General features: G+C 52.7%; 62 protein-coding genes and 2 tRNA genes. 27 read left to right on the top strand and 37 right to left on the bottom strand.

Annotated features, from left to right (window positions below; translation table 11 throughout):
- Positions 1–88 precede the first annotated feature (88 nt).
- The 3 genes from H6F67_RS08680 to H6F67_RS08670 form a co-directional block, all read right to left on the bottom strand.
- Positions 89–481, bottom strand: coding sequence for an ACP S-malonyltransferase (locus tag H6F67_RS08680; protein WP_190765349.1), 393 nt, complete (start codon positions 479–481; stop codon positions 89–91).
- Positions 478–864 carry a DUF433 domain-containing protein gene (locus tag H6F67_RS08675; protein WP_190765347.1) on the bottom strand — a complete coding sequence of 129 codons (387 nt, stop codon included), beginning with the start codon at positions 862–864 and terminating at the stop codon, positions 478–480. Before H6F67_RS08675 ends, H6F67_RS08680 begins: the two co-directional genes overlap by 4 nt.
- 77 nt (positions 865–941) lie before the next feature.
- Positions 942–1,277: a hypothetical protein gene (locus H6F67_RS08670; RefSeq protein WP_190765345.1), complete on the bottom strand. Its 336-nt coding sequence runs from the start codon at positions 1,275–1,277 to the stop codon at positions 942–944.
- Between the two features lie 100 nt (positions 1,278–1,377).
- Here H6F67_RS08670 and H6F67_RS08665 point away from each other — a divergent pair, with 100 nt between their 5' ends.
- Positions 1,378–1,662: a hypothetical protein gene (locus tag H6F67_RS08665; protein WP_190765343.1), complete on the top strand. Its 285-nt coding sequence runs from the start codon at positions 1,378–1,380 to the stop codon at positions 1,660–1,662.
- Complete coding sequence (gene leuB, locus H6F67_RS08660; RefSeq protein WP_190765398.1) at positions 1,663–2,748, top strand: 3-isopropylmalate dehydrogenase; 1,086 nt, start codon at positions 1,663–1,665, stop codon at positions 2,746–2,748.
- A 230-nt stretch (positions 2,749–2,978) separates the two neighbouring features.
- Here leuB and H6F67_RS08655 read toward each other — a convergent pair whose 3' ends face one another.
- From H6F67_RS08655 to H6F67_RS08645, 3 genes are read right to left on the bottom strand one after another with little or no spacing between them, the layout of a single operon-like run.
- Positions 2,979–3,392, bottom strand: coding sequence for a TIGR02588 family protein (locus tag H6F67_RS08655; RefSeq protein ID WP_190765341.1), 414 nt, complete (start codon positions 3,390–3,392; stop codon positions 2,979–2,981).
- Positions 3,389–4,225: a TIGR02587 family membrane protein gene (locus H6F67_RS08650; RefSeq protein WP_396797768.1), complete on the bottom strand. Its 837-nt coding sequence runs from the start codon at positions 4,223–4,225 to the stop codon at positions 3,389–3,391. Before H6F67_RS08650 ends, H6F67_RS08655 begins: the two co-directional genes overlap by 4 nt.
- A complete protein-coding gene (locus H6F67_RS08645; protein ID WP_190765339.1) occupies positions 4,197–4,388 on the bottom strand; it encodes a hypothetical protein in 192 nt (63 codons plus the stop codon). Before H6F67_RS08645 ends, H6F67_RS08650 begins: the two co-directional genes overlap by 29 nt.
- A 19-nt stretch (positions 4,389–4,407) precedes the next feature.
- Between H6F67_RS08645 and H6F67_RS08640 the strand changes: the two genes are divergently transcribed.
- A tRNA-Tyr gene (locus H6F67_RS08640) sits at positions 4,408–4,489 on the top strand.
- Between the two features lie 89 nt (positions 4,490–4,578).
- Positions 4,579–4,650: transfer RNA gene (locus H6F67_RS08635), tRNA-Thr, on the top strand.
- A 92-nt stretch (positions 4,651–4,742) separates the two neighbouring features.
- On the opposite strand, the gene H6F67_RS08630 is transcribed toward H6F67_RS08635, so the two are convergent.
- Positions 4,743–4,898, bottom strand: a complete 156-nt coding sequence (locus H6F67_RS08630) for a hypothetical protein (RefSeq protein WP_190765337.1) — start codon at positions 4,896–4,898, stop codon at positions 4,743–4,745.
- 62 nt (positions 4,899–4,960) lie between these two features.
- On the opposite strand from H6F67_RS08630, the gene H6F67_RS08625 reads away from it, so the two are divergent.
- Together H6F67_RS08625 and H6F67_RS08620 are read left to right on the top strand one after the other, a co-directional pair.
- Positions 4,961–5,329 (top strand): DUF4864 domain-containing protein, encoded by a 369-nt coding sequence (locus tag H6F67_RS08625; protein ID WP_190765335.1) that lies wholly within the window; start codon positions 4,961–4,963, stop codon positions 5,327–5,329.
- On the top strand, positions 5,319–5,705 hold the full coding sequence (locus H6F67_RS08620) for a VOC family protein (protein WP_190765333.1): 387 nt from the start codon (positions 5,319–5,321) through the stop codon (positions 5,703–5,705). The genes H6F67_RS08625 and H6F67_RS08620 overlap by 11 nt, the downstream gene beginning before the upstream one ends.
- Here H6F67_RS08620 and H6F67_RS08615 read toward each other — a convergent pair.
- Positions 5,702–5,965, bottom strand: coding sequence for a hypothetical protein (locus H6F67_RS08615; RefSeq protein WP_190765402.1), 264 nt, complete (start codon positions 5,963–5,965; stop codon positions 5,702–5,704). The genes H6F67_RS08620 and H6F67_RS08615 overlap by 4 nt on opposite strands.
- A 184-nt stretch (positions 5,966–6,149) precedes the next feature.
- A complete protein-coding gene (mscL, locus tag H6F67_RS08610; protein ID WP_190765392.1) occupies positions 6,150–6,572 on the bottom strand; it encodes a large conductance mechanosensitive channel protein MscL in 423 nt (140 codons plus the stop codon).
- Between the two features lie 446 nt (positions 6,573–7,018).
- Between mscL and H6F67_RS08605 the strand changes: the two genes are divergently transcribed.
- Positions 7,019–7,669, top strand: a complete 651-nt coding sequence (locus tag H6F67_RS08605) for a hypothetical protein (RefSeq protein WP_190765331.1) — start codon at positions 7,019–7,021, stop codon at positions 7,667–7,669.
- 327 nt (positions 7,670–7,996) lie between these two features.
- On the opposite strand, the gene H6F67_RS08600 is transcribed toward H6F67_RS08605, so the two are convergent.
- From H6F67_RS08600 to purB, 3 genes are all read right to left on the bottom strand, one after another.
- Complete coding sequence (locus H6F67_RS08600; protein WP_190765329.1) at positions 7,997–8,140, bottom strand: hypothetical protein; 144 nt, start codon at positions 8,138–8,140, stop codon at positions 7,997–7,999.
- A gap of 134 nt (positions 8,141–8,274) precedes the next feature.
- Positions 8,275–8,547, bottom strand: coding sequence for a GlsB/YeaQ/YmgE family stress response membrane protein (locus tag H6F67_RS08595; RefSeq protein WP_190765327.1), 273 nt, complete (start codon positions 8,545–8,547; stop codon positions 8,275–8,277).
- Between the two features lie 253 nt (positions 8,548–8,800).
- Positions 8,801–10,096, bottom strand: coding sequence for an adenylosuccinate lyase (gene purB / locus H6F67_RS08590; protein ID WP_190765325.1), 1,296 nt, complete (start codon positions 10,094–10,096; stop codon positions 8,801–8,803).
- 233 nt (positions 10,097–10,329) lie between these two features.
- Between purB and H6F67_RS08585 the strand changes: the two genes are divergently transcribed.
- From H6F67_RS08585 to H6F67_RS08575, 3 genes are all read left to right on the top strand, one after another.
- Positions 10,330–10,950: a DUF6391 domain-containing protein gene (locus H6F67_RS08585; protein WP_190765323.1), complete on the top strand. Its 621-nt coding sequence runs from the start codon at positions 10,330–10,332 to the stop codon at positions 10,948–10,950.
- A 139-nt stretch (positions 10,951–11,089) separates the two neighbouring features.
- Entirely contained in the window at positions 11,090–11,476 is a 387-nt protein-coding gene (locus tag H6F67_RS08580; RefSeq protein WP_190765321.1) for a photosystem I reaction center subunit IV, read from the top strand.
- A gap of 3 nt (positions 11,477–11,479) precedes the next feature.
- Positions 11,480–12,346, top strand: coding sequence for a DNA-formamidopyrimidine glycosylase (locus H6F67_RS08575; RefSeq protein WP_190765319.1), 867 nt, complete (start codon positions 11,480–11,482; stop codon positions 12,344–12,346).
- On the opposite strand, the gene H6F67_RS08570 is transcribed toward H6F67_RS08575, so the two are convergent.
- The 3 genes from H6F67_RS08570 to uvrA all read right to left on the bottom strand — a co-directional run bounded on the left by H6F67_RS08570 (position 12,339) and on the right by uvrA (position 18,435).
- Positions 12,339–14,099, bottom strand: coding sequence for an ATP-binding protein (locus H6F67_RS08570; protein WP_190765317.1), 1,761 nt, complete (start codon positions 14,097–14,099; stop codon positions 12,339–12,341). The two genes, H6F67_RS08575 and H6F67_RS08570, sit on opposite strands and share 8 nt — an antisense overlap.
- A 161-nt stretch (positions 14,100–14,260) precedes the next feature.
- A complete protein-coding gene (locus tag H6F67_RS08565) occupies positions 14,261–14,503 on the bottom strand; it encodes a hypothetical protein (protein ID WP_190765315.1) in 243 nt (80 codons plus the stop codon).
- An 890-nt stretch (positions 14,504–15,393) separates the two neighbouring features.
- Positions 15,394–18,435 carry an excinuclease ABC subunit UvrA gene (gene uvrA, locus H6F67_RS08560; protein WP_190765312.1) on the bottom strand — a complete coding sequence of 1,014 codons (3,042 nt, stop codon included), beginning with the start codon at positions 18,433–18,435 and terminating at the stop codon, positions 15,394–15,396.
- A gap of 574 nt (positions 18,436–19,009) precedes the next feature.
- On the opposite strand from uvrA, the gene H6F67_RS08555 reads away from it, so the two are divergent.
- Positions 19,010–21,775, top strand: coding sequence for a putative Ig domain-containing protein (locus H6F67_RS08555; protein ID WP_190765310.1), 2,766 nt, complete (start codon positions 19,010–19,012; stop codon positions 21,773–21,775).
- A 49-nt stretch (positions 21,776–21,824) separates the two neighbouring features.
- On the opposite strand, the gene H6F67_RS08550 is transcribed toward H6F67_RS08555, so the two are convergent.
- The 7 genes from H6F67_RS08550 to H6F67_RS08520 form a co-directional block, all read right to left on the bottom strand.
- Complete coding sequence (locus H6F67_RS08550) at positions 21,825–22,637, bottom strand: sensor histidine kinase KdpD (RefSeq protein WP_190765308.1); 813 nt, start codon at positions 22,635–22,637, stop codon at positions 21,825–21,827.
- A gap of 171 nt (positions 22,638–22,808) precedes the next feature.
- Entirely contained in the window at positions 22,809–23,591 is a 783-nt protein-coding gene (locus tag H6F67_RS08545; protein WP_313926789.1) for a transporter substrate-binding domain-containing protein, read from the bottom strand.
- Positions 23,592–23,632: 41 nt separating this feature from the next.
- The gene (gene rplT, locus H6F67_RS08540) at positions 23,633–23,986 is read right to left on the bottom strand and encodes a 50S ribosomal protein L20 (RefSeq protein ID WP_190765306.1); all 354 of its coding nucleotides are present in this window, start codon (positions 23,984–23,986) and stop codon (positions 23,633–23,635) included.
- A 40-nt stretch (positions 23,987–24,026) separates the two neighbouring features.
- On the bottom strand, positions 24,027–24,224 hold the full coding sequence (gene rpmI / locus H6F67_RS08535) for a 50S ribosomal protein L35 (RefSeq protein WP_190765304.1): 198 nt from the start codon (positions 24,222–24,224) through the stop codon (positions 24,027–24,029).
- Positions 24,225–24,339: 115 nt separating this feature from the next.
- Positions 24,340–24,777 (bottom strand): hypothetical protein, encoded by a 438-nt coding sequence (locus H6F67_RS08530; RefSeq protein ID WP_190765302.1) that lies wholly within the window; start codon positions 24,775–24,777, stop codon positions 24,340–24,342.
- 201 nt (positions 24,778–24,978) lie between these two features.
- On the bottom strand, positions 24,979–25,521 hold the full coding sequence (gene cobU / locus H6F67_RS08525; protein WP_190765300.1) for a bifunctional adenosylcobinamide kinase/adenosylcobinamide-phosphate guanylyltransferase: 543 nt from the start codon (positions 25,519–25,521) through the stop codon (positions 24,979–24,981).
- 156 nt (positions 25,522–25,677) lie between these two features.
- Positions 25,678–28,794, bottom strand: a complete 3,117-nt coding sequence (locus H6F67_RS08520; RefSeq protein WP_190765298.1) for a DUF4347 domain-containing protein — start codon at positions 28,792–28,794, stop codon at positions 25,678–25,680.
- A gap of 392 nt (positions 28,795–29,186) precedes the next feature.
- On the opposite strand from H6F67_RS08520, the gene H6F67_RS08515 reads away from it, so the two are divergent.
- Positions 29,187–29,858, top strand: coding sequence for a hypothetical protein (locus H6F67_RS08515; RefSeq protein WP_190765296.1), 672 nt, complete (start codon positions 29,187–29,189; stop codon positions 29,856–29,858).
- Between the two features lie 246 nt (positions 29,859–30,104).
- On the opposite strand, the gene H6F67_RS08510 is transcribed toward H6F67_RS08515, so the two are convergent.
- From H6F67_RS08510 to H6F67_RS08485, 6 genes are all read right to left on the bottom strand, one after another.
- Positions 30,105–31,178, bottom strand: a complete 1,074-nt coding sequence (locus tag H6F67_RS08510) for an AI-2E family transporter (protein WP_190765294.1) — start codon at positions 31,176–31,178, stop codon at positions 30,105–30,107.
- 295 nt (positions 31,179–31,473) lie between these two features.
- A complete protein-coding gene (locus H6F67_RS08505) occupies positions 31,474–31,677 on the bottom strand; it encodes a phycobilisome linker polypeptide (protein WP_190765292.1) in 204 nt (67 codons plus the stop codon).
- 285 nt (positions 31,678–31,962) lie between these two features.
- On the bottom strand, positions 31,963–32,448 hold the full coding sequence (gene apcB, locus H6F67_RS08500) for an allophycocyanin subunit beta (protein WP_190765290.1): 486 nt from the start codon (positions 32,446–32,448) through the stop codon (positions 31,963–31,965).
- 96 nt (positions 32,449–32,544) lie between these two features.
- Complete coding sequence (apcA, locus tag H6F67_RS08495; RefSeq protein WP_190765288.1) at positions 32,545–33,030, bottom strand: allophycocyanin subunit alpha; 486 nt, start codon at positions 33,028–33,030, stop codon at positions 32,545–32,547.
- 368 nt (positions 33,031–33,398) lie between these two features.
- Positions 33,399–34,244 (bottom strand): carbohydrate ABC transporter permease, encoded by an 846-nt coding sequence (locus H6F67_RS08490; RefSeq protein ID WP_199304310.1) that lies wholly within the window; start codon positions 34,242–34,244, stop codon positions 33,399–33,401.
- A complete protein-coding gene (locus H6F67_RS08485; RefSeq protein WP_313926788.1) occupies positions 34,237–35,133 on the bottom strand; it encodes a sugar ABC transporter permease in 897 nt (298 codons plus the stop codon). The genes H6F67_RS08490 and H6F67_RS08485 overlap by 8 nt, the downstream gene beginning before the upstream one ends.
- 164 nt (positions 35,134–35,297) lie before the next feature.
- Between H6F67_RS08485 and H6F67_RS08480 the strand changes: the two genes are divergently transcribed.
- A complete protein-coding gene (locus tag H6F67_RS08480) occupies positions 35,298–36,716 on the top strand; it encodes an NADP-dependent isocitrate dehydrogenase (protein ID WP_190765286.1) in 1,419 nt (472 codons plus the stop codon).
- A 24-nt stretch (positions 36,717–36,740) separates the two neighbouring features.
- On the opposite strand, the gene H6F67_RS08475 is transcribed toward H6F67_RS08480, so the two are convergent.
- On the bottom strand, positions 36,741–38,150 hold the full coding sequence (locus H6F67_RS08475) for a BCD family MFS transporter (RefSeq protein WP_190765284.1): 1,410 nt from the start codon (positions 38,148–38,150) through the stop codon (positions 36,741–36,743).
- 388 nt (positions 38,151–38,538) lie between these two features.
- Here H6F67_RS08475 and acnB point away from each other — a divergent pair, with 388 nt between their 5' ends.
- Positions 38,539–41,148, top strand: coding sequence for a bifunctional aconitate hydratase 2/2-methylisocitrate dehydratase (gene acnB, locus H6F67_RS08470; protein WP_190765282.1), 2,610 nt, complete (start codon positions 38,539–38,541; stop codon positions 41,146–41,148).
- Between the two features lie 37 nt (positions 41,149–41,185).
- On the opposite strand, the gene H6F67_RS08465 is transcribed toward acnB, so the two are convergent.
- A complete protein-coding gene (locus H6F67_RS08465) occupies positions 41,186–41,629 on the bottom strand; it encodes a ketosteroid isomerase family protein (protein WP_190765280.1) in 444 nt (147 codons plus the stop codon).
- 149 nt (positions 41,630–41,778) lie between these two features.
- Between H6F67_RS08465 and queG the strand changes: the two genes are divergently transcribed.
- From queG to H6F67_RS08445, 4 genes are all read left to right on the top strand, one after another.
- Entirely contained in the window at positions 41,779–42,759 is a 981-nt protein-coding gene (gene queG, locus H6F67_RS08460; RefSeq protein WP_190765278.1) for a tRNA epoxyqueuosine(34) reductase QueG, read from the top strand.
- A 65-nt stretch (positions 42,760–42,824) separates the two neighbouring features.
- Positions 42,825–43,406, top strand: coding sequence for a hypothetical protein (locus H6F67_RS08455; RefSeq protein ID WP_190765276.1), 582 nt, complete (start codon positions 42,825–42,827; stop codon positions 43,404–43,406).
- 48 nt (positions 43,407–43,454) lie between these two features.
- On the top strand, positions 43,455–44,234 hold the full coding sequence (locus H6F67_RS08450; RefSeq protein WP_190765274.1) for an ABC transporter permease subunit: 780 nt from the start codon (positions 43,455–43,457) through the stop codon (positions 44,232–44,234).
- Positions 44,235–44,241: 7 nt separating this feature from the next.
- Complete coding sequence (locus H6F67_RS08445) at positions 44,242–44,886, top strand: class I SAM-dependent methyltransferase (RefSeq protein ID WP_190765272.1); 645 nt, start codon at positions 44,242–44,244, stop codon at positions 44,884–44,886.
- Here H6F67_RS08445 and lexA read toward each other — a convergent pair.
- Positions 44,883–45,503, bottom strand: a complete 621-nt coding sequence (gene lexA / locus H6F67_RS08440; protein ID WP_190765270.1) for a transcriptional repressor LexA — start codon at positions 45,501–45,503, stop codon at positions 44,883–44,885. The genes H6F67_RS08445 and lexA overlap by 4 nt on opposite strands.
- A gap of 50 nt (positions 45,504–45,553) precedes the next feature.
- On the opposite strand from lexA, the gene H6F67_RS08435 reads away from it, so the two are divergent.
- The 9 genes from H6F67_RS08435 to H6F67_RS08395 all read left to right on the top strand — a co-directional run bounded on the left by H6F67_RS08435 (position 45,554) and on the right by H6F67_RS08395 (position 50,323).
- The gene (locus H6F67_RS08435; RefSeq protein ID WP_190765268.1) at positions 45,554–45,742 is read left to right on the top strand and encodes a CPXCG motif-containing cysteine-rich protein; all 189 of its coding nucleotides are present in this window, start codon (positions 45,554–45,556) and stop codon (positions 45,740–45,742) included.
- A gap of 6 nt (positions 45,743–45,748) precedes the next feature.
- On the top strand, positions 45,749–45,904 hold the full coding sequence (locus H6F67_RS08430) for a hypothetical protein (protein ID WP_190765266.1): 156 nt from the start codon (positions 45,749–45,751) through the stop codon (positions 45,902–45,904).
- Positions 45,905–46,420: 516 nt separating this feature from the next.
- The gene (locus H6F67_RS08425; RefSeq protein ID WP_190765264.1) at positions 46,421–46,771 is read left to right on the top strand and encodes a cation:proton antiporter subunit C; all 351 of its coding nucleotides are present in this window, start codon (positions 46,421–46,423) and stop codon (positions 46,769–46,771) included.
- Complete coding sequence (locus H6F67_RS08420) at positions 46,768–48,195, top strand: cation:proton antiporter (protein ID WP_190765262.1); 1,428 nt, start codon at positions 46,768–46,770, stop codon at positions 48,193–48,195. Before H6F67_RS08425 ends, H6F67_RS08420 begins: the two co-directional genes overlap by 4 nt.
- Positions 48,192–48,581: a Na+/H+ antiporter subunit E gene (locus H6F67_RS08415; protein WP_190765260.1), complete on the top strand. Its 390-nt coding sequence runs from the start codon at positions 48,192–48,194 to the stop codon at positions 48,579–48,581. Before H6F67_RS08420 ends, H6F67_RS08415 begins: the two co-directional genes overlap by 4 nt.
- Positions 48,578–48,844: a hypothetical protein gene (locus H6F67_RS08410; protein WP_190765259.1), complete on the top strand. Its 267-nt coding sequence runs from the start codon at positions 48,578–48,580 to the stop codon at positions 48,842–48,844. Before H6F67_RS08415 ends, H6F67_RS08410 begins: the two co-directional genes overlap by 4 nt.
- Positions 48,845–48,856: 12 nt before the next feature.
- Positions 48,857–49,135, top strand: a complete 279-nt coding sequence (locus H6F67_RS08405; RefSeq protein WP_190765384.1) for a monovalent cation/H(+) antiporter subunit G — start codon at positions 48,857–48,859, stop codon at positions 49,133–49,135.
- On the top strand, positions 49,125–49,667 hold the full coding sequence (locus tag H6F67_RS08400) for a DUF4040 domain-containing protein (RefSeq protein ID WP_190765257.1): 543 nt from the start codon (positions 49,125–49,127) through the stop codon (positions 49,665–49,667). The genes H6F67_RS08405 and H6F67_RS08400 overlap by 11 nt, the downstream gene beginning before the upstream one ends.
- Positions 49,664–50,323 carry a Na(+)/H(+) antiporter subunit B gene (locus H6F67_RS08395; protein ID WP_190765256.1) on the top strand — a complete coding sequence of 220 codons (660 nt, stop codon included), beginning with the start codon at positions 49,664–49,666 and terminating at the stop codon, positions 50,321–50,323. Before H6F67_RS08400 ends, H6F67_RS08395 begins: the two co-directional genes overlap by 4 nt.
- Positions 50,324–50,499: 176 nt before the next feature.
- Here H6F67_RS08395 and H6F67_RS08390 read toward each other — a convergent pair whose 3' ends face one another.
- From H6F67_RS08390 to H6F67_RS08365, 6 genes are all read right to left on the bottom strand, one after another.
- Complete coding sequence (locus H6F67_RS08390) at positions 50,500–50,910, bottom strand: biopolymer transporter ExbD (RefSeq protein ID WP_190765254.1); 411 nt, start codon at positions 50,908–50,910, stop codon at positions 50,500–50,502.
- A gap of 4 nt (positions 50,911–50,914) precedes the next feature.
- Positions 50,915–51,610: a MotA/TolQ/ExbB proton channel family protein gene (locus tag H6F67_RS08385; protein ID WP_190765252.1), complete on the bottom strand. Its 696-nt coding sequence runs from the start codon at positions 51,608–51,610 to the stop codon at positions 50,915–50,917.
- Between the two features lie 378 nt (positions 51,611–51,988).
- Positions 51,989–52,453 (bottom strand): surface-adhesin E family protein, encoded by a 465-nt coding sequence (locus H6F67_RS08380; RefSeq protein ID WP_206753899.1) that lies wholly within the window; start codon positions 52,451–52,453, stop codon positions 51,989–51,991.
- Positions 52,425–53,081, bottom strand: a complete 657-nt coding sequence (locus H6F67_RS08375; protein WP_190765250.1) for a hypothetical protein — start codon at positions 53,079–53,081, stop codon at positions 52,425–52,427. Before H6F67_RS08375 ends, H6F67_RS08380 begins: the two co-directional genes overlap by 29 nt.
- Before the next feature lie 237 nt (positions 53,082–53,318).
- Positions 53,319–54,101: a uroporphyrinogen-III C-methyltransferase gene (gene cobA / locus H6F67_RS08370; RefSeq protein ID WP_190765248.1), complete on the bottom strand. Its 783-nt coding sequence runs from the start codon at positions 54,099–54,101 to the stop codon at positions 53,319–53,321.
- A gap of 33 nt (positions 54,102–54,134) precedes the next feature.
- A complete protein-coding gene (locus H6F67_RS08365) occupies positions 54,135–54,980 on the bottom strand; it encodes a sirohydrochlorin chelatase (protein WP_190765246.1) in 846 nt (281 codons plus the stop codon).
- Positions 54,981–55,131: the final 151 nt, after the last annotated feature.

Raw genomic sequence — 55,131 nt, 5'->3', positions numbered from 1 at the left:
GACTTATTATTTGATTCGATCGAAAGCAGACGGTCAGGTGTGTTTCAATTACGATCGCCTGTTTGAACACCCAATCCAAAGAATCAAGTTAGGGAATGTAGATTCGACCAACTCCCCTATAGTTGTCAATATCCAGTAAAATCTCAACTAAACGACTTGCACATCGTTCACGATAGTTCTGCTCATCTAGTCGCTCTTTGTTGCCGATCGTCACAACTGGAAGCGATGTAGTTGTGTTGTTTTCTCGAATGACTTGTTCTAGCGAGCCGTCACCCTTCATGTTTCGATTGGCTGTCAGAATAATCATCTGATTTGATTGAGCAGCCTGCCATACTTGTTGATCGTTGCTGTTCTCAACTAAACCAACTTTCTCAAATCCAATAAAGCGAATCGGCATCAATTCAAGCCATCCCCTAGCGGCGATCGTGCCCCAGAGCAATGCTGCTTGTCCTCTCAAGTTGTAGTCGATCAAAAAATTCATACCTCGGATTCAAGCCTATCTTTCCAAGCTTGAAGCTTAGACTGAATCGCGGCTTGATCGAGTTTAGGAGACAGGGCAGCAAGCCGCGCAAAATGTTCTCGATTGCGTTCTTCCCAATACTGGCGATCGACTTCTGCCATTTGCAAAACTTGCTGATACTCGGCTTCGACTTCAGCTCGATGCGCTTTGATATAGGTCAGCGCTGCATCCACTTGAGCATCAGTGAGGCAAAGCTTTTCACGAATCAGTTTTGCAGGATAATCAACCGTCAGATAGTCCATCACGTCGTAAAGCGTGATTCGGGTTCCGGCGATCGTCAGTCCCCATTCTGTTCGGATGATCGATCGATCGTTTAATGCTTGTTCACCAGACGCAGGAGCCATATTCATCTCCTAAAAGCTGTCTTCATCGTATCTCATTCAAGGTGTTGGGTTGAGGGGTGAAACCCAACCTACAGCTTTCAGGTAGAACAAGCAATAAAAATATGCTCTCTTGCTTTTCGAGCCTGAAGCAAAGAAATGAGAGTGTCCATCCCATCACCCTCAACAATCAATTTTGCCGTGTGACCTTGTGGAATCACTTCTATATTTCTGCCATAGAACTCGACATTTTTTAATGTGAGTCGAATGCTTGCAGCAACACCTAAATCAATGCACGTGAGATGTGGAATATGACCACTGACCTGCGTTTTTGTAATCGCTGTAAATGTAGAGCCAACAGGAATATCTTCATCCCCAATGTTGCTTCCTGTTACCTCTTCAAGCGGATTAGCTGCATCAACTTCAAAATGCATCATTGTAGTTAAGAGTTGTAAATTCACGTCTAAAGTAATTGCCCTCCCAAAACATTATTCCCTACGACATCCGATCGCCGCCAAGATCTGAGAAAATCAAACCATGTCTCAGACCTATTATTTGATTCGATCGAAAGCAGACGGTCAATATCTTGTAGCGCGTCCCAACCAGGATGCCGCAGATGCGGGCTATGTGCTGATGTTTCGGGAGCAGTATGACGCCCTCAGCTATCTCAACGCACACGGCAAAGGCGTTTCCGATCGCTTTGGGGTCGAGTCAATTCCGGCCACGCAGATGAAAGCGCTGCTCGATCGCTGGGGCTTTACTGGAATTGGCATGGTGTCTGACCCGCTTGTGCCGCAAATTGAATTTCTCACTCACCGCTAAATCATGACGAACTATCGAATTACCCTGCTTCCCGGTGACGGCATCGGGCCAGAAATTATGGCGGTGACGGTAGCCGTCCTCAAAGAAGTCGGCTCGCAGCTTGATCTCACGTTTGAGTTTCAAGAAGCCCTGATGGGTGGCGCAGCGATCGATGCCACCGGAAACCCTTTACCCGAAGAAACGCTGACCGCCTGCCGCAACAGCGATGCCGTTTTGCTGGCGGCGATCGGCGGCTACAAGTGGGACAATCTGCCGCGCCATCAGCGACCGGAAACCGGACTGCTCGGCCTCCGCGCCGGACTGGGACTGTTCGCCAATTTGCGTCCTGCAAAAATTTTGCCGCAGCTTGTCGATGCATCGAGCCTCAAGCGCGAAGTCGTGGAAGGCGTCGATATCATGGTGGTGCGCGAACTGACGGGCGGCATCTACTTCGGTCAGCCAAAAGGGATTTTTGAAACGGAAACCGGAGAAAAGCGCGGCGTCAATACGATGGCTTACACCGAGTCGGAAATCGATCGCATCGGGCGCGTCGCTTTTGAAACCGCTCGCAAGCGCAGCAAACGTTTATGTTCGGTCGATAAAGCGAACGTGCTGGATGTCTCGCAGCTTTGGCGCGATCGCATCACTGCCCTGTCGAGCGAATACCCGGACGTGGAACTGTCGCACCTGTATGTCGATGCCGCCGCGATGCAGATTATTCGCAACCCGAAACAGTTTGACACGATCGTTACGGGCAACCTGTTTGGCGATATTCTCTCGGATGCCGCCGCCATGCTGACGGGCAGCATTGGCATGTTACCGTCTGCCAGCATGGGCGCAGCCAATCCCGGTGTATTTGAACCTGTTCACGGTTCCGCCCCAGACATTGCCGGACAAGACAAGGCAAATCCGATCGCGCAAGTCCTGAGTGCGGCAATGATGCTGCGCTATGGTTTGAGTGAACCGGAAGCCGCCGATCGACTGGAACAGGCAGTCTTGAAGGTGTTGGAGCAGGGCGATCGAACCGGAGACATAATGTCTCCCGGAATGAATCTGCTCGGCTGTCAGGCAATGGGCGATGCCTTGCTGCAAGCGATTCAGTCGTAGCCAAGGCAGAAGGCACAGGGCAAAAGGGGGCGGCTCGAAAACCCGGGTCGCGGCGGGTAAGCTAATGTGGCGTACATTGACACTCACCGATATGACCTTTGGGAGTCCAGAGGGCAGCCCCTAGATGGGGTGGGAGGTTTGGAGAGGGGGCGAAGCCCTTTCTCCAATAGCTCGGAAAAAGAGAGCAATCCTAGCAATCAAAAATTTGTTTCCATCAGCAAAATCAACGCTCAAGGCAGCTTGTAGCTGGCAATTCGCAGGACGACTTCGCCGTTTTGAGGATTTTCGGAGAAGACAAATGCGCCTTCTTCGGTTTCCCCGCCGGATAAGAAGTCGATTTGCTGTTCGCCAGATTCTTGCACTTCGCCATTGACGACTAGATCGCCCATCACCTGAACAGATTCTGCCGTGCCGCCGCCGCTGTTGATGACGCTGAACGGCACATAAAACTGGCCGGACACCGATCGAATCTCGCCGGATCGCTCGACGGCAATTTCTGGAGGCTGCTGCCGAGCTTCATCTCGCCACAGCCAGCCGACCATGCCGACGATCGCCGCAAGAATCGCACTGGCAATGCCAAAGCTTGTCCATTCAGCGAGCGATCGCGGTTCTGAACGGGGATTAGCGATCGGTTGCTCAGTCATACAGCAAGCCTCCCTGCGGCTCCGCCTACGGTTGCAGGCAGTCCCAAAATTAACGTGTAGCGCAGCCACATCGACAGCGGATCGTCAAACTGAAGCTGCTGAAAAAACCACAGCAAAAAAGCACTGATCAGCAGCGAAACCAAATAAGACATGACCGTTTCACTGAGCGGTCTTTGAAACAATCCGCGCTGCTGACGGCGATGGTCTTGGTTGGCAAAGCCTGACTGAAACACAATGCCGTAGGAAATCAGCAGCGACGCTGCCATCAGTGCCAGCAGCCAAGGAGCCGATATTCCCGCTGCCAGCATTGCCACCTCATCGGTTGGAGCGATGCTGGCAGAAATGATGCTCGCGCCGATCGCTGTTGCCCCGATATCTGCGATCGTGGCGTTGATCACGCCGTCCTGCTGGCCGTTTTGATTGGCCGCATCCTTGCTGCTCAAAAACAAATTTGCCAGCGCGACACCCAGCGAAAAGGGAATGCCCTCAAACAGCACTTTGCCGAGTGCTTCATCTAGCGACACTTCCGGCGTAACTTCCCGCAGCAGCACCAAAATAATCGTCGTGCAAACAAAGCCGATCGCCAACGCCTCGATCGTGTCTTTCAAGGCGTCCACCATCCGGATATTTTGCGTGTGACGAAAGCCTGCCGTGCGACTGAGCAAAAAAACTGCGACAAACGCCGTGACAATCGCCGCTAGCATCATGGGCGGTTCAATGAACGAACCAATCCACCAAACTTCCATCGTGTAGAGCAGCGGAATTCCAAACAAAAAGCCGCCACAGCTGCCGCGAACGAGGTCGTTAAGTTCGCTCTGCCAAGCGGAATTCAATTTTGCTGGTTTGCCCGACATCATCGCCTGCGATCGCGCTGGGGAATCTGATTATACAGTTCTTGCGGCAGGCGATCGCGTCCTGCTTGAAGTAGGCTTTGCCTGAAAAGATTTGAAAAATTTGGGGCGATCGCCTCGGATGCTCTTCCACTTGTGCTAACATTCTTAATTGTGGAATGAATGGGTCGATGCCCGAGTGGTTAATGGGGGCGGACTGTAAATCCGCTGGCTATGCCTACGCTGGTTCAAATCCAGCTCGGCCCATCCATAAACGAATTGTCAATTCGTCGTTCGGAATTAAAGCTGCGATCGCTCTGCATCAATTGCGAATTGCAAGCTCCGGATTATTATCTGCCCGTGTGGCTCAGTGGTAGAGCACACCCTTGGTAAGGGTGAGGTCATGAGTTCAATCCTCATCACGGGCTTTTAGATTTTTCCAGCTTCTTGGCGATCGCAAGGTCAAGCCAAGTGATTGAGCTGCAAAGCATTCACTCAAAGATAATTTGTGGAAGACACACTAACGACTCACCGTTCGACTAATTGCCCGCAGCGGTAGTTTGACCAGATCGATCGCGTGGTAGCGGTGAGAAATGTTGACGCCTGCTGCCGACTTCACCCAGTAGAGCAGATACAGACCTAGCACAACGACGATCGCCCATTGCAGCTTCTTCATCTTTCTTCGCAATATTATAGAAGCTGTATAGTTATAGCATTGCAACCGGACAGGAGGCCAAGATGCTGTCGGAAATCGATCGCCGAGCCATTCGTCACGTGATTGGACGGCAGCTTGAAGCGTTTCGGCGCGATGATGCAGACGAAGCGTTTGCCTTTGCCAGTCCTGCAATTCAGGCGCAGTTTGAATCGCCGACTCGGTTCATGGCAATGGTGCGATCGAGCTACGCGCCTGTTTACCGTCCGCGCTCAATTCTGTTTCAAGAAATTGTGGCGATCGAGGGTTATCCGGCTCAAAAGCTGGCGCTGATGGATGCCAACGGTCAACTGTTCACCGCGTTCTATCTGATGGAGCCGCAGCCCAACGGACGCTGGCGCATTCAGGGCTGCTTTTTGATGCCGCTAGAGGTGATGCAAGCCGATGAAGACTGAAGGCATTCACCACATCGCTATCATCTGCTCAAACTATGATCGCTCTAAACGCTTCTACACTGAAGTTTTGGGTTTTGCAGTGCTGGCCGAAACCTACCGCGCCGAACGTCAATCCTACAAGCTGGATTTGCGCGTCAGCGATGCGGTAGCGATCGAACTGTTTTCGTTTCCCCAGCCGCCGGATCGTCCTAGCCGTCCCGAAGCCTGCGGCCTGCGACATCTTGCCTTTGCCGTTGCCGATCTGGATGCAGCCTGCGACGAATTGCGATCGCAGGGTATCGCGATCGAGCCAGTTCGCGTTGATGAATTGACGAATAAGCGCTTTACGTTCTTCCAAGATCCAGACGGTCTGCCGCTGGAGCTGTACGAACGCTAGGGCGGCAGTTCGCAGCCGACGCCATCTGGCCTACGATTCGGTCCGCCATCGAAGTTGTGCGGATCAGGTGGGAGAACCGGAAAATTTCGATATGCAATATCTGCACAGTCTAAATCGGGCGGGGGTGGAGCGATGCAGATTGTAGGATAGCTGGGGTCACAGGTCGATCGCGCCTGCCGCATCGGTATCGCGAACATCAGCGCGAGAGCGATCGCCGCCAGTAGAAATTTGCTTATCCTTCTCCAGCGAACCTGTCTCATCAAATCACCTTGCAGTCAAAACGCTTTTCGCTTCAGCAAATTCTATCTGAAGCCGTTTGGAACAAGGTGAATCGATACAACTATCTTTATTGAGTCTTTATTAAGCTGAATTTGAGAGGAGAACCGGGTTCAAATTTGGCAGGTAACACTGGAAGACGGTTTTCCTCTCATGAATTTCAAGAACCTAAATCGTGCGGCGATCGATCGTTTGCGTGAGGCGATCGATCGAACTGGTCAATCGTTCTTGTGCCGCCAACACCGGATCAGCAGGTTCTTCAGCGGCAGCTTCTTCGCGAATAAAGCGGCGTTTGGCCGCTTCAAGAGCACGAATCATCAAAAAGATTACCAACGAAATCACCAAGAAATTCAGCACCGCCGAGAGAAACAAGCCGTACTTGATGCCATTAGCCTGCAACCTTGCCAGATCGTCTACATTGGCGGCTTGCAGTGCCGGATTCAAAATCAAAGGCGTCACGATGTCCTCAACGAACGAGTTCACAATTTGTCCGAACGCGCCGCCAATGATGACCGCGACTGCGAGATCCACCACGTTGCCTCGCATGATGAATTCTCGAAAATCGCTCAAAAAGCTTCTGCTTCTTCTCATTGCCATCTGCTTTTCTCCTTATGCTGGAGCGATCAGTCCGCTCACAAAAACATTTAAGTTTGATGAACAAAAAAACTATACCAGCCTTTTCCGCGATTGCAAGTAGCCAAGCTGCATAAAATCTGGCTCAGAAAAAATCGGAATTGAAGCATCCCCGTGCTGCGATCGCGGTGGTCAATCCCCCGCCCCACTCAAGATTCACTGAATCGATCAGCAAGACTTAAATTCATTCGCAGAAGACTCGCTAGAAACAGCTAAAACGGCTCGCAGCATTCCCGAAAGCAGAACAGAACGCTGTATATAGAAAAAAATTTGGAATTTTCTCGGAATTTACCCTAATTTTGGCTTGAGTTGATTGCGGTAGCAAATTATGATATTAAACCAGCGAGTGATAGGCGATCGATTGGTGAATTTTTTCTTCGCCGTAGTCTAAGGACACAAAACCCATGAGTAACACTACGGCCTTTCTATCAGGGTGTGCTATTACCGGAGTCGCGGCGGTTTTGCTGCTGGGCGGCGGTTTCGCAGTCGGGCAATATCGCAACAATGTGCCGCCTGGAGCCTTGCCCACTCCGACCCAAACGCTTCCGGGCGTGCCCGAAACGGCAACGCCCATTCCCGTGCCTCCCTATCCGACGAATCTGACAGAAACCAACAGCGACCCACAACTGACCAGAGACCTTGAGCAGCAACGCACCGAAACGGCAGCGCTCAAGTCGCAGGTTGAAGATCTCAAGCGCCAAGTTGAACAGCAGCGTAACGACATGCAGCGCTTGACAGCACAAATTCAAGTTCAGCAGGAGACCCTCAACACGATCGCGGCTCGCTCCGATCGTGGCGATGCCCTGAGCGGGTCGGGTCAGTCGCAAACCTTGCTGATGGGAGCGGTTGGGTTTGGCTTTTTAGTCGTCTTGGGAGGCGGCGGTGCAGTGCTGATCGGCGTGATTGTGCTGCTGGTGCAGTCGCAGCGGCGATCGAATCGCACGATGCACGTGATTCATCCGGTGCAGCCAACCTACAGCTTCAGCGATCAAGACCTGCTGCCATCGCAGATGCGTCCCCGTCGCGCTCGGCAAATCAACTACTACGAAGATTGATCGGTTGAAGATGGATTGGCGCTTCCATTCAGCTCCAGCAAATGCTGATCAAACGCTTGACGAGTGGAAAAATTTCAAGTTGCGCTTCCATGTTTGAGAGTTTTAGCAGCATTCGGGCTTGTCCACTCCGTGAGCAAAGCGCGAATTTAACGCTTTTTGTTCAGGCGATGACTTGTGCGCCTTCAGTTAACTGAGAATCTGTCCTGGCTGATCGACAATTGCAGGATTCATGCGAATTGCGACTGAAAATCAGCTATGAAACAGTTCGATCGCTCTGGTGCAAGTCACCGGAAGACCTTAAAAACGCGATTGAGACTGTGCTGTATTCTATTTATTTTTCTTGTCGGGCGATGGCTCGGTGTTTTGTCCATCGGGTGCAGGTTTGTGTACCGCGCCCTGACCGTGCTTTTGCACCTCAGACGACTGGCCTTGGTCATCATCCGAAGGTTTGCCTGGTTTTTTGTCGCTCATAATCTGCTGAGTGATGAACTTTCTGGTTCTATCACGGTTTGGGCAAGACCAAAACACTGTTTTTACTGAAGACGGAAAAAGCTCGATCGCCTGACCGAGCTTTTTTCCAAATTAAGCAACTTTGAAAAGAGAAACTACGCAGCGCTACGGCGATTCAAAGCACCCCAAATAAACAAGGCGATCACTGCACCCAAAACGGCGATCGCAATACCCGGAATTGAAAAGGAAGTTGCGGCAATTTGCAGTGAATTGTAAACCAGTAGCGAATAGATCAAACCACCCACAAATGCACCAATCACACCTAGCAGCATCGTGCCAAGAATGCCGCCACCCTGACGACCGGGGTAAATGGCTTTGGCGATCGCACCTGCAATTAAACCTAAAACAATCCAAGCGAGAATACCCATCTTTAAAAGCTCCTTTAACTGACTTACTGAATGTATTCATCATGCCAAGAAGCTGATTTGAACCTATCTGCCAGGTGGGGTAATCTAAGGCGATCGAAAGGAATAATTCAACGCGCAGCAAAGCCAAATATTTCTGCTTCTACTGGTTGAGAACTTCAATCAAAATGCAGAGATGCTCTTTATAAAACTCAATATTCGGACTTTGGAAAAATCACTTTGCTGCGTTCGCAGTTCATCAATTTCTTGCACCAGCTTAAATATTCAGTCGTTGATAAATCACGTCGAGATGCTTGAGATGCTGCTGCGGATCGAAGCAGGCATCGATCGCTGCTTTGTCTAAATGCTTCTGCACTCGTTCATCTTGTCGAATCAGCGCTTCAAAGTTTCCGTTTGGCTGATTCCAAGCAGTGTGAGCGCAAGACTGCACGATCGAATATGCCTCTTCGCGGCTCAAGCCTTTGTCCACCAAGGCGAGCAAAACGCGCTGGCTGAACACGACGCCGCCGAAGCAGTTCATATTCCGCTGCATATTTTCGGGATAAACCAGCAGATTTTTCACCAAATCCGTGATTTCCGCCAGCATGAAGTGCGTCACGGTGAGACAGTCGGGAAACATCATCCGCTCCACCGAACTGTGCGAGATGTCGCGCTCGTGCCACAGGGCAATATTTTCCAAGGCAGCAACCGCATAGCCCCGAACAATTCGCGCCATTCCGGTCAGCCGCTCCGATCGAATTGGGTTGCGCTTGTGCGGCATCGCGGACGAGCCTTTTTGCCCTTTCGAGAAAAATTCTTCCACTTCCAAGACATCAGTGCGCTGGAGGTTGCGAATCTCGACGGCAAATCGCTCGATCGAAGCGGCCAACAGTGCCAAAACCTGCACGTACTGCGCGTGGCGATCGCGAGAAATGACCTGAGTGGAAGCGGTATCCGGTTCCAGTCCGAGTTTTTGACAGGCGATCGCTTCAATCTGCGGATCAACATTCGCGTAGGTTCCGACTGCACCGGAAATTTTGCCAACCGCAATTTCGGAATGCAGGCGACAAAGGCGATCGCGATGACGCAGCATTTCCGCTAGCCATCCGGCCAGCTTGAAGCCAAAGGTGATCGGTTCGGCGTGAATGCCGTGCGATCGCCCGATCATGACCGTATCGCGATGCTGCTGCGCCTGATAGCGAATTGCCTGAATGCACGCTTCAAGCTGACTGCCTAGCACATCCAGACTGGCGACGAGTTGCAGCGCCAAGGCCGTATCGAGAATGTCGGAACTGGTCAAGCCTAAGTGAATGTAGCGTCCCGCCTCTCCGACATACTCATTTACATTTGTCAAAAAGGCGATCATGTCGTGCTTAACTTCTGCTTCGATCTCCAAGACGCGCTTGGGATCAAAGTTCGCTTTTGCCTTGATCGTTTCGACTGCTTCAGCCGGAATGTAGCCGAGTTCGGCTTGCGCTTCGCAAACGGCAATCTCGACTTGCAGCCAGGTTTTGAGCTTGTAGGTATCCGTCCACAAGTCGCCCATTTCAGGCAAAGTATAACGCTCGATCAAGGCTTTCTTGCCCCAGAACACAACGTGACTTATTGTATCGCAGGGGAGTTGACGATCGAGCAGGATTGATTAATGTGGGAGCGATCGAGCTTGTGTCCAACTGAAATTTGCAAAGAGGATCTGTCTGAGATGCTCGATTGTTTCAACCGCAAAGAACGCTTTGCTATTTGTGACCAAAACGGCGATCGCGATCGACAGCCGCTACAGTTGAAGCAGAACATTTCGCACGTGCTATGACCGCTACTGCTTCCGCGACACCATTTGATTTTGCGCCCCAGCCTGGGCAAGACGACGAACTGCTGCAACAGCTAGGGTTTGTTCCAGGACTCAGAGAACTGCTTGCCGTTCGTCAAGTTCATGCGCTTGAACATGCAACAGTTTGGGTGTTGAGCGAACCGCAGTTGGAAATGAGCAGCGATCGCCTGCTGGGTGGAATGTCTACCGAGACAGGCTTTTATCTGTATGGTGATGTGCCGACCGCAGTGGTCAATCGCGCCGTGCGGATTGCGCTCGATCGCCTCACCAGGGGCGAATGGAATTTGGCCGTGCACCCGCGCTGCGGCACGAATTTGTCGGTGGGAATGCTGATGACAGCAGGACTGGCGATCGGCGTGAATTTATTTTTGCCCAAAGACCCGATCGGACAGTTGATCGGCTTGGGCATGGCGGCGGCGACGGCGACTTCGATCGCGCCAGATGTGGGTGCAGTCGTGCAAAAGTATGTGACAACGGCAATTCCGTTCAATTTGGAAATTGTCGCGGTGCATCCAAGTCGCGACTGGAGCGGCAGGCCGCAGCATTTTGTCGAACTTCGCTGGGTGGAAGCGCAATCGAACGTTGCGATTGAACATTGATAGCAATAAAACTTAAAGACGCGGCTACTCAAAACGCTCCAGCGCAATAGTACGCTGAGAAACAACCACCGCAAGCAGCTTCTTGTCCGCAGCGGTGCTGAGTATTATTGCCAGATTGATGATCTGAAGGAAAGCACTTATGGTTCAACGCGGTTCGATCGTTCGGATTCTCCGTAAAGAATCGTATTGGTACAACGATACCGGAACAGTTGCTTCGGTAGACCAAAGCGGCATCAAATATCCCGTGATTGTTCGCTTCAACAAAATCAACTATGCAGGCGTCAACACCAACAACTACGCCATGAATGAAGTGGTGGAAGTGTCGGCTCCCGTCGCCAAAAAGGTCAGCGCCGTTGCATCTCCCGACGGTGCATCCGGCGGCAAGCAAACCACGCTGGACGAGCGGACGCGCCGCACAGGTCAAGGCGGAGGCCAAGACACCCGCAGCCGCGCTCGCACAGAAGCACCGGGAACCGACAACCCGCGTGTCGAAGGTGACGCCAACCAAGGGACAGATTCGCGCTAAGCCGTGCCAGAACTGCCCGAAGTCGAAACCGTTCGTCGCGGCCTGAATCGGGTCACGCTCAATCAACTGATTTGGGGTGGGGATGTGCTGCTGCCGCGCACGATCGCCCACCCCATTTCTGTGGGCGATTTTCTTCCGGGCATCGTCGGCTGCGAAATCTGCACCTGGCAGCGACGCGGCAAATATCTTTTAGCCGAGCTTGTCAAGCCGCACCGCAACTCACCCAAAGCGGCAGGCTGGCTCGGCGTCCATCTCCGCATGACCGGACAATTGCTCTGGGTGAAGCAGGACGAACCGCTAGCCAAACACTGCCGCATCCGACTGTTTTTTCCCCACCAGCGCGAACTGCGATTTGTCGATCAGCGCACGTTCGGCCAGATGTGGTGGGTCCCGCCCGATCGCCCTCCAGAAACGATTATCACCGGATTGCAGCGCCTAGGTCCCGAACCGTTTTCGGATGCGTTTTCGATCGACTATCTCGCCACTCAGCTTGCCCGCAGCCAGCGTCCGATCAAAAATGCCCTGCTCGATCAAAGCTTGGTGGCTGGCGTTGGCAACATCTACGCCGATGAAGCGCTCTTCTTAAGTCAAATTCATCCCCAAACGCCGAGTGCTGCGTTGAGTCGCGAGCAGATTGCCCGACTGCATCCAGCGATCGTGCAGGTGTTGCAAGACAGCATCGGCGCAGGCGGCACAACGTTCAGCGACTTTCGCGACGTGCAGGGCATCAACGGCAACTACGGCGGTCAAGCGTGGGTGTACGATCGCGCTAAACAGCCATGTCGCCGCTGCGAAACGCCGATCGAGCGGATTAAGCTGGCAGGTCGATCGTCTCATTTTTGTCCGCACTGTCAGCCAAAGATTAAGTAATGGCATTGACAGGTCGCCCCAGCGCGATCGCGGCTGCGTGAATCAAGGCTTCTGGCTCGATCGGTTTGGCGAGATGCTGCTGGAATCCGACTGAAATTGCTTGATCGTGTTCACTTTGGGCTGTGTAGGCCGTCAGCGCGATCGCCGGAATCTTCGCGTTGGAGTCGGGCAGCGAGTCGCTACACGAGTCTAAAGAGCGCACCTGCTCAATCAGCTTGTATCCGTCCATCTCCTGCATGGCAATGTCGCTAATTAGCAAATCGAACGGCGATCGCTTCAAATGTTCAAGGGCGTCTGAAGCAGAAGGCATGGCCGTGACAATCGCGCCTTCTTGCTCCAGCAAAAACGCAAGAAACTGTAAGGTAGACGGTTCATCTTCCACGATCAGAACGCGCACATTCTGCAAATGAAACTTGAGGTCGGCAGGCGGTTCCGGGTCAGGCTCGATCGACTGGGCAATCAGCGGCAGGCGGACGGTGAAGGTTGCACCCTTGCCAACTCCGGCACTCTCAGCGGCGATCGTGCCGCCATGCGCTTCAACCAACTGCCGCACCAGCGACAACCCCAACCCTAGCCCGCCGAATTGCCGAGTAATCGAACTATCTTCTTGGCGGAAGCGATCGAACACATACGGCAAAAAGTTCGGATCGATGCCTTTGCCTGTGTCGCAAACCGTAATTTCAGCGAGAGAATGAGGCGTCGAGGCATCCCGAACGCTCAACTTCACTTTCACCTTTCCACTGGTGGGCGTAAACTTAATCGCGTTCGAGAGCAGGTTCCAAACAATCTGCTGTAAGCGGCCAGCGTCACCCAGGACGATCGCATCAGACACGGCAAACTGAGTGGCAATCGCAATCGATTTGGCATCCGCAGCAGGGCGAACCGTTTCGAGTGCAGCAGCGATCGGTTCACTTAGATTAACTTTGGTCAGGTCGAGGCTGAGCTTGCCTTGAACAATACGCGACAAATCGAGCAGATCATCCACAAGTTGCGCTTGGCGCTTGGCGTTTTGCTCGATCGTGGCGAGGGCTTCTTGCAGCTTGGCCTGCGGCAGCTTTTTGGTTTGCAGCACTTTTGACCAGCCGAGAATCGGGGTTAGTGGTGTGCGTAGCTCATGGGAGAGCGTCGCCAGAAATTCATCTTTGGTGCGGTTGGCGGCTTCGGCTTGGTTGCGGGCACTGTGTTCTTGCTCTAGCAAATATTCGCGCTCGACTTCAAGCTGTTTGCGATCGCTAATATTTCGCTGAATCGCGACAAAATGCGTCACCTGCTGATTCACGTTGCGAATCGGCGTGATGTTCCATTCGACATAAAATTCGGTGCCGTCTTTGCGATAGTTGATTGCTTCACCGTGAAAGGGTTCGCCGTCTTCGAGATGCTGGCGCAGGTCGTCGAGCAGGTTGCGATCGGTATCTGATCCCTGCAAAATCCGGGGTGTTTTGCCCAGCACCTCGTGCGTGTCATATCCGGTCATTTCGCTAAAGGCCGGATTCACGTAGACAATCTCAGGTCCCGGTGGATTGAGATGCGCCGTTGTGATGATGATTGAATCTCGCGACTGCTGCACGGCAGAGAGCAACAGTCGAATCGCTTCTTCTGCGACCTGCAAATCGCGCAGCGCAGTGGTTAGGCGCTCTAGCGATTCGGTCAGTCGGCTTTTTTGCTGAAGTGGCAGTTGACTCGCATCTTCCTGTAGCTCGGCGACTCGTTTCTGCACATCTTGAATTTGATCAACAAAATCGTCCCCGTTCACGGTCTACCTAAAGATTGCGAGCATAGTAGATCCATTTTGAAGAATTTTGTCAGGACTGACATTGCTACTAAGAGAGATTTGGCAAGCCAGTGTTTGCGATTTGATCTGGGATGCATGAAGGAGTCGAGGTGCAACTCCCTCGTGCATCCCATTTTGCGAGTTTAGCCGCCTTCCTGTAACACCTTGGCTTTAGAATCGCCCCAGTAGGCGCTACAGGTGTAAACCTCTTTGGTGCCCTTCAGTTCAGTTGTCCAGCGGTAGATCGCAGAGCTGGGTTCCACGCCGATCTCGATCAGCTTTGCACCCATGTAGTATTCCATTTTCTTCTTGGTGAGGTCTTTGAGGCCATCGGGGGCGGTGCGATCGACCGTGCGGGTCAAATGCGCCTGCGTGTGTTTTGCCATGAGTATTTCGATTTGTGCTTCATTAATTAAGATAGATTACCGAAGCGATCGATTTCACACAGCAGGTGCATTGAGCCGCTGGCAGGGCAGCAAGCGACATCATCTCGCAAAGAGGAGCGAAGCTTGTACGCAATTGGAGCTTGGGCTTGGGCGCAAGGAAGGCGAACAGGCAGGCAAGCACGAGAAAGCCGGAGGCCGCGATCGCACCTTGACAAGATGCTTGCTGCCTCTCGGCTGGTTTCAATTAACGAGGGTCAAATTATGGGCGACCAGCGGAGCTTAGCTCGCTGTTGGCCTAATAATAATCCAGCGTCCTGTAGTAGGGTCGCGCTGTGCAATAAATGGATTCGGCTTTAGTTTACGCTTGGGCGGCTCTACTTGAGTCGTCATCGAACTAGAGGAATTATTGGACACCGCTGCACCTCACACGATCGCGTCTAGACAGGAGTTTCACTGAATATTCGCTGATCGTAGAAACACTCGCTGATGTGAGGGAATAGGGGTAAGACCCCTCATTCAGGTTCATTCTCAACGGGGGGTGTGAGGGCGAGAGAATGCAGTCAGTAACGATTCAGGAACTCAACCGAACGATTCAGGAACTCGATTATCAGTATCGATCGCCCTTCTCGTTCTGCAAGTGACGGCTGAGCACTACACTGGTGATTTTCGCAAGCGATCGAGGTGACATCAATCACAATTGCAGGACTCGATCGATCCGTGTCGCATCTGAGGATTTGCGTATCTGACCATCGTATCCGCAAGCTTGCTGCAAAAGCGTTGAACTGAATTGAAGTTTGCGCGAAGATATGGTGAAGTCTGGTGAAATACTGACACAGGGTGGATGCTTCAATTCGTCCACTGTGGACTGGCTGCGATCGACAATTTTGGATTTAACGTGCTGCACTTGCGATCGGGTGACGAATCAACACCTGCTTGAGATATTGGCCTGTGTAGGAGCGGGGATTTTCGGCAACTTGTTCGGGCGTACCGACTGCGACAATTTCGCCACCGCGATCGCCGCCTTCTGGCCCCAAATCGATCACCCAATCTGCACAGCGAATCACGTCCAGATTGTGTTCGATCACAAGAACGGAATTACCTTTATCTACAAGCCGCTGCATCACGTCGAGCAGTTTGTGAACGTCATAAAAGGACAATCCGGTGGTCGGTTCATCGATCAGGTAAAGCGTTTTTCCGGTTGCGCGGCGTGACAGTTCGGAGGCGAGTTTTAGGCGCTGAGCTTCCCCACCAGAGAGCGTTGGGGCGGTTTGGCCTAAGCGGACGTAGCCCAAGCCGACATCGACCATTGTTTCCAGTCGGCAGTGGGCTTTGGGAATGTTGACAAAGAATTCGAGGGCTTCGTCGGCGGTCATGTTCAGCACATCGGAGATCGATTTGCCTTTGTACTTCACCTGCAAAGTTTCGCGGTTGTAGCGTGCGCCTTTGCAAACTTCGCACTGCACATAGACATCCGGCAGGAAGTTCATTTCGATCACGTTGACGCCTTGTCCACCGCAGGCTTCGCAGCGTCCACCTTTGACGTTGAATGAGAATTGTCCGGCCTTGTAGCCTCTGGCTTTGGCCTCGATCGCTTCGGAAAACAGTTCGCGAATCACGTCAAATACGCCCGTATAGGTGGCGGGGTTGGATCTGGGTGTCCGACCGATCGGAGACTGGTCGATGACGATCGCCTTGTCCAGCGCATTCAGGCCGCCCACTTCGTCCATTTCCTTGGAGGGCGGAATTTTGCGGCCAAAGTGCTGCTGAATGGCGGGATAGAGCAGTTCGTTGACCAGCGTGGATTTGCCCGATCCCGATACGCCCGTGATGCAAACGAGTTTGCCCAGCGGGATGTCTACGTCAATATTTTTGAGGTTGTTGCGGTGGGCGTTGCGGATGCGGAGGCTGCGGTTGTTTCCGGGGCGGCGTTCGGCTGGCGTTTCGATCACGCGACGACCGGAGAGATATGCGCCCGTCAGGGAATGCTCGGCTTTCAGCAGATTTTCGAGTGAACCTTGGGCGACGATCGATCCGCCATGTACGCCCGCACCGGGACCAATATCCACGAGATAATCGGCAGCGCGAATCGTGTCTTCGTCATGTTCCACGACGATCAGCGTGTTGCCCAAATCGCGCAGGCGGTGCAGCGTTTGCAGGAGGCGATCGTTATCCCGCTGATGCAGTCCGATACTCGGCTCATCCAAAACGTACAGAACGCCCGTCAAGCCGGAACCAATCTGCGTGGCGAGTCGGATGCGCTGGGCTTCGCCGCCGGATAAGGTCATCGCCGTGCGATCGAGCGTCAGATAATCGAGTCCGACATCGAGCAAAAACTGAAGTCTCGCTCGGACTTCCCGGAGAGCTAGATCACCAATTTGCGCTTGGCGGGGCGTCAGGTTCATCTGCGTAACGCGATCGAGACAGTCGCGAATCGAAACGCTGGTGAGGTCTTTGAGGCGATATTGTCCCAGTCGGACGGCGAGCGAGGCGGGCTTGAGGCGATCGCCGCCGCAAACTTCGCAAGGCTGATTCACCAAATATTGTTCCAGCTTCTGCCGATACATCTCCGATGTGCTTTCTTCGTACTGCCGTTCCAGCATCGGGAGGACGCCTTCATAGCGGCGGTGATAGCCCTTGGTGTCGCGATAGCGCGAATCGGATTCGATGTAGATTTTTTCGTCGGAGCCGTGCAAAATCGCGTGCTGCTGGTCGGGTGTCAGGTTTTCCCAGGGCGATTGCAGTTCAAAGCCGAACGCTTTGCCGACGCTGTAGAGCAGCGAGAAGTAGTAGGTGTTGTCTTTTTCTGACCAGGGAGCGATCGCCGCATAAACCGGAAGTGAGGGATCGGGCACAACCAACTCAGCCGAAAAGGTGCGCTTTGTGCCCAAGCCGTGACAGTCGGGACAAGCTCCATACGGTGAGTTGAACGAGAACAGACGGGGCGAGAGTTCTTCCATCACCGCGCCGTGAATCGGACAGGCGAAGTTTTCTGAGAAGACGACATCGATCGACTGGGGCGCTTCCTCTTCTTCCGGCTGGCCGTAGCGTCCGGCAGGCTCAGCCGCCACGTTGGGCAAAACGGATAGCTGCGATCCAGACGGCAGCGGAATGACGTTATTCGAGTCGGGCAGAATTTCGACGATCGCAATGCCTTCCGATCGCTTCAGGCAGGTCGAAAGTGAATCGACGAGCCGTTCTTGAATGTTGTCGCGCTTGACCAGTCGATCGACCACGACTTCGATATCGTGATAGTGATTTTTGTCGAGTTCGATCGAATCGCTCAGTTCGCGCACTTCGCCATCGACGCGGACGCGCACAAAGCCTTCTGAGGCAAGGCTGGACAACATTTTCTTGTGTGTCCCTTTTTTGCCGCGCACGACCGGAGCGAGAATCTGAAAGCGGGTGCGATCGGGCAGTTCCATGACGCGATCGGTCATTTCGTCGATCGTCTGCGGCACGATCGATCGATCGCAAATCGGGCAGTGCGGCTCTCCGGCGCGTCCGTACAAAAGACGCAGGTAGTCGTAAATTTCCGTCACGGTTCCGACCGTCGATCGCGGATTGTGTGACGTGGATTTCTGGTCGATCGAAATCGCGGGGCTGAGTCCTTCGATCGCGTCTACGTCCGGCTTATCCACCTGTCCCAAAAACTGACGGGCGTAGGCGCTGAGCGATTCCACGTAGCGGCGTTGACCTTCGGCAAAAATCGTGTCAAAGGCGAGGGAAGATTTGCCCGACCCGGAAACGCCTGTGAAGACGATCAGGCGATCGCGGGGCAGTTCCAGGTCAATATCTTTGAGGTTGTGCTGTCGTGCGCCCCGGATGCGAATGCTGTTGAGCGACTGGATCGATCGATGGCCGTTTTGGTGTCCGTTCTGATGAGCATCAGCGGAAGCAGGAACAGAAGGGCGGTCAGATTTGCGATCAGGCATGGAGGGGCAGTCCCAAAGCAGCATTTCTACGGGCAACAGTCCTTAATGATCCTATCGCTACTCCCCAAATTTCAGGAATAGCCCGATAGACAAAGGGGTGCAAACGCCTATTTTAGCTTGCTTTCCTGAGTTCAGTACAGACGTTCTGAGTTCTGCGACAGCGATCGAGCGACACCCTGCTGGGAAATTGCGATCGCTAGCCATCACCCAGAAATAGCCATTAAGTTGACCTTGCTTGCGGCGATAGGCGATCGAAACTTTCGCATTCGTTCAAAGATTTAATGAGGCGATCGATCTTCCAGTGAAATCGGTCGCCTCTTTTTTCTGATAATTCTTATCTGAAATTGACCGCAAATTCTCTGTTTACGAGCCACTTTTTGGAGTGCTAATTTAGGTGCTGAAGTGCGCTCTTCTGTAGCAAATTGCTTTTCTAGCTGGCTTCACGAAAACGTAAAATTCAGAGAATTCTAATATTTTTCCGAAATTTTACTGATTCAGTAATTCAACTTTACGCACACTTCAAACCTGAGAGGTTTCGCCTCACAATTTATTTACAAATTCGGAGTACATTACCATGACTTCTTTTGGCGCGACTGGCAAAATTACCACTGACTTTGGCGGCAATGACGAAAGCCGCGATGTCATTGCCCTAAGCGATGGCAAGATTTTAGTGGGTGGCTTCATTGGTAGGAGGACGACTGGAAATGACTTTGCGATCGCTCGCTACAACGCTGATGGTACATTAGACGCTAGCTTTGGAATCGGTGGCAGTGTCACTACAGACATCCGCAACAACAGCAATGATGTCGGCTTTGGTATGGCCGTGCAAAGCGATGGCAAAATTCTTCTAACTGGTTTTACGAGTCCAAGCAGTCCTGCTGATGACTTCGTGGTTGTTCGTTACAATCCAGACGGAACACTTGACACCAGCTTCGGTACAGGTGGCATCGTCATAACCGAGACCAACGGCGGTTTCGCGCATCGCGTGGCTGTACAGAGTGATGGCAAAATTGTGGTTGCTGGTCATGCTGGTGGCACTGCTAGTAGCGATTTTGCCGTTTTCCGCTACAACATAGATGGCTCACTCGATACCAGTTTCGGCACAGGTGGCAAGGTCGTTACTGATCCTGGTGACGACAACACCTTTAACATTGCCTATGGTCTAGCCATACAGAACAACGGCAAAATCCTCGTCACTGGTTACGCTGGCAACCGTTGGGATGTTGCGATCGTTCGCTACAACGAGGACGGTACACTCGACACTAGCTTCGGCACAGGCGGTAAAGTCATCACTGACATTAATAACTCTACTGACCTTCCTTACAGTTTGACCGTACAGAGCAATGGGAAAATTCTCGTCGCTGGTTATTCTGTCAGCAACAATTACAACTTTGCGCTCGTCCGCTACAACGAAGACGGCACACTTGACACCAGCTTCGGTACAGGCGGAAAACTCGTCGATGACAGTTTCAACAGCAGTTACGGCTCTGGTGATCCTCCCATCAGTATAAAAGTGCAGAGTGATGGCAAAATTCTCGTTGCTGGTCACAAGGCTGGTGTCTATGGAGTTAGCACCACCGATTTTGCCGTCGTCCGCTACAACGAAGATGGTACGCTCGACACTAGCTTCGGTACGGGTGGCATTGTTACAACTGACATTAATAACACCCCAGACATCAGCTACGGGATGACTGTGCAGATTGATGGCAAGATTTTGGTGGTTGGAAACACCAGCGACAGGTTTCGCAACAATTTTGCGATAGTCCGCTACAACCCAGACGGTAGCCTTGACGCTAACTTCCTGCCAACCTCAGCCGATGCGATCGTCAGCACGATCGCAAACACGCCTTACACCTTCGCCGCCTCCGATTTTCCCTTCAGCGATGCCAACGGTGAAACGCTGCGATCGATCTACATCACTGGCCTCGAAACAGCAGGCAGTTTGTTTTTCGACAGTGACGGCAACGGTCAGGAAGACGACGGCGAAGCAGTGCGGATCGATCGCATCATTCCAGTAGACGACCTCAACAAGCTGAAATTTACGCCCGATGCCAACGTCGATCGCGCCAGCTTTCAGTTCAGAGTCCGAGATGCCTATGGCTTCAGCACAGCCGATTACACGATGTCGATCGACCTTGACGAGCCGCCCAGCATCAGCGGCACACCCGCAACGACGATCGACGAAGACGGCATATACAGCTTCACCCCAACCGCGATCGACCCCGAAAGAACCTCGCTGATTTTCACGATTCAAAATCAACCGACCTGGGCAACCTTCGACACTGCCACCGGAACCCTCAGCGGCACACCGACCAACGCAGCAGTCGGAACCACTTCCGGCATCGTGATCAGCGTCTCGGACGGCGTAAACTCGATCGCCCTGCCCGCCTTTGATCTCACCGTCACCAACACCAACGACGCGCCCACTGTGGCAAATGCGATCGCTGACCAAACCGCCCAAGCCGGACGCGCCTTCCGCTTCAGCCTGCCATCGCAAACCTTTCAGGATATTGACGCTCAAGACCGCCTCACCCTCAGCGTCACGCAAGCCGACGGCACAGCCCTACCAAGTTGGCTCAGCTTCAATCCGGCAACAGGTGAATTCACAGGGACGCCGCCGCAAGCCGGATCGCTCTCTTTGAAAGTCACCGCAACCGATCGCGCCAACGCTTCGATTCGCGATGAATTTGTCTTGTCGATCGCGCCTGCTCCCCTCACCAACCCCGACCCGACTCCTACCAATCCGCTGAGCGGACAACTGGGTGAATGGCCTATTAGCTTTGGCAGAATCACCAATCGCAAAAACGGCACCTCCAAAGCCGATCGACTCATCGGCACAAACGGCAACGACGGCCTCAACGGTCGGCGCGGCGATGACTTGATCAATGGCCGCGCTGGAGACGACATTCTTGATGGTGGCAGAGGTGACGATCGCCTCGCCGGAGGCGCAGGCAACGATCGCCTCGCCGGAGGTGCAGGAAGCGATCTGCTGATCGGAGGTGCAGGCAACGATCGCCTGATTGGTGGACTTGGATTTGGCAGAGACACGCTAATTGGCGGAGCAGGCAGCGATATGTTTGTGCTGACGGGGACAGGTAGAAGCCATACGATCGTTGACTTTGAAGCGGGCGATCGAATTCATCTGGCTAGCATCTTCGCTTCATCCAGCTTTCGCGAGGCAACATTAGATCAGGTGATTCGCGTCAATCAGGTCGGTGCAAACACCGAAATTCAATTCGATATTGATGGCCTCGGCAGCGGCAGCACCTATAAAACGATCGCCAGCCTGCAAAACTTTACTGCTGCCAATCTCAGTGCAAGCAATTTCGTCATCCGCTAGGGCGCGGTTTCGATCGCTTGAACATGCAGCGTATTTAAGCCCGATCGCCTCAGACGCTATTCGCAACCGCTCGATCGATCGGCGGTTGCGCCAGCGGCAGCGTACAGCGAATCTGGTAGGCTGGCTCGATCGTCTGCTCCAGTCCGCCCTGCATCTGTTCAAGCAGCAGTTGATCGATCATGAGATTGAGTCCGGTTTCTGGAACGGGTTCGGTGCTGGCAGGTCGATCGTCCGTTACGGTGATTTGAGCGGTTTTTGTGGCGGGTGAAGCTTGAGCGGCAACTTGGATCGTGCCTTCGCGCATCGTGGCGATCGCGTTGGTGACGAGATGCAGCAGAATTTGCCGTAGCCAGCGCGGGTCAGCCGTCACGTAAATGGCGCGATCGGGGCGATCGAATTCGAGGCGGAGGCTGCGGTTTTGTGCTTGCAAATAGGTGAGGCTGCGGACTTCTTCAAACAAACTTGATAGCTGGACGGGCTGAAGTTCCAGAGCCACCGTACCCGCTTGCACTTTGGAAACTGAAATGACTTCATCGAGTCGGGAGAGCATTTTTTGGGCGGCAGCTTGCGCTTGGGCGACAAATTCACGTTCTTCTTCGGGACTGTCGCTCAGGTCAGAGAGGATAAGCTGGTGCAGGCTGATGATGCTGTTGAGTGGCGATCGCAACTCGTGCGAAGTTTTAGCGAGAAATGTCGCCTTAAAGCGTTCCATCTCAATCGCCATGCGGTAGGCAGGCTGAGCATCAAGTTGAGCAATGGCATCGGTTGCAACGGGCGATCGCCTCGTGGGTTGAAGCCGTTTGCTCAGCAGCCAGCCCATTCCTAGCCCGACGCCCCAATAGAGAAATTTGCTCCAGTCCATGATTGCTGCAACGAATACGGCTTGACGTGAATAGCGGCGACTCGGATCTTACGGGCAACCTGGCGATCGCTTGCTGAAGTTGAACATCGTCAAAATCGCCGCTGCTCCTGCCGCTTGCAGCAGGGGGCGACGAACATCAGCTAAGCCTACCATAGGCATTTCAGTTTCAGGCTATTCCGGCAGTCCCCAAATTCTCAGCCGATCGGCCAGCCAGCCTGTTTCGCGCAGCCGATCGATTGAGGCGTTCACGCGCGATCGCAAACTGCTGTAGCGGTTGCCTTTGGGCATCGCGACGCTGAGCGCTTCGGCGGAAATGAGCTGCTCAATGCGGCGATATTGCGGCAATTCTTGCACCCAGCCCGTGAGAATGCTGGCGTCAGCGGCAAACGCGATCGCTCGATTCGTCTCCAGCAAAGTCAAGGCATCTTGATATGAGTTGGCTCCCACCAACAGGGCAGACGGCAACAGCGATCGCACAGTGGCGATTGTGCTAGAGCCATTCAGAACCGCGATCGGCTGACGCAGCAAATTAGGCAGCCGATCGATCGCCGGATCTTTCGTGACAAATGCCGTTCCGTCAAAGTAGTAGGGTGAACTGAAATCTACCAGTCGGGCACGGGCAGGAGTTGCCGTCATCCGCGCAATCACCAGATCCACTTCACCCGCAAGCAGCACAGACAGGCGGCGATCGTTGTGCACAGGTACAAAGGTCACTTCGGCTTCGTCACCGAGCAGATCGATCGCCAACTGCCGCGCCAAATCGATTTCCAAGCCAGCCAGTTCGCCATCTTGCAGAAAGCCAAGCGGCGGCGAATTGTCCTTTACAGCAACAATCAGCCGCCCCCGTTCTTGAATTTCTGATGCGGTTGCTGCCCGACTGGGCAGGGCAACTGCCTGGGTGAGCAACCACCCGACCAGCAGCAACACTATCAGCCAAATTGTCCGCCGCTTCACGGTTGCACTCAGTCTACTTGGCTCAGTCTGTTTGGATCGATTTACCGGGCTTGACCTGCCGCTTCGACCACTTTGCCGAAGCCGGACGGATCGAGAACGGCCATTTGTGCGAGCATCTTGCGGTTAATTTCAATGTTGGCTCTTTTGAGGCTGCCCATCAGTTGGCTGTAGCTCATGCCGTGCAGTCTGGCAGCGGCGTTGATGCGCGTAATCCACAGACGACGAAAATCGCGCTTGCGCTTGCGGCGATCGCGATAAGCGTTTCGCAGGGCTTTCATCACCTGCTGATTGGCGGTGCGAAACAAAGTCGAGTGCGAACCTCGAAAGCCTTTGGCGAGTTTTAGAATTTTTTTGCGGCGCTTACGTGCAACATTGCCGCGCTTAACCCGTGTCATGATTGAGAGTTCCTAGTAGTTGCGAGTGGGCGATCGTGCCTTATAAATAGGGCAGCATCAGTTCGACGTTTTCGGCATCGCGCTCGTGGACGACGACCAATCCGGTCAGCCGACGTTTGCGTGTCGAGGTTTTGTGCTGGAGCATGTGGTTTTTGAAGGCTTTGCGGCGCATCAGTTTTCCGCTACCGCTCCGCTGAAAGCGCTTGGCAGCCGCCTTCCGAGTTTTGAGCTTGGGCATCAATTTGGCTTAAATTCAACACAGTCTATGATCTTACCAGCGATCGCGGCATTTCGGCTACTGCAACAAACCGTTTGGCAAGGCAACCATTGAAAACATCAGGAAAAATTGACGCTTACGATGCTTGCGATCGATCGTCTGGCGATTTCATCAGGCGATCGCGAATTTGGGCAAGCCGTGCTTGATTGTTAATGGGCGATCGCGGCATAGGCGTCGAGGTATCCGGCCAAAACGAAAGATCGCTGCATGGGCAATCCAGCGATTGAACGCCCAAATTCGGCACAGGCACAGGCATGGCACAGCGAGCGCAGGGGTTGATTTCCCAACCGGGACTGAGCAGTTCGGCAACGGTTTGCTGAGTTCCCTCTAGGTAGCAGTCGCCCGCATCTGCTGATGTGATGCGTTGCCAAATGCCTTCAAACGCCTCGCTGTATCGATCGCCTTGAATGACAGGCTGGGGCAGAAGGGCTTCTTTGCCGCCGTCAATCAATATTTTCTTGCCAAGCTGAAACCAATAGGCGAGATATTGTCTCACTTGTGCTGAATCAGCCATTGGAACTTCCTCAAAACGCCAATCTTGTCACACTGGTTTACAGTTTGTAAGATTTAGATTCAATTCTTGGAGCCTCAAGCGGCAGATTGACCCTTAATGCTCAGGATGGAAATTCACCCTCTTACCTTTCGATCGTAACGAAATTTACGCAGACAAACTGTGAAGGGAATCTATAGTTCCTTGCTGCTCGACTGCGGCAGGCTAATCGACTGCGGCAGGCAGTCGCACTCCAACGCGCGTCAGATCGATCGCATAGCCGCCTGTTACGAGATAAACTGCGTCTGCGATCGTGCCAATCGCTCTGGTCAGGTTGCCCAAGCGATCGCGAAACTGTCGCCCACTTTGATACGCGGGAACTACGCCCCAGCCAACTTCCTCCGCGACAAAAATGAGATCGCTTGGCGTTTGCTGCAAGCAGGTAAGCAGGTGAAAAACGCTTTGCTGCCAATCGATTTCGGACTGGTCGATCAAATTTGCCAGCCAGGTTCCCAGCGAATCGACTAGCAGGCATTGTGTAGATTTGGCTTGGGCGATCGCATCTGCCAGTTCGATCGGCACATGCCAAGTTTGCCAGTCTGCCGGACGCCGCTGCTGGTGTTTGGCAATGCGAGTTTGCCATTCGCGATCGTCCAGATTGACTTGAGCAGTCGCAATGTAAACGATCGATCGTGTGGACTGGCGGGCGATCGCTTCTGCCCATTCGCTTTTGCCCGATCGAGCGGGACCTGTAACTAAAATCAGCATTTGCGGCGATGAAGTTGGATTTGCAGAAGACTAGCGTATCGCCGATTTGCCGCCGTGCGAGTTTCGGCAGTTCCAGCCAGCAAAAAACTCCTCAATTCCTGAACCGGAGTTGAGGAGCGAGTGCGATCGCCAGTCGATCGCACGAGCCAAGCAAAATTAGACGATCACAAAGTTGGTCGAGGCGAGGCTGGTGGCCGTGACATTTTGCAGCGTTGCCAGCGTCACCAATGTGCTGCCTGCGCCGCTGCCGTCTGCATCGATTTTGATGTCGGTGTTGGCTCCGGTTTGCACCAGTTGCACAAACTGCTCATAGCGGGCAAACGGCGTTGCGCCACCGAACTGCGAAGCGGACATAATGCTACGCAAATCGATTAAATCTTCAGCACTGTTGAAGTCCGTGATGGTGTCTGCGGCTTCGCCGAGATTATTAAACGTGAACTGATCGCGACCGCCGCCGCCCGTCAATCTGTCGTTGCCTGCGCCACCCACAAGAACGTCATTGCCTGCGCCGCCAATCAAGGTGTCTGTACCTGTACCACCCAGCAGCATATCGTTTGCGGCTCCACCGTTGAGCGAGTCGTTGCCTGCGTCGCCCAGCAGCCTGTCATTTGCACTTCCACCGTTGAGCGAGTCATTGCCCGCATTGCCCCGGATGCTATCACTGCCCGCTCCGCCAAACAGCTTGTCGTTGCCTGCGCCGCCAGAGAGGACGTTTCGATCGCGATCGCCCCGCAAGGTGTCGGCTCTGCGTGTGCCTGTGAAGTTTCGACCCTGCCTGCCCTGATTGAACAAGGGAAGCGCGATGGCAGTTCCAGTACTGCCGTCGATCGGGGCTGGATCACCTGTGCCACCCGTACCCGTACCGCCGCCACCTGTACTATTTGCAGAGGTGATGTTAAGTACAAAGACATCGCTGACTGTGGCCGTACCGTCATCAGCAATGACTTTGACGTTGATTGAACCAACGTCGCTGGCAGTGGGTGTGCCGCTGAAAGTGCGAGTGCTGGGATTGAAGCTTAGCCAGTTGGGAAGTGCCGTCCCATTGTCGAGCGTGGCGCTGTACGTGAGGCTGTCATCGTCGGCATCGGTGAAGCTGTTGGCCGGAAGCGTGAAGCTGAACTGACTGCCTGCTTGCCGAGCCGTATTTGCGATCGCGTTGGCAACGATCGGAGTTTGATTCGCCGCAACATTAAGCATGAACTCATCGCTGACCACTCCACCTCGACTATCCCTAGCCGTAACTTTGAGGTCGATCGAGCGGACATCAGCGGCGGTAGGTGTGCCGCTCAAGGTACTGAAGCCATCAAAGATGAGCCAACTGGGAAGCGGCGTATCATCAGCAAGCGTCACTTCATAAGTGAGGCTGTCGTTATCCGGGTCAGTAAAGCTGTCGGTCGGAATTGTGAAGCTGAAGAGACGATTTTCGCGGGCGCTGGCATTGGCAATTCCATTTACTAGCGTGGGATTTCGATTGGGTGCGTCAACGTCAAGCGACATTGTGTAAGCCCGATCGCTGAACTCAAAGCCGTCACTAACCTTGAACTGGAATTCAGCATAGTCCTGACCGCTTTCGCCCGCCGCAGGCTTGAATTTCAGCTTGCCCAGATCGTTCACTGAGATTTTTCGACCGATCGTGACGGCTTCGCCGGAATCTGCGGTGTTGCTGTCATCGCTATCGAGGAACAGTTCGCCTACACTGGGAAGCTGCGTAATTTCCACTTCAGCAAAGGCGTTGCTGTCATCATCGCGAAAGCCAAAGTCGAAGGCGCTGAAAACAGCTACTTCATTGAAGGGAACGCGCTTATCGCTATCGATCGCAGTCGGAAGTGTATTGTTGATAAAAATCTGAACGCCTCTACTTTCGTCAGCGACATAAAGCGTGTTGCCCTCTGCCAGAATGCTGCGGGCACTGCCCGGCGTGTCGATCGCATCTGGAAGCAGCGCTGGTCTTTCTGGATTAGTCAGGCTGATCAGCCGCACCCCATTCGCTTCAGTTGCCACATAGAGAACGTTGCCTGATCCTGCTCCCGTAACACTCACCGCATTTCCACCCACATCGATCAAATCTTGCAAAACTGGCTGGTTTGAATTTGCGATGTCGATGGGCCGTACACCTGAAAAGCCATCGGCCACAAACAAAGTGTTGCCCACGACGGCCAAACTCTGAGCAGTACCGGGAGTGTCGATCGCAGCGAGCGGTTGGGGACTATTGGGCTGGCTAATGTTGTAGCGCTGTACGCCCTCGCCGCCGTCAGCAACATAAAGAATGTCGCCAACGACCGCAACGCTGCGGGCAGTGCCTGGAGTGTCGATCGATGGCAGGGGCGTTGGATTGGAGGAGTCAGCAAAGCTAACCCGTTTCACGCCGTCGCCTTCGGTCGCGACATAGAGGGTGTCACCAAAGACCGCAACGCTCACCGCATTACCGCCGACATTGATTGGCGACGAAGCCGCTTGCGGACTGCTTGGATCAGCCAAGCTGATCGGTAAGACACCGGAAAATCCGTTGGCTACGAACAAGGCGTTGCCCAACACTGCTAAACCTTGAGCAAAACCGGAAGTGCCGATCGGAGCAAGCAGTTGTGGCGCTGCTGGATTGCCGATATCGATTCGCTGAACTCCCGAACCGCCATCGGCCACATACAGAATGCCGTTGATCAGCAGGACGCTGCGAGCATTATCTGGCGTATCGACGGATCGATTGATCAGACTCAAAACGTTTGCATATGCGGCTTGCGTGGCTGCGTCAAACGCGATCGCACTTTTGACATCGCCAAGCTGCACGTCGAGATGCCAATCACCGCCCAAGGCGCGATCGCCCGTCAAATTGTTTGATGCGGCGATGTTCGCACCTGTCAAGCTGCGGATCTGCTCAACGAAGGCAAGGCCGCGATCGCCTGAAGCCACATTGCAGCCGTATAGCAAAATGTCAGCTTCACTGAGGACACTGCGCCAGCTTTGCAGCAAAGTTGCATAGGTCGGCAGGGTGTCTGCACTCAGCCAAGTATTACCAAGCTGCACTGCACCTGCCACACCGTGCGAAACAATGTGAACACTAGAAACCTGAGTTTTGTGCAGCAAAGCTTGCGTAATTTGCAAGACACCATCTTCGTTTGGATGGAGAATGAAAACTTCTGTGTGAGGTGGGATGCCCGTCAGCAGTTGCTCGTAGTCTTGAACACCAGTATCAATGAACAGCAAAGCAGTGGGAGAGGGTGAATTGGACGTGGAGACCAAAGCGGAATCGGATCGAGGGTAGAGCAAGCCTGCCATAACATTAAGGTAAAGAATATAGGGTGTTGAAAGCAGTTTGATCGAGCGCGATCGCAGCGCCTGTCAAACAATCAAAAGCTTTCGTTCGCCTTGTGCCTCCCCAGTATTCCCAAAACAAATGTGAAAATTGAGACGATCTCGAATTTTTCGTTGGGTGGAAATACTGAATTTTCAGTCCATGCTAAAGATGGAAAGAAATATTGCGGTTCGCCAAGCTCTGTCGCGCTTTGCCAAAAAGCAGCTAAAATAGCCGCAATTTCAGTTATCGCTAGCCCTAGGTTGTGTCCGTATCCGATCGCCACCGTGATGCGATCGCTTTGCTGGATTCACGCTGGCTGCGCGATCGAGTTTGCTGGCGTTATAAGTGTCTTTTGGAGGCAGATCGAGCGGTTATGACCAAACCTCAATTGCAGCGCATCGAATCCACCTTGGCAAAGCTGGGTGACTCAAGCGAGGCAAACGTGCCTGCCCTGCCCAGCTTTAAAATCAGTGCTTCAACGACTGCGGCTCGTGTCCCCCGTGTCAGCCTTGAGAATGCTAGCTTGCCCAATCTGCCCAAGTTCAAGCCGCCTAGCATCAGCAGCCACCACCACGCGGCCAATCCTGCCCTAGCTGCCAATCTACTCAAGACGATCGCCACCAAAGTCAATGTGTGGCAAACCGAGCTTCAGCAGGTCATGCGGCAAATTCAAGCGCTATACGAAGAAGGACCAATCATCGATGGCTGGCTGGATGCACACGCGCCGTCTACTGCTGCCGATCCTTCAACGCTGCGCCATGCCGAGGTTGATCGCTTGATGGACTATGTGCAGGAAATTTGTCAGACGCCGTCAGCGGCGATCGATTCGTCGCCAGCGGGATATCGCCTGTGTGGACTGGATACAGACGGCAAGTTGTGGTCGCGCCCTTGCCCGCCCGATCAGCTTCCACAGGTGAGCCTGGCGATCGCCCGCTATCAAAAACTGCGCCAACTCCTCGCTCGCAAACAGCAGCTTGAAACGCAACTCCACGACTTAGCCCAAACATTAATTCCAATTCAAACGCACCTGCAATCGCTGAGCTAGGCATTCAAGCACCCGCGATCGCTCAAATTAACAAACATCAGAATTTTCTAATGTGGAGCGCTGTAATTACTTGCAGCAACTTCATTTTTTATCTTTTGAGTCAGTGAACACCACTAAATATTAACCAGGAAAGCCTCAAACTGTGCAGCTTTGGGCTTTGAATTTAATAGTATCTAAGAAGCGTAGAACTCTGGAGCCACAACATGTCCTGTTACGCTCACCCCGGTCTATGCCACTCGAACCAAGTTAATTTGCTAGAGAAACAGATGGCAGATTCGGCGCAGATTTGTTGCGCGATCGCAGTTTGTCTACCGTACTCTTCACCACGCTTGCCAGCGGCACGGCGATCAGCAAACCCAACACCCCGCCAATTTTTCCACCCAGAAACAAGGCAGCAATCAGCCAAATCGGATTCAGCCCGATCGTTTGACCCATCATTCGGGGCGAGATCAAAATGTCATTCACCTGACCAATCACGATCGCCGTAATCAGCACGCGAATTCCCTGCCCAAAGTCTTGCAGGGAAACAATCAAGCTGACAATCGCGATTGTAACAATTCCGGCATAGGGAATCAGCGTACTTAGCCCAATCACCAGACCAAACAAAATTGCGTAGGGGACGCCCCAAAGCAGTAGCCCCAGAGTTTGTGCCAGACTCAAAATTCCTGCCAGGATCACCTGCGTGCCAAAATAGCGGCGAAACGTCGTTTGAATTGAATCTTGCAGTGTCTCATTCCAGGGAGAAGGTAACCAGCTAAAAATTCCGTCCCAAGCACGTTCGCCGCCAACCAAAATAAAGATTACCAGCACCCCATAAAACAGCACATTGACCAAACTGTTAATGGTGGTTGCAACAACGGCTAGCGCCTGATTGCTGGCAACCTGAAAGACGCGACCCAGTTGATTGATGCTCTGCTCTAGCAGATTGGGCAGATTTATGGGTAGGTTTTGATCGATTGCAAATTGCCGCAAAATCTGAAGCTGCCGATCGCCCGACTCCACTAGCTGTGGCACATTGGCAACCAGGGCGCTGAACTGATCGAACACCAGCGGACCGATCGTCACCGCAGCGCCTCCCACCCCCAGCAGCGCCACCAGCAGCACAATGGCGATCGAAACTCCCCTCGCAACGCCCTGTTTCTGTAAAAATCGGGCAGGCAAATTGAGCAGAAAGGCAGAAATGGCAGCAGCGATCAGGGTATTGAGAAAAGGCTGAAGGTAGTCGAATAGCTGTAGCAGTAGCCAGCCGTTCAGGAAGGCAAAAGGAAACACAATCCAAACCTTGAGCCAGTCCGGAAGTACTTTTAGGGTTTCAAGCATAAGGTTTCAAGCGTAGGATTCCAAGCATTGTGTCACTAGACATTCTCTAAGCGAGGATAATGCTAAAACTGCCTTTTCTTCGATGCCAAACGCAAAGAAGGTGCATCAATCTCATCGTTAGTGCTGTATCGATGCAGAAGAGCCAATCCTTTCTTTTCCATCGGCATGATTCGATCGCGAGGCATAACCAGCGCTGCTGACGACAATTGCTTTCTCAGGCGAGCAACTCGATAAAATCGAAAAAAAGGCCGCTGGTGGGCGACCTTTCAAAATGCGATTGGTTTGTAGCGTTGCCTTAGGCGAGTCCGGTGTTCATGCCGGGTTTGCCAGTAGATAGTTCCACCTTGACAATTTTGCCGCCCATTTTTTGAATGCGCTGCTGCTCTTTGAACCAGTTCTCGTAGGGAACGAGCTTGGTGAAGTATGTATTTTGCAGTTCGCGCTGCGTCCGAATTCGGGTTTGGCTAGGGACGCAGGCGGTCACTTTGAACATCCGCATGGGGTTTGACTCCTAAAGTTGAGGGAACCGATCGAGACGCTTTTGTCTAACAGTTTTGAGGAAAGCTCTCGCAGACGATCGATCGCTGCAAGCTGAACGGAGCTTTGCCTGCTATGAAATTTTGAATTTCTATTGTCGCATTAATTGCGATCGAAGTTCTGAGCGTCTGAAGTCAATCTTAAATCGGCACAGCCACAAGATTAGCCCTTGCGAACTTAACACTCACTCCAGACGGCTCAGAGCTTACACTGCTAACCGCTCATACCCGATTAGCAAAACGGCTTCTTAGCTCAAGCCAGAGCAGATGTAGTCGAGGTAGACACCCATTTCCTTACCTGCGTCTGCGCCCACCAAGCTGGCGGTCACTTCCTTCATGGCTTGGATCGACTGCACAGTGGCAGCAATGGGCACACCCAGCGAGTTGTAGGTTTCCTTCAGGCCGTTGAGCACGCGCTCATCGAGGATGGAAGGATCGCCAGCCAGCATTGCATAGGTGCTGTAGCGGAGGTAGTAGTCCAGATCGCGGATGCAGGCAGCATAGCGACGGGTGGTGTACATGTTTCCACCGGGACGAGTGATGTCAGAGTAAAGCAGCGACTTGGCGACGGCTTCTTTGACGATTTGAGCGGCGTTGGCGCTGATCGTGGTGGCTGCACGGACGCGCAGTTCACCCGTTTGGAAGTAGCCTTTCAGCTTTTCCATTGCGCTGGTGTCCAGGTACTTGCCTTGAACGTCGGAGGAGTTGATAACCGAGGTAATTGCGTCTTGCATGGATTTGATTCCTTGAAACCGAGTTGCAATACTGTTAAATGAAACAGCCGTTTACTAAAACAGCCGTTAGTGAAACAGCAGAAAAAGGGCTAAGCCTTACTGCATTGCGCCGACGAGATAGTCGAAGTAGGAGCCAGCTTCAGCGGCATCTTCGCCCGACATCATCGAGGTGGCAACGTTCTTCATGGCGCGGACGCTTTCTGCAACAGCTTCGATCGGAGTTCCGAGCGACTTGTACATTTCGCGCACGCCGACGACGCCGATTTCTTCGATCGGGGTCACGTCACCTGCAACGATTCCGTAGGTGATCAAACGGAGGTAGTAGTCCATGTCGCGCAGGCAGGTGGCGGTCATTTCTTCACCGTAGGCGTTGCCACCGGGAGAAACAACATCCGGGCGTTTTTGGAACAGTTGGTCGCCAGCTTGCTTGACGATGCGCTCACGCGATTCGGTCAGCACTTGGGCGATCCGCAGGCGGCGCTCGCCCGAAGTCACAAAGCCTTTGATCCGATCCAGTTCACCGGGGCTGAGATAGCGAGCTTCAGCGTCGGCATTCACGATCGATTTCGTGACAATACTCATTGATGGGTTCCTCCGAAAAGAAAAATGTAACCAGGTGTGTTTAAACTGGCGCTCAGTGATGAGCGACTGAGCCACAATGCCAGAACTGCCAAACCGTTTGACCGAAATTCAGCAGGCATCCTCTAATTTACCTTGTGTGGGTTCGGAAAATTTGGGCGTTTCCAGAAGTACATCAAGGTTTAGACTCAGCTACCTTCCGCAAATCATTCTGCGGCATTTTCTTGATGTTCTGGTTTGCTTCTTCACACTTTGTAATATATTTTTCAGAAATGACAGACGCACCATAAAGTCAGGAATTTTGCAAGGCATCTAATCCGAAATATTTCTTAAAATTTGGCTGAGGCGATCGCTGCTGCCTCATACGGTGCTTACCCTTTGCCGCCTGTGAACGTCACGCCTTCGATGAAATAGCGGTTGAAGAAGGCATAGATCGCCAAAACGGGCAACGTAAACACCATTGAAGCGGCCATAATGTAGTTCCAATAGCTGATGTATTGCCCTTTGAAACTATTAAGGCCGAGCGGTAGGGTGAACATTTCGGGATCGAATAAAATCACAACGGGCGTTAAGAAATTATTCCAGCTTCCCATGAATACAAAGATGGCTTGTGCTGCAAGCGCGGGCTTCGCTAAGGGTAAAACAATATGTCGAAATGTGCCCCAGCGCGTTAAGCCGTCAAGTTGAGCAGCTTCTTCCAGTTCACGCGGAAAGTTGACGAAAAACTGCCGCATCATGAAGATAAACGTGGCGTTGATCATGCTGGGAACGATCATGCCCTGATAGGAATTCAGCCAGCCGATCGACTTCAAAATCAAAAATGTCGGAATTAGTGTGACTTGAGCCGGAATCGCTAAAACCGCCAGAATTAGAAAAAACCACATCTGTCGCCCGCGAAACCGCAACCGCGCCAAGGCATAGCCTGCCATTGAATTAAACAACAGATTAAATAAAGTTACACTGACAGCAATCACAACGCTGTTGAACAGCCAGCGTAAGAACAAAGGTTCTTGTATAAAAATGCGCTTGTAGTTGTCAAACGTAAAGTTTTTGGGCAAAAAGTTAGCCTCGCCGCTGACAATTTCTGAAAGCGGTTTGAAGGAGGCAGAAAGCGCCCACAAAAAGGGAATGACGGTGATGATGGCATAGAGTGTGAGGACGGCATACAGAAGAATTTTCAGCCAGGATTGATCGCCAAACTGTTTGAGTCTAATCAATTTCGCCTCCAAACCAGCGTCGCTGAATCAAGGTCAAAAGAATGATGAGGGCAGCGAGGGAAAAGGCGATCGCTGCTCCATAGCCCATCTGCAACGTCCGAAACACGGCCTGGTAAATTAGCAGCACAACCGTTAGCGTTGCGTTATTTGGTCCACCTGTACCACCTGAGAAAATGTATGACTGATCGAATAGCTGAAACGTGCCGATGATCCCCATTGCCACGACAAAAAAAGTGACAGGTTTGAGGAGCGGAACGGTGATGCGAATAAATTGCTGCCAGCCGTTTGCGCCATCAAGTTCTGCGGCTTCGTAGACCGATCGCGGAATGCCCTGTAACGCCGCGAGATAAATCACCATGAAAAATGGAGCGGTAGACCAAATATTCATGATCATGATGCTGCGGAGAGCAACAGCCGGATCGCCTAACCAGTTGTAAGTCGGTAATCCAAGGAAACCGAGGAAGTCATTTAATAAGCCGTTGGTGTTGTAAATCCACATGAAAATGAGTGTTAAAACGGCGGAAGATGTGACGGTGGGTAAAAAGTAAAGAATGCGCCAAAGATTGCGCCCGCGAATGCCGGAATTCAAGGTTACAGCCATGACTAGAGCGAGGATTGTTTGAGCCGGAACGACGATCGCCACATATTCGATCGTGTTTTTCAAAGCAATCCAAACTCGCTCATCCGATCGCAACCGCGCAAAATTTCTCAAGCCGATAAATTCATACTCAATGCCGCCCAAAAGCTGCACTTTATGAAACGAAAGAAAAACCGCATATAAAATTGGCAAGATCACAAAAATGCTTAACACAAATAAGGCAGGAGCCATAAATAAATAGCCCGTTGCGTCTTCTTGCAGGTGCGATCGATCGCTTTTCTGACTCAACACGGAAATTCACACTAAAACAGCATTTTTTCACTGTAGCGATCGCCCTCGAAGATGAACGCGCAGTTTTACCGATCGTTACTTCAGGCGCAATCGGTTGGAAATTTATCGTTTTCGATCGAGCAAATCTGCTAGTGTGCATGGGGAATTGTACGTGCTGATGAACGATGTATCAGAAACTGACTGCCCCACAAACGGGTTCACGCATTACCTTTGCCGACGGTCAGCCGATCGTGCCCAACGACCCGATTATTCCGTTTATTCGCGGCGATGGCACGGGCGTAGACATTTGGCCTGCCGCTCAGCGCGTGTTTGATGCCGCTGTTGCTAAGGCGTATGGCGGCGATCGCCGGATCGAGTGGTTCAAAGTTTATGCAGGCGACGAAGCTTGCGAACTGTACGGAACTTATCAGTATTTACCCGAAGATACGCTGACGGCGATTCGTGAATATGGCGTGGCGATCAAGGGGCCACTGACGACTCCGGTGGGCGGCGGAATTCGATCGCTCAACGTCGCCCTTCGTCAGATTTTCGACCTCTACGCCTGCGTGCGTCCCTGCAAGTATTACGCCGGAACGCCTTCGCCACACAAAACGCCGGAAAAGCTCGACGTGATTGTCTACCGGGAAAATACTGAAGACATTTATCTGGGGATCGAGTGGAAGCAGGGCAGCGAAGTGGGCGATCGCCTGATCAAACTGCTGAATGAAGATTTGATCCCCGCCACACCCGAACACGGCAAAAAGCAAATTCCGCTCGATTCGGGGATTGGGATCAAGCCGATTAGCAAAACCGGATCGCAGCGGTTGGTACGTCGCGCCATGCTTCACGCTCTGCAACTGCCGCCCGCTAAGCAGCAGGTGACGCTGGTTCACAAAGGCAACATCATGAAATATACCGAAGGCGCATTTCGTGACTGGGGGTATGAACTGGCGACGAGCGAATTTCGATCGCAGTGCGTCACCGAGCGCGAATCTTGGATTTTGGACAATCAAGCGAAAAATCCGAATCTCAGCATTGAAGACAATGCGCGGCAGATCGATCCCGGATTCGATGCGCTGACGATCGAAAAGCAGGAAAAAATCGCTCAAGAAGTCAAAGAGGTGTTGGAAGCGATCGGACAGACGCACGGCAACGGCCAGTGGAAGCAAAAAGTGATGGTGAACGATCGCATTGCCGACAGCATTTTTCAGCAAATTCAAACGCGCCCGGATGAATATTCGATTTTGGCGACGATGAATTTGAATGGCGATTATTTGTCGGATGCGGCGGCGGCGATCGTCGGCGGCTTGGGCATGGGACCCGGAGCCAACATCGGGGATCAGTGCGCCATCTTTGAAGCGACGCATGGAACCGCGCCGAAACACGCGGGACTCGATCGCATCAATCCCGGTTCCGTCATTCTTTCGGGCGTGATGATGCTGGAATTTTTGGGCTGGCAAGAAGCCGCAGATTTGATCAAATCTGGTCTTGGCGCAGCGATTTCTCATCAAGAAGTTACTTACGATCTGGCGCGTTTGATGGAACCGCCTGTTGAACCGTTGAAGTGTTCGGAGTTTGCCGAGGCGATCGTCCGGCATTTTTAGCGGAAGTGGGCGATCGCTGCTGTCCTAGTCGAGTTCGCGCTCTAGGACGGCAGCGATCGCCTTGCCCGATTGAGCGCGAAATTCCGGCACATTGACGCGGCGGAGAATGCTGACCGCAAGAACCATGCCGATCGCTTGACAGGCAAACACCAAGCTAAACGCGGCGGCAGTGTTGGTAAACAGGCTGCGACCGAGATCGAGCAGTGCACCGCCTGCAACCGTTGCGCTGGCCTGCGAAAGTGCCTGCGCTAACCCCCATGCGCCAACAAAGGTTCCTGCCGTTTCTGCTGCCGTCAAGTCGAGCATGAGGCTGACGGCGCTGTTGGTGAGAACGCCAGAGGCAAGGCCAAACAGAATGACTGCGCTTTTGAGCAGCGTTTGGTCAGCGGTGAATCCGGCCAAGATAATTAAACAGAAGCAAACGGCGTTAAACCAGCAGCCAAGCTGAGCGGTGCGCTGTTTGCCCAAGCGCGGCACAATTAGAAATCCGGTGATCCCCATGCCGACCAAAATGCCGTAGCCCCAGTATTTGTTGAGTCCGGCGCTTTCCCCGATCGACATACCAAACACTTCTCGCGCATACGGTTCCAGTACGGGCTGCTGCAAGAACAAGCTGATCGTCATCACCAGCAAAAAGCCGAAAAATAATCCGGTTTGGCGGCTGGCCGTGAGAATTTTCAACGCTGCGCCCAGCGTGATTTTGTCTTCGCGATCGACGGTCGATCGACTGGCAAAGCGCGAGTAGGTTTTTTCAACTCCGACTGTGGCGAGGATGCCAATCACGGCGACGGCGATCGGCACGATCGTAAACAGTCGGTTAATCCGAGGCTGAAGCAAATCCGGCGTGATCCCTTCGAGCAGTCGTTCGCCCACCACCGCGCCGACAACAATGCCGACCATCAGCATTGACCAAACGATGCCGACCAGTTTCGATCGATTGTCTTCATCCGAAACATCGACGAGTAAGGCGGTGAACGGCGTCGCGCAAACGCTAATGCACAAGCCGTAGAGCGCGAACATGCCACCGAGCAAGAACGCCCAGCCTGTGCTGGCGATCGTCCAGCCATCGACGGTGCTGGCTCCCAGTTGCCACACAACTTGTACAGCGGCAAACAGGCAGATGATTTGTAGCGCAAGGCCAGTCCAGATATAGCCTGTGCGGTGATATCCGGCGATCGGTTTGGCGTCGGACAGTTGGCCGAACCAGACTCGCGCTGGAGCAATAAACTGATACATGGCAAGGGCAAGCGCAGCGATCGTGCCGGGAACGCGCAGTTCTGAAATCATCACCTGATTCAAAACGCCCAAGGTCAGCAGCGACAAAATTCCCAGCCCCATCTGAAATAGACCGAGCCGGAACATGGTAAACAAGTTAATCCGGCGAGCCGTCGCAGCGGATTTTGGAGGCGAGTCGGAAAATTCACCCGTTGACATGATGCGCCTAGCCCAACGAAACAGCTTCTTTTCCTAAGATATCGTTGCAGATGCGAATGTCATAGCGGCTCACCTGAGTCAATTGGATTATCAGGGGCGATCGCCATCTCCAAATACTCAATTTTGCCAGGTTCGATCGAGCCAATCATCCGGCAATTTCACCGAGCGAAAACTGCCTCAATTACATCGCTTGAGTTGAGGCTGAGCGCCGATCGTCCCCTCTGTTTGCGTGACTCATCAATTGTCAGAATATCTTGAAGTTTGACGGGTTTCCGACCGTTGCGAGCGGCATTCATCTTGGGTTCATCGCGCTAGGGTAGAAGTTGCGAAATGTATCGATCGACTGCGAAACTGCATTCAGTGAATTTGTGCGTGGAGAGCCTTTGAGATGCTGGAGATTTATCGCGAACAGGTGGCAGAGCGGGCGGCTTTGGGAATCCCGCCCTTACCGTTAACTGCCGAGCAAACAACCGAGCTTTGTGAACTGCTGAAAAATCCGCCTGCTGGAGAAGAAGCGGCACTGCTAGAAATGATCAGCGATCGCGTTCCGCCCGGAGTTGATCAGGCCGCATATGTGAAAGCCGGATTTTTGACGGCGATCGCCAAGGGTGAAACCACCAGTCCGCTGATCGATTCGCTTCAGGCGGTTGAACTGTTGGGCACGATGATGGGCGGCTACAACGTGCAGTCCCTTGTGGATTTGCTGAAGGCTGAGGATCGCGAGATTGCACACGCGGCAGCGATCGCCCTCTCAAAAATCTTGCTCGTCTACGATGCTCTACACGACGTTCAAGAACTCGCAGATGCAGGCAACTCCTACGCTCAGCAGGTGCTTCAATCTTGGGCAGATGCCGAATGGTTCACCAGTCGTCCCACCCTGCCGGAAGCGATTACCCTCACAGCCTTCAAAGTTCCGGGCGAAACGAACACGGACGATCTATCCCCCGCACAACACGCCACAACCCGCCCGGATATTCCGCTTCACGCGCTGGCAATGCTGGAATCGCGTCAGCCCGGATCGCTGGAGACGATCGCCCAACTCAAGCAGAAAGGTCACGCGATCGCCTACGTTGGCGATGTTGTCGGAACCGGATCATCGCGCAAATCTGCAATCAACTCCGTCCTCTGGTATATCGGGCAAGACATTCCGCATGTGCCGAACAAGCGATCGGGCGGTTTCATTTTGGGCGGCAAAATTGCGCCGATTTTCTTCAACACGGCAGAAGATTCGGGCGCGTTGCCGATCGAGTGCGATGTCTCCCAAATGGAAACGGGCGACGTAATCACGATCTATCCGTACAAAGGCGAAATCACGAAAAACGGCGAAGTGATCTCGACGTTCAGCCTCAAGCCGGACACGATTTTGGATGAGGTGAGAGCAGGCGGACGGATTCCGCTGCTGATTGGGCGGACTTTGAGCGATCGCGTCCGCGCAGCAATGGGACTCGAACCGAATCCGGTCTTCGTCCGCCCCAGCGATCCGGCTGATACCGGAAAAGGCTTCACCCTCGCTCAAAAAATGGTCGGCAAAGCCTGCGGTCTGCCCGGAGTTCGCCCCGGCACATCCTGCGAACCGATCATGACCACTGTGGGATCGCAAGACACGACTGGCCCCATGACGCGGGACGAACTGAAAGAATTGGCCTGCCTCGGCTTCAGCGCGGATTTGGTGATGCAAAGCTTCTGCCACACTGCCGCCTATCCCAAACCTGTCGATATTAAGACGCATCGCGAACTGCCAGACTTCATCGAGTCTCGCGGCGGTGTGGCTCTGCGTCCCGGTGACGGCATCATCCACTCGTGGCTGAACCGGATGCTGCTGCCCGACACGGTTGGAACGGGCGGCGATTCGCATACGCGCTTTCCCTTGGGAATTTCCTTTCCTGCCGGATCGGGCTTGGTGGCTTTCGCCGCTGCCTTGGGCGTGATGCCGCTGGATATGCCGGAATCCGTGCTGGTGCGTTTCAAAGGTGAACTGCAACCAGGCGTGACGCTGCGCGACTTGGTGAATGCGATTCCTTATGTAGCGATGCAAAAAGGTCTGCTGACGATCGAGAAGCAAAATAAGAAAAACGTTTTCTCTGGTCGGATTATGGAGATCGAAGGATTGCCGGATCTGAAGCTGGAGCAGGCGTTTGAACTGACGGACGCGACGGCAGAACGATCGTGTGCCGGATGCACGATCAAGCTCAGCATCGAAACGGTTTCCGAGTATTTGCGATCGAACGTCGCTCTGCTCAAAAACATGGTCGCTCGCGGCTACGGCGATGCCCGCACGATTCTCCGCCGCGTCGCCAAGATGGAGCAGTGGCTCGCCAATCCTGTTTTGATGGAAGCCGATGCCGATGCTGAATATGCCGAAGTCATCGAGATCGACTTGAACGAGATTAAAGAACCGATCGTGGCTGCCCCGAACGATCCCGATAACGTGAAATTGCTCTCAGAAGTGGCGGGCGATCGCGTCGATGAAGTCTTCATTGGCTCTTGCATGACGAACATCGGTCACTACCGCGCCGCTGCCAAAGTCCTTGAAGGTGAAGCCCCTGTCAGCGGTCGAATGTGGGTTTGTCCGCCGACTCGGATGGACGAACAGCGACTCAAGGAAGAAGGCGTTTACGCGACGTTTGGCGCAGCAGGCGCACGCATGGAGCTTCCCGGTTGCTCTTTGTGCATGGGCAATCAGGCGCGTGTGGCCGATAATGCCACCGTTTTCTCGACCTCGACGCGCAACTTCAACAACCGCATGGGCAAAGGCGCAAGAGTGTATCTTGGTTCGGCGGAACTGTCGGCGGTTTGCGCCCTTTTGGGACGAATTCCGACTGTGGAGGAGTATGGGGCGATCGTCTCCAACAAAATCAACCCGTTCGCCGAAAATCTCTATCAGTACCTCAACTTCGATCAAATTCAAGGATTTGAAGATGAAGGTCGCGTGATTTCCCTTGAGGAAATGCCGCGCATTGAAGACATTTTGGGAATGCCAACGGCAGCAGGACGGTAGGCAAGCATGAGGGGCGATCGAACCAACCGCGATCGCCTCAACGCCGCAGACTCAGAAGCTCTTGCGGCGATGCAATCAGCTTGATTCGTGCCAAAGTAATTTCGCTTTGATCATTGAGAACGAAAATCCAGTTCACGTTCACGCCAAACACAGGCGTTTGAACTTTGCCCGTCACGGTGACTTCGAGCGTGTTTGCATCAAGCGGCTGAGCCACGCCTTGACGCGGTTGCAGCCGCATTCCTCTGGCTTCCTGGTCGAGATAGGCAGCGATCGCTTCGTGCCCCACGATCGACGACTCAAACGGCGGATTCATCGCGCCCTCAACGGCAAATAGGCTCGCAACCGTCGCGTAATCACCTGCATTCATCGCCTCAAAGTAGCGCAAGATCGTCGGCTCAGAAAGCCCTTCGATGCTGAGCGGTTCAACATCACGATCGATCGCGGTTGCGCGGATAGTTTGGCCCTCAGATACGTCGGTCATTACGGTTTCTTGCGCTACAAAACAGTTGCTTTGAGCTTATCAAGTGCGATGAGAATTTCTAATGTGTCGATCGAAAGATTTCCCCGCTTCTTCAGACACATTTGCAGCCGTAGCAATCACAATAGACAGCAGATTTTGCGGATGGAATCATGTCGATCGAGAGCGCTCAGGTTAAACAGCAAGCGATCGCGCTGGGATTTCACAAGGTAGGAATCGTCTCGATCAATACTGTCAGTGAAGCCGAACAGCAAGCGGTTTCCAGGCTGAATGCTTGGCTTGATCAAGGCTATCAGGCAGACATGGCTTGGATGGCGAATCCGCGTCGGCAAGATCTGCGGCAGGTTTTGCCGAGTGTGCGATCGATTATCTGCGTGGCACTCAATTATTATGCTGAAGTTGATACCGTTCCGGGACGCCACGATCGCCCGGACGGTGAAGAATACGCCAAAATTTCCCGCTACGGCTGGGGACGAGACTATCACCGAATTTTGACCAAAAAACTCAAGGCGTTCGGACAGTGGCTTGAAGCGCAGGCGGACGGCGTTGAAGCTCGCTATTACGCCGATACTGGCCCGATTCAAGAAAAATTTTGGGCACAGCAGGCGGGAATCGGCTGGATTGCTAAAAACAGCAATGTGATTACTCGCGAATTCGGCTCCTGGGTGTTTCTAGGTGAAGTGCTGACGAACCTGGAACTAACGCCCGATGGCCCACACACCGAGCATTGCGGAACCTGTACGCGCTGCATTGAAGCCTGTCCGACCGGAGCAATTACCGAGCCGTTTGTGGTGGATGCGAATCGCTGCATCGCTTATCACACCATCGAAAACCGCGCTGAAAGCTTGCCAGATGCGATCGCTCCGCACATGCAAGGCTGGGTCGCAGGCTGCGATATCTGCCAGGATGTTTGCCCCTGGAATCAGCGATTTGCCAAACCCACAAACGAATCGGATTTTCAGCCGTATCCTTGGAACGTCGCGCCGACTTTGGCGGAACTAGCGGAGATTAGCGATGAAGCGATCGATCGCCGCTTTCCTGCTTCTGCGCTCCGGCGCATCAAGCCCGATATGCTGCGCCGCAATGCACAAGCGAATTTGTCGGCGTCGGAGCGATTCAAGCAAGATGATTGATTTTGCCTCGAAACTGCGGATACTAAAAGGTACTCAAATTTTGGAATCGCAAATCGGGAGGCGGCATGAAGATTGGGCTGTGTGGCGGATTGGGAGTGGTGCTGTGGCTGGCAAGCGGTAGCTGTGCGATCGCCCTTCCAGGACAAACCGTGCAAGAAGCGATCGCCTGGATTCGCGCCAATCCCACTTTGCAGCCTGCCGCCAGAGAAACGCTGCGGGTGCAAAAGAGCGATACGGCAGCACGGCGATTTAGCTTCGAGGCTTCCACACAGCCGCCCGGACGAGCGGGCATTGGCGGTGCAGGCATCATCCGCAGCGAACAAATTGCCTTTTTTGACATGATCGACGGCGTGACTCGCGATCGCCTCGAAAGCGCATTGCGATCGATTTACGGCGTAGAAATTCAGCAGGATTTTGCCATCTCACAGTTGGTTTATCAGTATCCAACCGCGATCGAACTGAGTCAGGCGCAAAATCAAAATGCACCGCTGCTGGCCGCTTTGCAAGGTGAATTGCGCGAAGGCGATCGCTTTGCCTACTGGCTGGAATTGGCTCCGGGGCGCAATGGAATTTCTTATACAGGCCGAATCACCGTGTTTGACAAAAATGATTTGGCGGCACTGGTCGAAGTGCTGCGCGATCGCTAAGCTGTCGTCTGCGAAAATGTGAACAGACAAAAAGCTGTGGAGGTCGAAGTGAATCCTAATCGCGTTTTTGTAATTGCAGTCAATGTGTTTCGAGAAGTGATTCGCGATCGCGCACTCTACATCATCTTGCTATTTGCGCTGCTGTTGGTGGCAGCGGCGATTCTACTACCCGAAGTTTCTGCCGGAACCGATGGAAAAATCCTGCTAGATCTGGGGCTGGCGGCGATCGAAATTCTAGGCTTGGTTGTCGCCATTTTTGTTGGCACAGGCTTAGTGAATAAAGAAATAGAAAAGCGCACTGTACTTGTTTTAATGGCAAAGCCAATTAGCCGCGCTGAATTCATTTTTGGCAAGCATCTTGGCCTCTCGACAGTGCTAGCCGTTCTGGTTGCAGCAATGACGTTGATCAATTTATTGGTGCTCAATTTTCGCCAGGTTTCTTATTCACTAGCACCTTTGTTGCTCGCATCGCTGTATCAGATTTTTGGACTGTCGCTAGTGGCAGCGGCAGCAATTTTATTTGGTGTTTTTACAAGTTCGCTGCTGGCTGCATTATTGACCTTCGCGATGTATCTGATGGGAAATTTGACTCGCGATCTAATCAGTTTTGGCAGACTTTCAGAGAATCCGCAGCTTCAGCAGCTTATGCAGGGTCTTTATTTGCTGCTGCCCGATTTGTCACGACTCGATTTGAAAAATCAAGCAGTTTATGGCCTGCAAGTTTTACCAGGCGCGATCGAGCTGATCAGCAGTGCTGTCTACGCCTTGATCTACATGATTTTGCTGCTGACACTTGCCTCCACCGTTTTTGCAAAACGTCAATTTTAGGTTAACTATGGCAACGTTTTTAAGGCCGTTAAGCTATCGCTACCAGTGGATTTATGACGGTTTTTCTCGTCTTGCGGCGATCGCAGTTGGCGGAGAATTCCGCTTTCGACAATTGACTTTGAGCGGAATTCAATTTCAGCCAAATTTGCAAATTCTCGATTTGTGCTGCGGCAGCGGACAAGCCACTCAGTTTCTAGTCGATCGACTCGCTCAGTCGGGAACCGGAAGCGGCAAGGTAATTGGACTGGATGCCTCAGTGCGATCGCTCGATCGTGCCCGTCACAATGTTCCTGCTGCCAAGTTTGTCGAAGGTTTTGCGGAAGAACTACCGTTTGCTGATAGTAGTTTTGATCTGGTGCACACTAGCGTTGCGCTCCATGAAATGCAGCCCGATCAACTGCGCGAAATTCTTCAGCAGGTGCATCGCGTCTTGAAGCCAAACGGCATTTTTACCTTTGTGGATTTTCACCAGCCAACCAACCTGATTTTCATTCCAGGTTTGTCGCTATTTCTGTTTTTATTTGAAACTGAAACTGCCTGGAATCTAATTCAAACCGATCTTGTCAAGCTACTGATAGAAATCGGATTTCAAGAAGCAAAACAAACGCTTTATGCTGGTGGAAGCTTACAGGTTGTTCAGGCGAGACGTTAGGAACTGGTGAGTAGGTTTGCCCTGCCGTGTAGGGTTGAAATCCAGATGCCCTGAATCTGCAACTCATGCTCGCGTAGATTAAGCTGAATTGGTTCATAGGCAGGATTTGATGCTTGTAGTGTTACCAAATCACCTTGTCGATAAAATCGCTTGAGTGTTGTTCCAAAACCTTCTACCCAAGCAGCAACAATCTCACCCTGTTTGGGCTGATACCCATTCGGAACAGCTCGCATGATCACAAATGCTCCATTTGCGATCGCATCGCCGCTCATACTGTCACCTGAAACTTTCAGTGCAAAATCGGTTTCTTCAAGCCAAGGAGCGCTAAATATTAAATAGTCAGTGGTATTGATGCAGGCATCACTTAAATAGCCTGCGGCAATTTCTCCCCGAATCGGCACACCTAGACGACTAGGCTTGAGAATCTCAATATGGCTTTTTTTATGAGAGTGACGACGAAGATAACCCGCTTCTTCTAAACGCTTTAGACTGTTTTGAACCGTTCCATGTCCTTTGCCAGTTGCCCTCATCATCTCTTCAATCGTCGGCGTGTTGCCGTAAGCTTTTTGATAGTTCTCGATAAAGTGAAAAAGCGGCATGTGAAGTTCAAGATTCATCTACTTTCAGAAGTGCTGCACTGACAGTATAGTTCATTTGTTCTAACAAAATGCAAACAACGGCTGAATATTCTTGTGCCTACTGTGGCGAATCGAATTTGACCTTTATTGATTTGAGTGCAGGCAGTCAGCAGTCATATGTAGAAGACTGTCAGGTTTGCTGTCGTCCGAATATTTTGTACATCCGAGTGGATGAAGAAACGTTAGAAATTGAAATTGATACTGAGTATGAGGAGTAGCGATCGATGGCTGTGCTTTTCGTCTTTGTATTGCTGAGCTTGCTGTTTATCAATTTTGTGATTGAGCTGCCGATCGATTTGCTCAACTTGCTGCATCCTTCTCGCTGGCTTTTGGGAGCGATCGCGCTGGTGATTTTGGCTTGGTGTCTGGACGATCAATAATTCTTCGGGGCTGGTGTTGACTGCTCAATTGCGTTCAAGCAAGGCGAGGCGGCACTTTGCAATCGGTTCCGCTGAATCGGAAAGTTGTATAGAAATAATTAATTATTACCCTTGCTTGATCTTGATGATTGAAAGACTCGTCAGAGCGAACGAGATCAAGTATCATAAAATTACTATAGATTCTTTATGAATCATCATTAATAATCTATGTATACTAGTCTTTTGGGCGTCGTTTGAGGCGATCGCGCAGACTACCTTTTGCTCATGAAGTGAATTGCGCTTCTGAAGTGAGGTTTCTGTTTGCCTAGGGAAAAACGCCTAAAAAACCAGCTAGCTAGTTTGCTGGCGATCGAGCTAAGGCAAACAATTTAATTAAATTTTATCCATCTTCGCTTAATCTACCTGACAAATTATGCAAGCAAACTCAAGATCTTTCAAAGTCGTTCAAGCTGCAAATTAAAGAGGCAGAATCTTTTAGAGAAGTGTCGATTGTTCTCAACTAAGCAGGCAATTTTTATGCTGGAAGCATTCGTCCTGGCAACAATTATATGCGGATTCTTCGGCACGCTGTTGAAGAAGAATCTGGTAATGAAAATTATTTCAATGGATGTAATGAGTACGGGCGTAATTGCTTACTACGTACTGATTGCATCACGAGATGGTTTGTTTACGCCGATTATTTCAGACGTTGAAAATATTTCCTATGCCGATCCAGTTCCGCAAGCAGTCATCTTAACGGCGATCGTGATTGGCTTTTCCATTCAGGCTTTAATGCTAGTGGGCGTCATGAAGCTGGCGCGAGACAATCCGACTTTAGAAACGAGCGAGATTGAAACGAGCGAGATTGAAAAGAGCAACACGCTATGAGCAGCATTTCGATCGCCTGGATTGGCTTGCCATTTTTTGTGGGATTCGTCATCTACCTGCTGCCCAAACTCGATCGATACCTGGCGCTCATGACGGCGTTCACGTCGAGTGCCTTTGCGCTTTGGCTATTTGCGGAATCGTCGCCAATTAATCTGCAACTGCTCGATAATTTTGGTGTAACGTTAATTCTTGATCCGCTCGCTGGCTACTTCATTTTAACGAATGCTTTAGTGACAGCAGCGGTCATTGCTTACTGTTGGCAAAGCGGCAAAACAGCCTTTTTCTACGCACAAACAATCATTCTGCACGGCAGCGTCAATGCGGCCTTTGCCTGTGCTGATTTTATGAGTTTGTATGTTGCTTTAGAAGTCATTAGTATCGCCGCATTTTTGCTGATTGCCTATCCTAGAACCGATCGATCGATCTGGGTTGGTCTGCGCTATCTGTTCACCAGCAATATTGCCATGCTGTTCTACTTGGTTGGAGCAGTTCTGGTTTACAAAGCAAACCATTCGTTTAGCTATGAAGGTTTGCGAGGCGCACCTCCAGAAGCGATCGCTCTAATCTTTCTAGGACTTCTTGTGAAAGGCGGCATCTTCGTTTCTGGTTTATGGCTGCCAATGACGCACTCAGAATCAGAGGCACCTGTTTCGGCAATGCTTTCCGGCGTTGTAGTCAAAGCAGGCGTATTTCCCCTTGTGCGCTGCGCTTTATTTCTAGAAGAATTTGATCCGGTAATTCGCATTTTCGGCGTGGCGACGGCACTTCTAGGCGTGTTCTATGCTGTCTTTGAAAAAGATACAAAGCGGATGCTGGCCTTTCACACCGTTTCGCAAATTGGCTTTATTTTAGCTGCACCGGAAGTCGGCGGCTTTTATGCGCTCACACACGGTTTTGTGAAGGCAGCGCTATTTTTAATTGCAGGAATTTTACCGAGCCGTAGCTTCAAGGATCTACAGCAAAAATCGATCGCCACTCCTGTCTGGATTGCCCTTGTCATGGCGAGTTTTTCCATTTCCGGATTTCCCCTGCTGTCGGGTTTTGGCGCGAAAGTTCTGACCATGAAAAACCTGCTGCCTTGGCAGGCGATCGGCATGAATATTGCGGCACTAGGAACGGCAATTTCGTTCGCCAAGTTTATCTTTTTGCCGCGCGGTGGAGAAGCAAAAGTCGGGATGGGCTTTTGGGCAGCGATCGTTTTGCTCATCGGCGGATTATTCATCGCCAATATTGCTTACTACGACGCCTACACACTGGCCAATATTGTGAAACCCCTAGCGACAATTGCTCTTGGATGGCTTGCATACCTGCTCATTTTTCAGCGATCGATCCTCAAGCTGCCGCGACTGCTGGAAGGATTTGAAGATTTGATTGGAATGATGGCTTTGATGTTAGTCGCGCTGTTTTGGATGGTGTTTCCATGATTGGATATCTCAATGTCATATTGCGGCTGGTGATTTGGTTTTTGCTCACGGCAAATTTTAGCGTGACAAATATCATCATTGGTATCGTGATTGCTCTGGTGCTTCCTCATCACCATCGAGCAACAGGCTCACTCAAAGATTGGTTTCGGGCAATTGGAGAAGCGATCGTCGCGATTCCGCAAGCGTATGTTGAAGCTTTTCAGATGATGCTGCGTCCGCACAACGAGGAAGCAATTGTTCTAGAGCGAGTGAAGCCGGGGCGATCGCCAGGACTGATATTTCTCGACATCTTTTTAATTACCTTCACGCCCAAAACAATTGTGGTGAACTATCGCAAAGATGGCTGGTATGAAGTGCATCGAGTCCAGGAGAAGAAAAGAGCATGACTTTTATTGTGTTTGCGATGCTATTTGCCATGCTAATTCCGCTTTACCAAGCCTGGAGAGATGAAGATATTTGGCAAACAATGGTGGCGCTCTCTAGCTTCGCTAGCAAAGCGTCTGTTGTGATCTTGATCGTATCTGTGTTGCGAGATGACTGGATGGTCGGCGTGGCCGGCGTAATTATCATGAGCGTTGGCAATGCTGGATTTATGCTGCTCGCACAAATTCTGAAAAGAATGGGCTACTCCACCAAAGAAGCGCAGTAGAAAAGCACAATGATTATTAACATTTTCAGCTACGCCTGCATCGGTTTGGGATTAGTTTTTTGGTTTTGGGGAACGCCACATTTGCTCCGCAAGCGATCGGTTCTCTTTAAGCTACACAGCCTTTCAGTTGCCGATACGCTCGGTTCAATGAGCATCATTTTTGGGTTGCTATTAAGAATTCCGAGCGAGTGGCCGCTGCTCATTCTTGCGATTCTTTCTTTGATGCTGTGGAACACCATGCTGGGCTATGTGTTGGCTTATTGTTCCAGTGAGGTCAGCCATGACGGATAGCTATCTCTACGGGATCATCGCCCTGATGCCGATCGCCGCCTCGATGCTCGTCTTTCAAACCAATCCCTATCATGCGCTCGTCATTCGCGGATTATTGGGAGCCGCGTCTGCCTTGATCTACGCCGTTTTGGGTGCGGCAGATGTCGCCTTGACCGAAGCCTTGGTCGGAACGCTGCTGGCAATTATGCTGTACGCGATCGCTGTTCGATCGTCGCTCGTACTGCGGCTGGGCGTTCTGGATGCTGAATCTGCTCAGCCGAGCGATCGACTGGGACAGCTACTCGACGACTTCCGCCGAATCTTTGACAAATATCATCTGCGGCTGGAACTGGTTCCCTACGCAACGGCACAGGCGTTAGAGCGAGCGCTGATGGATAAAGAAATTCACGCTGCCTGTACGCCGCAGGGCGATCGCGACTCCTACCAAACAGCAACTAGAGTGCAGCGGCTCTACGACATCATGCAGAGCGATCTGACTCCAAGCATCACCCATTTGACTTATGTACTTGCGCCAGCGGAGAAGCAAAAATGAAGTGGCTCTACATCGCAGCCGGAATTGCGCTGTTTGTCAAAATTTTGATGATGCCGAATCCCGCGCCGGATTTTGCTCAGTCGATCGTTGAGGCGGTTGTGCAAGATAGCGGTGTGCCGAACGCGGTTTCGGGCATCATTTTTAGAAATCGTCTCTACGACACCATTTTTGAAGTGGTCGTGTTTACGATCGCAATCATGGGCTGTAGCTTCCTGCTGGCAAACGAGCGACCTTCCTGCGCGATCTACCAGTTCAACGACCAGCCGTCGATCGTCTTGGCGCGATTGGGCGCAACGATCGCCGCTCTAGTCGGCATCGAACTCGCCATTCGCGGACATCTCAGTCCGGGGGGTGGCTTTGCGGCGGGCGTCGCAGGTGGCACGGCGATCGGTCTGGTAGCGATTACGTCTTCACCCGAATGGATGCAGGCACTTTACCAGCGCTGGCACGCAGCGGCTTGGGAAAAAATTTCGGTACTGATTTTCGTTGTTCTGTCAGTCGTTACGCTAGCAGGATATGAACTGCCGCACGGTGAACTCGGAGCGCTGATCAGCGGCGGCGTCGTGCCGATTCTCAACATCCTGGTTGCCGTCAAGGTAGCTTTGGGATCGTGGGCGGCAATTTTAATCTTTATTCGCTATCGAGGATTGCTGTGAGGTTGATGCTGATTTAGCTGTGAGGTTGATGCTGATTTAAGCGTCAGGACGCGATCGCGATTCAACGCATGATCCTCCCCAACCCCATAAAAAGGAGGGAGCCGAACCGCCCCTCAAAGTCCCCCTTATCAAGGGGACAGGGGGATCCCACTCCTGCTAAAGCTTGAAAGAACGCCCTAACTCTCGATCGCCAGCGAAACGCGATCGCCACCGACATCACGCATTTTGCCCAAAAGCTGCACGACTTCTTGATAGGCCAGTCCTCTGTCGGCTTTGAGGACGATCACGCCTTCACGATTGCTGGCTAGATATGCCTGCATCTGCTGAAGGAGCTGGGCTTCGGTGGCGGGCTGACTGTTGAGGATGATTTGCCGCTGCTGGTTCAGTCCGACTACAAAGGGGTCGGGCAGGTCAGTGGCGGATGCGCCTGATTCGGCACTGGGCAGGGTGACGTTGACGGACTGCTGGCTGGTCAGCGTCATTGACACGATGATGAAGAACGTCAAAATTGCCATGATCACGTCCATCATCGGGACAAGATTGACTTCGGGCATTTGTGAACTGCGGCGTTGAGATTTGAAGCGCATGGATTTAGCGTTCTGCGGCGGGAAGGGGCGATCGATCGATCGTGCCGTTGGGCGGGCGATCGGGCATCAGGGGTTCATACCAGACCTGTCGGTAGATCAGTTCAAGTTCGCTGCCGACTTCGGCAAAGTAGTCAATCTGATTGGCTTGCAGGCTGACGAGGACGCGAAAGATTGCCAGCGCGACGATCGCGACAATCATGCCGCCTGCTGTGGTAATCAAGGCTTCGCCAATTCCGGCTGCGGCTCTAGAGGTGTCTGCGGCGGATGAACCTGCGCCGATGTTGAGGTTGGTAAAGGTGATAATCAATCCTGTGACAGTGCCGAGCAGTCCGAGCAGCGGTGCAATGCCCACGACGGATTCGAGGAATTTGTCGCCGCGTCGCATTTTGGCAAATTCGCGATCGCCTGCGGCTTCCATTGCCAGCCGAAAGGTTTCTGGCGTGGGGTGGTTGAGTCGCAGGGGCGCGAGCAGATAGCGTCCGATCGGCAGGGACTCGGCACGAGCGGCGATCGCGGCGGCTTCGTCAAGGTCGTAGCGGGCAGCTTCGAGGACATCGTGGACGATCCGGTCTTCTTGTTTGAGCAGTCGAAACCAAAACCAGGCGCGATCGAGGCCACAGGCGATCGTGACGACCGAAAGGCCGACGAGCGGAATCATGACGGGACCGCCTTGAACGAGCAAATCAAAGAGTCTTGCCATAGGAGATGCGGCTGGAAATCGATTGCGCCTTGTTACTGCTGTCTTTTCAGTAGAATAGCTGGATTTGGAGGCGATCTGGATAAGGGAAAGTAAGAGGGGTACTAATGCGAAATTAAGGCTGGGCGATCGAGATTTTTTAGCTTTGATTCTATTCTCATCTGCCTCTTGCCGACACCCTAGGACGTAATTTCAAACTTTCTGATCCTCCCCAACCCTCCTTAGCAAGGAGGGAGCCGAACCACCGCTCAATGTCCGGGTTATCAAGGGGGATTGAGGGGGAGCGATGCCTGCGGACAGCGCTTCGCGGCTAGCGTTGTTGATCTGTACCGGATCGCACCTCATCCACTCCTTCCAAAGCTTTGCAACACGCCCTAGCGCCTAACCTCCCCCTAACTCTTCTCCGCCTGCTCGATCGCACACATACCGCAGCACGGCATTTGCGCTGCTTCCTGGTTGTGGTTGTGAGAGACTGCCGGATTCACCGTAGTTGAATCGCTGGAGGACCTGGCGATTTTGGCCGAAGACGGTGAGGCGGCGGAGGCGTTCGACTCCCGAAGTGCAGTCGGCGGACTGGTAGAGCATGACGCCGTGGACAGGCTGGGAGATTTCTTCTTCGACAAAGGCGTTGTTGGGCTGGGGAAAGTCGCGATATTGCCAGTACCAAACGCTGTTGCCGTTGACCTGAATCGAGTTTTGATCGACCAGGAAGCGATCGCCCGCTGCGTTCGTGGTGATTTCTGTCCACTGCACTTGAGCAGACGCGATCGGAGCAGGAAGGATGCTGAACAGGGCGGCGATCAGCAGTCGATCGAAATTATTGCGGCTGAAGATAGCGTTCCACATTTTGAATGGCCTGTTGTGCATATTGATTGTTTGGGCGTTCATCGATCGCACGGCGAAAATACAGCAGTGCGGTCGGGTAGTCGCGGGCGTTCGTCGCCGCATATCCGGCTCGCATATAGCGATCGAAGGCGGTGCTTTGCGATCGCGAAGTTGACTGGGTAGAAGGCTGTTGCGCCGTTGCCGTGCCAATTTGCTGTTGATACAGGCTGAGGACGCGATTGGTGTAGTCTCTGGTTTCCGGGCGATTGTAGCGGCTGGAATCTCCGGTCATCCACCAAGCAGCAGCGCGACGAACGGCGATCGCTTCGTCGTCACTGTTGCGATATTCGGCTTGCAGCACGTCACGCATGACGCAGGCAACAATGCTGCGGGCAGTGGCAGGACTGGTTTCAAACTGACTGGGCGACAGTTCGCGACCAATGCACGAGCGCGACCAGCGCCCGATATTTCCCGGCATCACCTGCCATTCGCTGTATAGTCCGTCGTCAGTTCGGCCTGTTTGCGGTGCAGCTTGCCGCAGTGCTTCGACGAGAGCATTGGTTTGTCGGTCGTTCACCTGCGCTTGAGCGGGCAACACGGCAAGGCTCAAGCCGATTGCGGTGATCAGTGAAAGGAAGCGCGATCGCATAAATCCAAACGAAATTTCAGCAAATCCAATCTGTCACAACCGCTGCAAATTGGCATCCTTCTTGGCTGATATTCGTTTTTCACCTTTAGCCAGAAGACAGCTAGGCCGTGCTTCAAACCCGCTTGATCCTCCCCACCGCATAACAAGGAGGGATTCATCCTCAAAGTCCCCCTTGCTAAGGGGACAGGGGGATCGATCGCAAACGATGCACCTCTTTTGGAGCTTTGAAAACACGCCCTAGCCCGCAGGCAACGCTTCTGCCCAAACGGGAGGACGACAACCTGCCAGCGTTTCATGCAGATTGACGACCTGACCGATCACGGCGATCGCAGGTGCGCTAAAGCCAGTGGCTTCAATTTGCGTCACGATCGTCTCCAGCGTGCCGATCAGTTCTTCCTGTTCGGTTCTGGTTCCCCAGCGCACGAGGGCGATCGGTGTCTCGCGTGCTAGTCCGGCGGCTTCAAGCTGGGCGATGATGTAGGGCAAGTTGTGAACACCCATGTAGATCACGATCGTTTCTGAACCTTGGGCGATCGCTTGCCACTTTACTTCAGGGCGATATTTGCCTGCGGCTTCGTGTCCCGTCACAAACGTCACCGAGGAACTGAAAGCGCGATGCGTCAGGGGAATTCCGGCATAGGCGGGAGCGGCGATCCCCGATGTGATGCCGGGAACGACTTCGACCGGAACGCCCGCCGCCACCAAGTCTTCCATTTCTTCGCCGCCGCGCCCAAACACAAACGGATCGCCGCCCTTCAGCCGCACCACGATCGCGCTGGTCTGCGCTTTGTCGATCAAAACCTGGGTGATTTCGTCCTGCACCAGCGAATGTCTGCCGCGCCGCTTGCCTGCGTTGATCTGTTCGGCCTGCGGATTGATCATTGCCAAAATTTGCGAACTCACCAAGGCATCGTAAACGACGACATCGGCCATTTCCAGCAGCGTTTTTCCTTTGAGCGTAAACAAACCCGGATCGCCAGGACCAGCACCAACGAGGTAAACTTTGCCGACTTGTTGCATATTGAGAGATTGGGGGTTGATGGATGGGGATTTTTAGGAAGTGAGCAGATCGATCGCAATTTCCGCAAGTTGACGAGTTGCGCCGAGCGGAGCGGCCAGATGCAGCTTGCAGTCAGGAAATTGGGTTGACAGTTCTTGGACAGACTGGGCGATCGCATCCGTGATGCCGCCCGCAAACAGAAAGTAGGGCACGATCGCAATTTCGCGATCGCCTGCTGCTACTCGTTCGGCAATGCGATCGCTCAGGCTGGGCGCAACCGACCAGTAGGCGGGAACTGCCTGTAAGCGATCGGCTAAACTTGCGATTTGGCGATTGGCCGGAGTGCGGCGGCTGCCATGTGCAAGCAAAATGCGAGCGGTAGCCTGCGGAAATTCGGCAAAGGTCTGGGCAAGCAGCGCTTCTAATCCGGCGTGACTGCCAAGATGCGGACACAGATGCAGATCGATACCGTTCCGCAAGCTCGCGATACCGTTCCGGGAGCGCTGCGCGGCCAGCGAAGCTGATCCGTATCGGATCGCATCTCCTAAAGCTTGCTGAGCGAGCTTCACTTCGGCAGGTAGATCAACGCGCACATGCACACCCGCCAGCAAAAACAGCGGCAAGATCACCAAGCGGCGATAGCCTTGGGCGAACGCTTGTTGAGCAGCGTGTTGAATCTGCTCGTGCAGCGGTTGAGGCGCAAGTTCCAAGGCAGCGGTTGCAATCCAAGGTGTGACCGGAGGAGACAGCAGCGCGATCGCGCCATGAGCGGAAGCAGTCGATCGAGCAGGCTGCGGCCAAGCATCGCGCAACAGTTGTGCCAAGGCTTCGACAGCAATCTGCGGACGGCGATCGCGGCTTCCGTGAGAAACCAAAAGATAAGCAGAAGGTGAATTCAAGGGCAAAGCTTGAGGGCAGAACGATGGGAAATGTAAACCTAGTGCAGGATTAAGAGACTTGTTTTGCGAGTGGCTCTAGCAATGTGCAGCCAAAGTAATCACAGATGCGCCGCTTGAGTTCCTGGGCACTCAAAGTTTGATGCGGTTCGAT

Origin of the sequence: Microcoleus sp. FACHB-1515 (assembly GCF_014696105.1) — a bacterium.
Classification (GTDB): domain Bacteria; phylum Cyanobacteriota; class Cyanobacteriia; order Elainellales; family Elainellaceae; genus JAAUTJ01.
Note: the sequence above shows the minus strand (reverse complement) of the source record. Positions and strands in the feature narration are given on the sequence as shown.

Bases quoted from the DNA above. Each gene is read 5' to 3' on its own strand.
- H6F67_RS08680 (WP_190765349.1), bottom strand. From the start codon at position 481: ATGAATTTTTTGATCGACTACAACTTGAGAGGACAAGCAGCATTGCTC.
- H6F67_RS08675 (WP_190765347.1), bottom strand. From the start codon at position 864: ATGGCTCCTGCGTCTGGTGAACAAGCATTAAACGATCGATCGATCATC.
- H6F67_RS08670 (WP_190765345.1), bottom strand. From the start codon at position 1,277: ATGATGCATTTTGAAGTTGATGCAGCTAATCCGCTTGAAGAGGTAACA.
- H6F67_RS08665 (WP_190765343.1), top strand. From the start codon at position 1,378: ATGTCTCAGACCTATTATTTGATTCGATCGAAAGCAGACGGTCAATAT.
- H6F67_RS08655 (WP_190765341.1), bottom strand. From the start codon at position 3,392: ATGACTGAGCAACCGATCGCTAATCCCCGTTCAGAACCGCGATCGCTC.
- H6F67_RS08645 (WP_190765339.1), bottom strand. From the start codon at position 4,388: ATGTTAGCACAAGTGGAAGAGCATCCGAGGCGATCGCCCCAAATTTTT.
- H6F67_RS08630 (WP_190765337.1), bottom strand. From the start codon at position 4,898: ATGAAGAAGCTGCAATGGGCGATCGTCGTTGTGCTAGGTCTGTATCTG.
- H6F67_RS08625 (WP_190765335.1), top strand. From the start codon at position 4,961: ATGCTGTCGGAAATCGATCGCCGAGCCATTCGTCACGTGATTGGACGG.
- H6F67_RS08620 (WP_190765333.1), top strand. From the start codon at position 5,319: ATGAAGACTGAAGGCATTCACCACATCGCTATCATCTGCTCAAACTAT.
- H6F67_RS08615 (WP_190765402.1), bottom strand. From the start codon at position 5,965: ATGAGACAGGTTCGCTGGAGAAGGATAAGCAAATTTCTACTGGCGGCG.
- mscL (WP_190765392.1), bottom strand. From the start codon at position 6,572: ATGAGAAGAAGCAGAAGCTTTTTGAGCGATTTTCGAGAATTCATCATG.
- H6F67_RS08605 (WP_190765331.1), top strand. From the start codon at position 7,019: ATGAGTAACACTACGGCCTTTCTATCAGGGTGTGCTATTACCGGAGTC.
- H6F67_RS08600 (WP_190765329.1), bottom strand. From the start codon at position 8,140: ATGAGCGACAAAAAACCAGGCAAACCTTCGGATGATGACCAAGGCCAG.
- H6F67_RS08595 (WP_190765327.1), bottom strand. From the start codon at position 8,547: ATGGGTATTCTCGCTTGGATTGTTTTAGGTTTAATTGCAGGTGCGATC.
- H6F67_RS08585 (WP_190765323.1), top strand. From the start codon at position 10,330: ATGACCGCTACTGCTTCCGCGACACCATTTGATTTTGCGCCCCAGCCT.
- H6F67_RS08580 (WP_190765321.1), top strand. From the start codon at position 11,090: ATGGTTCAACGCGGTTCGATCGTTCGGATTCTCCGTAAAGAATCGTAT.
- H6F67_RS08565 (WP_190765315.1), bottom strand. From the start codon at position 14,503: ATGGCAAAACACACGCAGGCGCATTTGACCCGCACGGTCGATCGCACC.
- uvrA (WP_190765312.1), bottom strand. From the start codon at position 18,435: ATGCCTGATCGCAAATCTGACCGCCCTTCTGTTCCTGCTTCCGCTGAT.
- H6F67_RS08555 (WP_190765310.1), top strand. From the start codon at position 19,010: ATGACTTCTTTTGGCGCGACTGGCAAAATTACCACTGACTTTGGCGGC.
- H6F67_RS08550 (WP_190765308.1), bottom strand. From the start codon at position 22,637: ATGGACTGGAGCAAATTTCTCTATTGGGGCGTCGGGCTAGGAATGGGC.
- rplT (WP_190765306.1), bottom strand. From the start codon at position 23,986: ATGACACGGGTTAAGCGCGGCAATGTTGCACGTAAGCGCCGCAAAAAA.
- rpmI (WP_190765304.1), bottom strand. From the start codon at position 24,224: ATGCCCAAGCTCAAAACTCGGAAGGCGGCTGCCAAGCGCTTTCAGCGG.
- H6F67_RS08530 (WP_190765302.1), bottom strand. From the start codon at position 24,777: ATGGCTGATTCAGCACAAGTGAGACAATATCTCGCCTATTGGTTTCAG.
- cobU (WP_190765300.1), bottom strand. From the start codon at position 25,521: ATGCTGATTTTAGTTACAGGTCCCGCTCGATCGGGCAAAAGCGAATGG.
- H6F67_RS08520 (WP_190765298.1), bottom strand. From the start codon at position 28,794: ATGGCAGGCTTGCTCTACCCTCGATCCGATTCCGCTTTGGTCTCCACG.
- H6F67_RS08515 (WP_190765296.1), top strand. From the start codon at position 29,187: ATGACCAAACCTCAATTGCAGCGCATCGAATCCACCTTGGCAAAGCTG.
- H6F67_RS08510 (WP_190765294.1), bottom strand. From the start codon at position 31,178: ATGCTTGAAACCCTAAAAGTACTTCCGGACTGGCTCAAGGTTTGGATT.
- H6F67_RS08505 (WP_190765292.1), bottom strand. From the start codon at position 31,677: ATGCGGATGTTCAAAGTGACCGCCTGCGTCCCTAGCCAAACCCGAATT.
- apcB (WP_190765290.1), bottom strand. From the start codon at position 32,448: ATGCAAGACGCAATTACCTCGGTTATCAACTCCTCCGACGTTCAAGGC.
- apcA (WP_190765288.1), bottom strand. From the start codon at position 33,030: ATGAGTATTGTCACGAAATCGATCGTGAATGCCGACGCTGAAGCTCGC.
- H6F67_RS08480 (WP_190765286.1), top strand. From the start codon at position 35,298: ATGTATCAGAAACTGACTGCCCCACAAACGGGTTCACGCATTACCTTT.
- H6F67_RS08475 (WP_190765284.1), bottom strand. From the start codon at position 38,150: ATGTCAACGGGTGAATTTTCCGACTCGCCTCCAAAATCCGCTGCGACG.
- acnB (WP_190765282.1), top strand. From the start codon at position 38,539: ATGCTGGAGATTTATCGCGAACAGGTGGCAGAGCGGGCGGCTTTGGGA.
- H6F67_RS08465 (WP_190765280.1), bottom strand. From the start codon at position 41,629: ATGACCGACGTATCTGAGGGCCAAACTATCCGCGCAACCGCGATCGAT.
- queG (WP_190765278.1), top strand. From the start codon at position 41,779: ATGTCGATCGAGAGCGCTCAGGTTAAACAGCAAGCGATCGCGCTGGGA.
- H6F67_RS08455 (WP_190765276.1), top strand. From the start codon at position 42,825: ATGAAGATTGGGCTGTGTGGCGGATTGGGAGTGGTGCTGTGGCTGGCA.
- H6F67_RS08445 (WP_190765272.1), top strand. From the start codon at position 44,242: ATGGCAACGTTTTTAAGGCCGTTAAGCTATCGCTACCAGTGGATTTAT.
- lexA (WP_190765270.1), bottom strand. From the start codon at position 45,503: ATGAATCTTGAACTTCACATGCCGCTTTTTCACTTTATCGAGAACTAT.
- H6F67_RS08435 (WP_190765268.1), top strand. From the start codon at position 45,554: ATGCAAACAACGGCTGAATATTCTTGTGCCTACTGTGGCGAATCGAAT.
- H6F67_RS08430 (WP_190765266.1), top strand. From the start codon at position 45,749: ATGGCTGTGCTTTTCGTCTTTGTATTGCTGAGCTTGCTGTTTATCAAT.
- H6F67_RS08425 (WP_190765264.1), top strand. From the start codon at position 46,421: ATGCTGGAAGCATTCGTCCTGGCAACAATTATATGCGGATTCTTCGGC.
- H6F67_RS08420 (WP_190765262.1), top strand. From the start codon at position 46,768: ATGAGCAGCATTTCGATCGCCTGGATTGGCTTGCCATTTTTTGTGGGA.
- H6F67_RS08415 (WP_190765260.1), top strand. From the start codon at position 48,192: ATGATTGGATATCTCAATGTCATATTGCGGCTGGTGATTTGGTTTTTG.
- H6F67_RS08410 (WP_190765259.1), top strand. From the start codon at position 48,578: ATGACTTTTATTGTGTTTGCGATGCTATTTGCCATGCTAATTCCGCTT.
- H6F67_RS08400 (WP_190765257.1), top strand. From the start codon at position 49,125: ATGACGGATAGCTATCTCTACGGGATCATCGCCCTGATGCCGATCGCC.
- H6F67_RS08395 (WP_190765256.1), top strand. From the start codon at position 49,664: ATGAAGTGGCTCTACATCGCAGCCGGAATTGCGCTGTTTGTCAAAATT.
- H6F67_RS08390 (WP_190765254.1), bottom strand. From the start codon at position 50,910: ATGCGCTTCAAATCTCAACGCCGCAGTTCACAAATGCCCGAAGTCAAT.
- H6F67_RS08385 (WP_190765252.1), bottom strand. From the start codon at position 51,610: ATGGCAAGACTCTTTGATTTGCTCGTTCAAGGCGGTCCCGTCATGATT.
- H6F67_RS08380 (WP_206753899.1), bottom strand. From the start codon at position 52,453: ATGTGGAACGCTATCTTCAGCCGCAATAATTTCGATCGACTGCTGATC.
- H6F67_RS08375 (WP_190765250.1), bottom strand. From the start codon at position 53,081: ATGCGATCGCGCTTCCTTTCACTGATCACCGCAATCGGCTTGAGCCTT.
- cobA (WP_190765248.1), bottom strand. From the start codon at position 54,101: ATGCAACAAGTCGGCAAAGTTTACCTCGTTGGTGCTGGTCCTGGCGAT.